Consider the following 56212-nt stretch of genomic DNA (forward strand, 5'->3'; position numbering starts at 1 on the left):
CCAGCCCCCGGATCCGCATCAAAGTGCCCCAGCTGGTGACTGCCTTTTCCCTGGCCGCCTCCGGTGTGGGGGCTGCCTTCGTCAGTGACCGCCTGGTCACCGGACGGGAGAAGGGGCTCCGCTTCTTCAAACTCCAGTCCCCCTACGCCCAGCGCCATTATTTTCTCCTCCTCCCACACCGCTCTTATACCCCATCGGCGGTAAAGGAGTTTATCAGGCTCATGGAACCATGAGGATAAAATACTGACTTCCCCAGGCCCTTCATGGGCCTGTTTTCTATTGCCTCAGAAGGCTCAATACATTCGTGGCTAAATGTATAAATCTATTTTATTTCACTATTAAATTCATAAATTTTATTAATTTCACATGAAATGATATATTGTAGGCAGTTCCAAGTACGGATCAATAATCCGCCATCAGATAAAATCTGTAAACGTCAGTTAAAATCGAGGAAAATAAAATGGCAAAGAAACCTGTAAAAATCGTAGAAACCGTTCTCCGCGACGGCCACCAGTCCATCGCCGCCACCCGCATGCGCATCGTAGATATGCTGCCGATCCTGGAAAAAATGGACAGCGCCGGCTATTACGCCATCGAAGCCTGGGGTGGTGCCACCTTTGACGTGTGCCTCCGCTACCTGAATGAGGACCCCTGGCAGCGGCTCCGACTGCTGAAGAAAAACCTGCCCCATACCCCTATCCAGATGCTTCTCCGGGGCCAGAACCTTTTGGGATACTCCAACATGGCCGACGACGTGGTGACAGAATTCATCAAGCGGTCTGTGGATAACGGGGTCTCCATTATCCGCATTTTCGATGCCCTGAACGATACGAGGAACCTGGAAACCGCCATCCGGGCCACCAAAGAGGCCGGCGGTCATGCCCAGGGATGTATCGTCTACACCATCAGTCCTTACCATAAGGATGAAGACTTCGTCAAACTGGGTAAAGAACTGGTCCAGATGGGCGCCGATTCCATCTGCATCAAAGATATGGCCGGACTTCTCCGTCCTTACAGCGCCTACAAACTGGTGAAAGCGCTGAAGGCGGAAATCAGCGTCCCCATCGACATCCACACCCACTTCACCTCCGCTTTGGGGGATATGACCTACCTGAAGGCCATCGAAGCAGGGGCCGATATTGTGGATACCGCCATTTCCCCCTTCTCCTGCTCCACCAGCCAGCCCTGCACAGAATCTCTGGTGGCGGCCCTGGAAGGCACGGATTACGACACAGGCCTCGACATGCACCTTCTCCATGAACTGGCGGACTACTTCAAGCGGGTAAAGCGGGACCTGGTGGAAGATTTCCACCTGAATACCAATATCCCCATCGACCCCAAGGTGCTGGCCTTCCAGATTCCCGGCGGCATGCTGTCCAACCTGGTCCGGCAGATGAAGGAACTGGGCATTGCGGACAAATACGATGAACTGCTGGAAGAAATGCCAAGGGTACGAAAGGAACTGGGCTATCCGCCCCTGGTCACCCCCACCAGCCAGATTGTAGGTACCATGGCTGTCATGAATGTGGCCCTGGGCCGATACAAAATGATTCCTACGGAAGTCAGAAACCTGGTGGCCGGCAAGTACGGCCGCACCCCAGGTCCCATCGACCCCGAAGTACAGCGTCTCTGCATCGGCGATGAAAAGCCCATCACCTGCCGGCCGGCGGACCTCATTCCTCCACAGCTGGACAGGTACCGGGCAAAGCTGGCAGAAGAAGGGTACCCCCATGCCAGCATGGAAGACCTCCTGAGCTACATTTCCTTCCCGGAAGTGGCCAAGACCTTCTTCGACCGCAACCGGTGGATGGACAGGGCAGAGCAGTGAGCTTGCGGCGATTTGTGCCAGGGGATAAGGGGGATTCGGATTCGCCGCAGGCGGCTATTCAACCTTATGCCCCCGCTTCAACGGGCGAAGCCTTTGAAGCCACAACCCGGTTGGCGAGCGCAGCAGTGCCAACCTGCAACCTTTATGAACTCAAATGACCATTTACTACAACACTTCAAAAGACTGCAGAATAGTATTCTGCAGCCTTTTTTAATAGACCATTTCCCGTTCCTGCTGTTCCCTTTTCTTTCTTCTCCGCCGGACACGGTTAATGTGCCGCTCGAAGTGGCCCTGGTTGATGAATTCCGCCAGCACCAGCTGGTCGAAGACCGGTACCGTGCAGGAATAGAATCCCACCTTTTCCTCGTAGGGTTCTCCCCAGCAGGGCGGAAGCACCAGGTACCCCACCCGCACCGAGGGTGCTATGGTCTTGGAAAAGGTATTCATGTAAATCACCGGTCCCTCGGGGGCCAGGGAGAACAGGGTATCCTCCGGCTTGGACAGGAGGGTAAATTCTGAATCGAAATCGTCTTCGATAATCATCCCATCCCGCTCTTTCGCCCAGCGGATATACTCTGCCCGTTTCGAAGCACTGGCGGTGATGCCGGAGGGGTAACTGTTGAAAGGGGTCACATGGAGCACCGAGGCCTGGCTCCTTTCCAGTTCCTCCGTCAAAATGCCATCTTCCCCCATGGAAAGGAGCTCCACCGCTACCCCGTTGGCTTCATAGACCTTCCGTATTTTTTCGTAGGATGGATTTTCCAGGGCGTATATGCGGTCTCGGCCAAGGACCTGCACATTGAGACCATAGAGGTATTCCGCCCCGGAACCGATGAGAATCTGGGAAGGGGAGACCGCCATGTTCCGGCTCCGCGCGAGGTAGGAAGCGATAGCCTCCCTGAGTTCCAGGCACCCTTTACGGGGAGAGGGATCAAGGATTTTATCACCGTACATGGAGAGTACATACCTCATAGTTTTCGCAAACTGGGAAAAGGGAAACAGATCCCGTTCCCCCTCTTCCCGCTGCTCTACGGGGACGGTACCGATGGTTCCCCTTCCCTTGGGGGAATGGGTTCTCCCAACGGGATAGGCATCGGTTTCCTTGTAAATCACGAAATAGCCGCTCCGCTGTCGGCTCTCTACATAGCCTTCCTCCGACAGGAGGTCATAGGCATGTTCCACGGTAATCACGCTGACCCCCGATTCTTCCGCCAGCTGCCGCTTCGATGGCAGTTTCTGGCCAAACCGGTAAATGTGGCCCGTTATTTTTTCCCGAAGGGAAAGGTACAATTTCATATAAGCGGTCATGGCAAGAGCTCCTGGTGTGCGTGATAAAAAAAATGAAATTTGAGATTTGAGGTCCAGCGGCTGCGCCGGAAAAAGAAAGAGTTGAGAGTTGAATTGAGAGTTGAGATTCAGGGCCGAAGGCCCTCAGCCGCTTTACTGCCAAATATAATATATAATCTGCGGTGCTCTATATTTTCGATGCACTGCACCTTCAGGACTCACTATTTCTGCAAACCCATTTTTCAATTCTCGTGACCATCAGCTATTTCATCTGGTCATATTTTTTATTCCACTTCTGGTAGTTTTAATAAGTTCAGATTCATATTATAATGCAATTAAACTGCAGTGTAAAGGAGAACTCCCATGATTCATGAATCCACAGCCGAAACCATGCCGGCTGTCCATACAAAACACAATACCCGGTGGCTCACCATCTGCGGCCTTCTTATGGCTATCAATGTGGGCCTTTCGTCCTTTGGCCTCCCCGTGCCCGGCGGCCATCTGTACCTCAACGATATCGTCATCGTCACGGCAGCCCTGATCCTGGACCCCGCCGGTGCCTTTCTCGTCGGCGGCGTAGGAGCTTTTCTGGGGGACTTCTTTTTCTACCCCCTCCCTATGTTTGTATCCCTCGTTACCCATGGCCTGCAGGCCATGGCCATTTCCTATATCGTCCATAACTGCTTCAGGGAAAACCGGAAAATCGCGACTCTCATAGCGGTCCTTGTGGGGGCTGTCATCATGGTGGTGGGTTATTCCCTGGGCCGGGCTTACATTTACAGCACCCCCGCCTATGCCTGGATCAAGCTGCCCTATGAAATACTGCAGGCCCTCTTCGGTGTTATCTGCGGTCCTTTCCTCGTCTGGAAATGGAAACTCGATGAAATGGTAAAAAAGATGATTGACGGGAAATACTGAAAAGCCATTATCCGCTTTACAGTGAGCCGCCTCTGTCTTCGGCAGGGCCAGGGCCCTGCTTTTTCTATACCCTTTTTTCATAAAATATGTGTATTTTTACAGGTAAGGAGTCTATCATGGCAGAAAACAATGCAAAAGAACAGTATGAACTGAACAAACAGCTGGCCCAGATGCTGAAGGGCGGCGTCATTATGGATGTCACCACACCGGAACAGGCAAAGATAGCGGAAGATGCCGGTGCTGCTGCTGTCATGGCACTGGAACGGATTCCCGCGGATATCCGAAAGGCTGGCGGCGTTTCCCGTATGAGCGACCCCAAGATGATCAAAGGCATCCAGGAAGCTGTATCCATCCCTGTCATGGCGAAGTGCCGTATCGGCCATTTCGTGGAAGCCCAGATTCTCCAGGCCATCGATATCGATTACATCGATGAAAGCGAAGTCCTCTCTCCTGCGGATGATGTGTACCATATCGACAAGCACCAGTTCAAGGTGCCCTTCGTCTGCGGCGCCCGGGACCTGGGCGAAGCGCTCCGCCGGATTGCGGAAGGGGCTGCCATGATCCGGACCAAGGGGGAACCGGGGACCGGCGATATCGTACAGGCCGTCCGGCACATGCGGAAAATCAATACCCAGATTGCAGAACTCGCTTCCAAACGGCCTGACGAAGTCTTTGAAGCGGCTAAAAAGCTGGAAGTGCCCTATGACCTGGCCCTCTATGTCCATGACCACAAGAAACTGCCGGTGGTCAATTTCGCTGCCGGCGGCGTGGCCACCCCTGCAGATGCAGCCCTTATGATGCAGCTCGGTGCGGAAGGGGTCTTCGTAGGAAGCGGTATCTTCAAGTCCGGAAATCCGGCCAAGCGAGCAGCGGCCATCGTCAAAGCGGTGACCAACTACAACAACCCGGACATGCTGGCAGAACTGTCCTATGACCTGGGCGAAGCCATGGTGGGCATCAATGAAGATGAAATTGCCCTGCTCATGGCTGAAAGAGGCAAATAAAGAGCCCCTGATACCTGCCGGCCCATGTACATCCCTGCCAAAGGGAAAAGATATCACCGATCTCACATTGTCAATCAACTAACTTTCCACGGAGGTAACTGCGATGGCAGTCATTGGTATTCTTGCCCTCCAGGGGGCATTTATTGAACATGAAAAAATGATTCGCTCCCTGGGGGCGGATACGGTAGAAATCCGGAACCAGAGGGACCTCACCCATTTCGATGGCCTCATCCTTCCCGGCGGAGAAAGTACGACCCAGAGAAAGCTTCTGAAAGAAGAAGGCCTGTTTGACCCTTTGAAGGAGGCTATAGAAGGAGGACTGCCTGTACTGGCTACCTGCGCCGGCATGATCCTGCTGGCCCGGCACCTGGACAATGATGACAATCCCTGCTTCGGTACACTGCCGGTCACAGTCCGTCGGAACGCCTATGGCCGGCAGCTGGGCAGCTTCATCACCACCGCCCACATCAAAGGCATAGGCCCATTCCGGATGAACTTCATCCGGGCCCCCTACATTACGGAAGCGGATCCGGAAGTAGAAATCCTTGCCACTGTGGACAACCACATCGTGGCAGTGCGATACAAAAACCAGACTGCCCTGGCTTTCCATCCGGAACTGGGAAGCGACACCCGCATCCACGAAGCGTTCCTGCAACAGGCGGAGAGTTTTGGGAAATAAGAAAGTCGGCAATGTCCTGTGAGCCCGGTACCTGCATGGACTGCTCGAGGAAAACGGCCCAAATCCGGCAGCTTTATTCCCAACCATCCCCTGGCGTCTTTCCTCATCTTTGTAAAACTCGAGCAACCCCAAAGCCCCCTATTCGGGGGCTTTTTCATTGTAAAAGTGGTGCACAGATTGACAGATTATATTTGTTATTTTTACTAATATATACAGTTGGATATTGTTCAAGCAAAGACCTATACTACGTACAGAACGAAGGAGCAAGGAGCTCCGGAGAGAAATCACCGATTCGCTGATTTCCTCCCCTGTATCCGAACCTTTGGAAAATTGAAAACATAAGTAGTATAGAAAGAAGGATTTATTATGGCAAAGAAACTGAATAAAGAAATTATGGATGCGGTAAAACGGATGGGCAGAGAAAACGGCCTCTGGGGCTACATGGCAGATAAGAAACTCTACCGGGCCGACGAAGTGGCCCACCTTTTGGGACTGCCATTCAACTTCAGGAAATGGTAATCTGACCGCCATTTCCGGGCAATATAGAAGAGGCTGTATGGCCTCTTTTATATTGCCCGGAGCCCTTCTCTTTCCCCCTTTTTCCATTCGGTGTATACTTATGGAAATACCGATAATTCCGCAGGTTCAAAAATGACTGCATTCTGTATATGAGGACCCTGATTATGACACTTTTCCACATTATCTGGTACGATATCCTGCCCCTCTTTGCTTTCATGGGGTGCGGATGGTTCCTGGACAGCCGCTTTAAAATTGACCTTCCCACTTACAGCCGGCTGAATGTATACGTCATACTGCCCTGCTTCATTTTCTATTCCCTGTACCGGGCAGAGCTTTCTCCGGATGGGCTTCTCCTCATCCCCGCAGCGGCTGTCCTCATGGTGCTGCTCTATATCGTATCTGCCATCGCCGCTCCCCATCTCACATGGAACCGGCGGCAGGTTTCGGACTTTGAAGCGGTATCCACATTCTCCAACTTCGGAAATATAGGCATTGCTATTGTAATGATGGTTTATTCCCATGTTCCCTTCCTGGTAGACGGGAAAGCGGTATACCTGAAGGAAGCCATGGGTTCCATGGCGCTCCTCATGATTCTCATGAACCTGGCAGTCAATACCTTCGGCGGTGCCATGATTCGAAGCGAGAAATCATCGCTCACCGATGTCCTGTCGTACCTTATGAAAATGCCATCCCTCTATGCGGCACTGCTGGCAGTCCTCGTCCGGTTGTCGGGCTTCACCATTGAAGGTACATTTATCCAGTCCGTGCTGGGCCATATTGACGGTGCCTTTCTGGTGCTGATCATGGTCACCGTAGGCGTGGAACTCCACCGCACCCATTTCACGAAACCGGACCGCTACACCATAGGCTCCGCTTTCATTAAACTGATTGTAAGCCCCTTCGTGGCATGGGCTATTCTCCTCTTCCTGCCGGGGCTTTCCACCATTTCCCGCCAGGTTTTCTTCCTGGCATCCGCTATTCCTTCTTCCATGTCCCTCATCATTTATGGGGCGGAATTCAAAAAGAAATCGGATCACCTGAACCAGGCCATTATCTTTAACTTTTTCGTCTCCATCATCACGGTGACCGCCGCCATTTATATGATGCCGGCCTTATTTCCGATGTAAGGAGGAACCGCTATGCAATTAGATGCTTTTCTCCAGATTATTACGGATAACATCGTCCCCCTTCTGGTCTTTGTGGCCATCGGGTACCTGTTGGACGTGAAATTTAAAATGGACGTATCCTCCCTGACGAAGCTCACGTTCTATGTGGTGCTGCCCTGCTTCATTTTCTACAGCATTTACGTGGCAAAGCTGGATATGACCATGCTGAATGTATTCATCCTCGCCTTCATCCAGATGTTTGCCGTAGGCGCCATCGCCACGTTATACGGAAAACTCCGGGGAATGGACGCCGGAAAGACGTCGGCCCTGAAGAACGGGACCATGTTCTCCAATAACGGAAATATCGGTATTGCCCTCATTGCCCTCGTCTTTTCCAACGCCCCCTATGTCATCAATGGCCAGTTCCCGTACCTGGCAGAAGCCAGCGCCTGCGCCACCATCATGCTGGTGCAGATGAATATGAGCCTCAACACCCTGGGTCTCTACCAGGCAGGGGTAGGGAAACTCACCACCAGAGACGCCATTTCTGTTATTTTCCACATGCCCGTCATTTATACCCTGGTCGCCGTATTTACCATTAAATTTACGGGTATCATCGATATGACCACCCTCTTCGTATGGCCCGTCTTCCAGAGCTGCGCCCAGGCCCTGGTGGCCATCGTTATGATTACCCTGGGCATGCAGATTCACCGGTCCCATTTCTCCTTCGCTGATCCCGATGCCTGGGCCGGGTGCACCATCCGCCTTGTGGTGGGACCCATCTGTGGCTTCATCCTGATCCAGCTGGCCCATATGGCGGGTTTTGCCTTTGACCCCGTCATCAACCAGACCATTCTCATCATGTCCAGCGTCCCGGCTCCCGTGAATTCCGTACTGTACGCCGTGGAATTTCATAACCATGAAGATTTCGCTACGGAACTGGTGATGATGAGTACCTTCCTCTCCTGCATCACCATGACAGGCACCATTTATGCCGCCCGGGTGCTGTTCCCCATCTAAGGAAGCGCTGATTAATTCGCAGAGTCAGATTTCATAAGGATTTTTATGCACTGCTTCGTCATAGTTCGGCCAAGGATAAAAGGAAGGCGCTTTGATGTGCAGAAAAGGCGCCAACTTGCCTTGGCTCAGCAGTCCTATGCAGGACTGCTGCCTTAAATAGCTCGCTATTTGAGTCGAACTATTCCTCGCATTGCATAAAAATCCAAGAATGAAATCCGACAACGATTTAATCAGTGCTTCCCTAATCGGCTAACCTGCACAAAGAAGGAGCCCGAAGAAATGAAATCCATTTCTCCGGGCTCCTTTTCTACTCTCTTTCACGGTTTGAATTTATATCCTACGCCCCAGATGGTGAGGATATGCTTTGGATTCGACGGATCCTCTTCCACCGCCTCCCGAAGGCGATTGATATGGACCGGTACAGTGGCCGTATTGCCCAAAGAATCCATGCCCCAGATCCTGGTGTACAGGGTCTCCCGGCTGTAGACCACGTCTGCGTGGACCATGAGGAACTCCAGCAGTTGGAATTCCTTATTGGGCAGTACCTTTTCTTCCCCCCGTACCCAGATACGGTGGGTATCGGACTCCAGGGTAATGCCGCTGATGGTAATCCGTTTCCGGTCCTCCGGTTTTCCCTTGAGCCGTTCATACTGGGCCAGCTGGGACTTCACCTTCGCCACCAGCACCCCCGGGGAGAACGGCTTTTCTATGTAATCATCGGCCCCAAATCCCAGACCCCGGATCTTGTCAATGTCCGTCCTTTTGGCTGTCACCATCATAATGGGAATATCCACCTTGTCCCGAAGTTTCCTGACAATCTGGAATCCATCCATCCCCGGCAGCATGACGTCCAGAAGAATAAGGTCATAATCCCCTGTCAGCGCTTCCGTGAGGCCGGCCGTGCCGTTTTCTTCCACCGTCACCTGGTAGCCGCTCACTTCCAGATAATCCCTTTCAATGGATGCAATATCATCATCATCTTCCACTATCAGTATCCGTTTTGCCATTTTTAACCTCCAAAGGTAACGTCAGGATGACTTCGAGCCCATGGGGCATCCTGTTTTTGAATTCTACTTTTCCCTTCATCAGTTCCGCAGCCCTTGCCACGATGGAAAGGCCAAGACCACTTCCGTTCTCCGTCCGGCTTCTGGCCTTGTCGATGCGGTAAAAGGCTTCCTTCAGCCGTCCAAGGGATTCTTTGGGTACTCCCGGGCCATCGTCCTTCACGGAAAGAATAGCCTCTGTCCCTCCTTTTCTTACATCCACCTCTATATGAACCACATCATCAGTCTTGTACTTGATGCTGTTGGATATGAGATTTTCCACAATCCGTTCAATGAGGAGGGGACTCCCCGCCACAGAAACATTTTCTTCGGCATGGAAGGTAAACTCCGCACCGTTCTTCTCCCAGTTCACCCGGTTTTCCTCCAGGAACTCCGACGTAAGGCTTCCCAGGTCCACCGTCTCCAGGGGCAGTGCCTTTTCCCCGATGTCCATCTTGGTCAGGAGGAGCAGCTGCTCCACCATCCGTTCCAGGACGTCCGCCTTCTTATGGATGACCTGGAGATACCGTTCCTGCATAGCCGGCGTAGATGCCACATGGTCTTCCAGACCCTCCACGTAGGCTTTGATGGACGTTAAGGGGGTCCGGATATCATGGGAAATGGAAGCAATCAGTTCCTTCCGCTTTTCTTCTTCCTCCTCCCGCTCCTCCAATGACCGCTTCAGCCGCCAGGCCATCATATTGAAGGCCTCTATGGCCGGGCTGAATTCATCACGGCGATGATGCACCAGATGGACAGAAAGATTACCCTTCCGGATTTCCCCGGCCCCCTGTTCCAGCTCCTTCAGGGGAGAAAGGATACGGCCTATGATAAACCGGGAAAGAAGGTAGCTGGTGAGCAGGATAAAGGCTCCCAGGGCCAGGAGGATGAAACGGCTCATGGCGCGGAAGGCCTTTTCGATGGCTGCATCACTTCTGGCCTGGGGATGGTGGGCTATGGTGTACAGATGGTATGTTTCATTCCTAATGATTTCCTTATCCAGGTAATAGTACCGGTCCCCATCGGTCATACTGTAGCTGCTGTTTCCCTGCCGGTCATCCAGTTCCCTACGGATACCGGTTTCATCGAGGGCCCTGGCTTCGGATATGTACTTTTCGTTTCCATAGCTGTAGATGAGATTTCCATCCTTTTCCAGGGCCACGTAGGTCTGGAGGGGGTCCATGATTTCCATGACCCAGGCATAATGGGATACATCTTCCCTGTGCCGGATACCATGGAAAACAGCGGTTTTTATGGTATTGGAAACCACATTGAACTGAAAGCTGCTTTCTGCCATGACATGGTTCCCACTGGCCGCATACATCATGAGGCCGGCAAAACAGGAAGCCACCACAAAAAGGGTCATGAACAGAGGAAGTATGCATACCGCTATATGGGATAAAATCAGGCTTTTTCGTATATTCACCGATGAATCACCTACTTTCAACATCCCGCTGGCTGCAGCTGTGCAGAAGGAATCAGCGGGAGTCCTGATCCTGTAATTTTCTTTATCATAAGAAATCCCCATCATTCCTGCAAGCTCCATTTTCCCAGTTTAGGATTTCTTTATACTTTACTATAAAATCATTTACTTCGCTCCTGTAGGCTATGGATAGAGAATTTGATTTCATACTTATTGGAGGAAAAAATGATTAAAACCCTTCGTTCCCATCCCTATTGGACGTTGTTCCTTTTCACCATGATTATTTATCTCATGGGTAACCAGTTCCTTGCCGTTACGGACACGGCAGAATCCAACTACGCCCTCACCGCCAAAGAAATGGTCCTGTCCGGCGATTGGATTTCTCCGCAGATCTATGGCCGCTACTGGTACGACAAGCCCATATTCTACTACTGGGAACTGGCATTATCCTTTGCCCTCTTTGGATTCAACGAAATGGCTGCCCGCCTGCCCGCAGCCATCCTGGGTTCCGCCTCTGTCCTCTTCACCTACTGGTTTGCCCGCCGAACCTACGGCGAAAAGGTGGGTTGGCTTTCTGCCATCATCCTTGGTACCTCTGTGGAATGCTGGGTACTCTCCAAAGCCGTTATTACCGACTCCACCCTCTTCCTCTTTATGAGCGGCGCCGTTGCTTTCTTCTACCTGGGGTACACGGAAAACCGGAAGTACTACTACCTCTGTTACGTCTTTGCGGCCCTGGCCACCCTCACCAAGGGTCCTATCGGCATTCTCCTGCCGGGGCTGGGATGCTTCCTTTTCCTGATTTATAAAAAAGATTTCCGGGAAATGGCCCATGTCCATCTGATTTCAGGACTTTGCCTCTTCGCAGTCATTGCAGGCGCCTGGTACGGCACCATGTGCTACCTCCACGGCAGTGATTTCCTGCTGAACTTCATCGGCGTCCATAACTTCCTCCGGGCCACGGTGTCCGAGCATCCATCCCACAATAAATGGTATTTCTATATCATTATTTACTTCGCCGGTTTTGCCCCCTGGAGTTTCTTCATTCCCTACTCCCTGTACCGCCGGTGGAAAGAAAAGAAACTGGATCTTCGAAACGCCAGGGATGCCACCCAGCTTCTCCTGATTTATGCTTTCGTTGTCTTTATTTTCTTCGAATTCGTAGCTACCAAGTATACCACCTATACCTTCCCCGCCCTGTTCTCCCTGTCCATCCTCACCGGAGTCCTTTATAAAGACATATCCTTCCGCATCGAAAAGACGGGCCTTGCCCTCGGGGTCCTCTATTCTGTACTGGCCCTCACCGTGGCCCCGTCCATTATGCTGAACCATTCCGGCAAAGAAGTGGGAGAAGCCCTGGCCCACATGGATACGGAAGGCAAAACCATCGCCTTCTTGGATACCTACCGGACCTCCGCCGTCTTCTACAGCGGAAAGACGATTTATCGGGCTGTAGAGGGCGATAAAATCGAATCCATGGAACCCGGTACCCTTTCCTGGAATGCAAAGAACGTGATGCCCTTCATTGCGGAAGAAAAACTGGTCAATGATCCGAACGCCATCCTGATCACCAAGGATAATGATCGTTCCCCCTTCCTCATTGCCTATAATGAAGACCTGGATTCCTACCGCATCAATGTATCCGGTGAATACAGCCTCTGGCTGCGGTAAAGCAAAATACTCCAAGGTCCAAATCGGGACCCTGGAGTATTTCTATCTCTTTTTATCATTCATACGCCTGAATCGGCATTTAGTTCATAATAAAATCCTGTCAAGCATTTTTGAAAATGTCCCGAGAATTGTCATTTAATAGCCCCGCAATAGTGGGGCTATTTTGAGTGGTTAGGCCAGTATGTTACTAAAATATGTTACGCGATGCAAGTTCTTCTGGATCTTGTCTGGAATGATGCGGTCTTGTAAGGACGTAATGACGGAAAGATGCCTGCTTCCATGGGTGACTCATCGGTGGAATCCAGTGTTTCTGAGGCTTTGGTTTGGTATAGTCAGCATCAAGCTCAGGAGATTTCTTCTGGCGCAAAGGGATGGCTTCCAGCGCGTAGATACTGGTATCGTTAACACTGCAGTAGAGTTCGCCGTTGAAAGCCCGTATGACTAGTACTTTGGTTCCGCTGGCATAATGCACCTGATGGCCTTCTGAATCAAGCATACGATAGTACTGACGCTGGAAACGGATGCAGTGGCCTCTGTCTACCGTACGGCCTGTAAGTACAGCCAGTATCAGGTTGATCCTCTCATCTGACGGTTGCGTCACAAAAGCTGATTTGGTACTATTGGGGGGAAGTGCAAACTTTGCATTGAATTCTTTTAGGTAGGACTTGAGGAATTCATTGGCGTCTGCAATAGTCGTGATGCCTGCCTGTCTCAGCTCAATCGGCAGGCGCGACTGCAGCGTCTCATTGAGCCGCTCAACCCGGCCTTTGGCCTGTGGTACGCTGCTTGACTCAAGGTGTATCCCCAGTTGCCTGCAAGCGTAACCGAACTGCGTATAGGTATCCTCGTCGATGGACGGGGATCCTTTTTGTTTGTAAATGAACACAGTGCGTTTATCCGTGAAGATTTCCACAGGGATTCCGTAATCTTTGAGAGTCTGCCAGAGGACATGGTAATAGCCGTTCAGGGTCTCCTGGGTGTCAAAATAGCCGCCAGTCACGATGCCAGTAGCATCATCAATGAAGAGGTGGAGATGCCAGATCTTCCCGGGAACCCATTCATATGGAGTGGCATCACCCTGCAGCTGTTCCCCAAAGTAAGCATGCCGTGGACGCCGGCTGTGGGCATCTTCAGCAGCCACAAGATTGACTTGTATTTCCATCTGCTTTTTCTTGGATTTCGTGTTGCTTTTCATTGCTTCCAATTTCCTCCTGATCCGTTTTCTTTTGGCCCGTGTAGCCTTAGGAGAGAGAATAAAGGCTGCCTCAAGAATGGAGGCTACAGAGGAAACGGAGACATGGATATTCTCATGTCTGTCCAGAAGTTCGGTAAAGTGGGTAAAATTGGCGCCATAGTACTCATTCTGGTAAAGGGCCACAATTTTTTCTCTGAGTGAGGCTGGAAGTGTTGTTACGGGCTGTCTACCCCTGTTCCCGTGGACAAATGCTGCTTTACCTTCCTGACGATAGCGCAGGATTAACCGGTTTACGGTGCGGACAGTGCACCCCAGCCGGACTGCTGCTGCGAGCTTGTTGCCATCTGGATGATTAACAAGAGATTTGATTGTTTCATATTTGAACTGCTCGTCCATCGTTAATTCAACCTTTCTGATAAAAATTCCTCCCATCACTTGCGTTAAGATTGTGATGAGATTATACCATGACTGGGACATTTTCATTTGTGGTTACTTGAGACAATATCACTTGTGGTTCATAATCGGCATTTAGTTCATAATAAAATCCCTTTACTTTTTCGAAAGAAAGCGATATACTATATAAATCAATCCTATGGCGGTGTAGCCAAGCGCTAAGGCGTGGGCCCTGCAAGGCCCTTATCCCCGTGTTCAACTCCGGGCACCGCCTCCAAAAACATAACGGTTTATCCCTTTTCGGAATAAACCGTTTTTTTGAACCTTTTATTTTTTACGGAGAAGCGGAAGATAGCGGAAATAGCACAGGCCCCCGCTCACAAGGGCAAGGATACCGCCTGCAAAGCCGATGCACGGAAGCCATCCGGCAGCGGTGATGGAACTTCCGAGGAATGTCCCTCCCCCAATGCCCACATTGAAGATACCGGAATAGATGGACATGGCCACCGGCGCCGCACTGACAGAAAGGTGGCGGATGATTTCAGACTGCATAGCCACGCCGTAGAGTGTACTCACCACACCCATAGTCAGGCAGAGCAGGAGGAGCAGGGGCCAGAAAGCAGTGGCTGGGAGAAACAGAAGAAGCGGTACAATGAGCCCTGCTGCTCCGATGAGGATGATGGCATGGGGATAGGTATTGAACATTTTAGAAAATACAAAGCTTCCCAGAAATCCCGATGCCCCCACCAGCATAAGGGAGGCAGTAATACCTTCCGCCGTGAATCCGGCCACCGTATGAAGAAATGGCTCAATATAACTGTAGGTGGTGAAATAGGAGGTGGCGAAGAAAAGGGTCATCCCAAATATGGTAGAAATGGCGGGATTTTTAAAGAGCCCCGGCAGGTCTCCCAAAGAAAAGGACTCGTCGTTTTCCATAGGGGGAAATACAAAGAACAGGTACACCAGGGCCAGAATGGTGACACCGGCAATGGAGAGGAACGTCATGCGCCAACCCAGGGAGAGGCCGATCACCCGGCCCAGGGGAAGGCCGAATACCATGGCCACCGCCGTCCCTGTGGCCACCATGGACAGGGCAAAGGGAGCCTTTCCCTTATCCACCAGCCGGGCGGCCAGGGGAGCCGCCACGGACCAGAATATGGCATGGGCACTGGCCACGACGATACGGCCAGCCATGAGAATACCAAAAGTAGGTGCCATGCCGGAAATGACCTGTCCAATGGAAAATACCAAAAGCGTGAGAAGGAGCAGCGGCTTTGGAGCCAGCTTTCCTCCCAGCAGCATGAGGGGCAGCGACAGGATCGCCACCATCCATGCATAAACAGTAATCATGATACCCGTTTCTGCCTCGGTCTGGGAAAATGACTGGGAAATGTCCATCAGCAGGGCAATGGGCATGAATTCAGACGTATTGAATACAAAGGCAGACACCGTAATTCCCAGAAGGGGAAGCATCTGCCTCAAGGGGACAGGAAATTTCATAAAATCCTCCATAATTATAGAATCAGGTCCCTTTGGGGCCTTTAATAATGACATAAAACATCAAAAGCAGTACGCCTCAGGCTGCGTACTGCTTCCATGCATAAAGAAATAGCTTTTCTCAATCTTTAGGCACCGGGCCATACTTGTTCTTCTTATTCTCTCCCGGGAAGAAAGCAAGAACCACTACGGCTATCATGAAGATTACCGCCGCCACCCGGGTCGCCATGAGCTGGCTCCCAAGGAAGGTATCTCCGACCTGGTTAATGGCAAAGAGGATAAAGAAGAACAGCCAGTAATACAGATGGGAAATGCCGATATCCGAAAGTCGGCGGATGCCAAGGCTGATGAGGGAAATAAAGCAGAGGGTACCAAGTACCAGGAAGAAGAAGATATAAAAATTCAGGTCCCCCACGAAAAGCTCCGGCTTCAGGCAGGTAATAGCAAAGAGAATGGATGCGGGAATGCCAACGCCCAGCATTTTGGGAATATAGGATTTCCGGCTCATCCGGCCCACGGGATAAAAGTAAACTTTAAAAATCTTATGGCCCAGGCCTTTGGATTTCTCCTCTTCTTCTTTTTCAATGGCCTCGTTGTCAGAGAGCGCTTTCGCTTCTTCGCTATCCATGAGGGCAATGGTAATGACGGACTCCGATTTTTCCGGTTTCGTTACAAAGATAGAGGTCACCGTATCCGCAAAGATGGTCATGCCTGCAGCATCCTGGCCCTGTCCTTCCGTCTTTTCCAGGGTCTTTATGAAGTTTTCCCGTTCCTTCGCAGGAAGCTCCATATAAATGGCCGCTGTTTTCTTATGACGGATGCACACGCCGATCATGGACACGTCCATACCATAGAAGGAAAACTTGTCCTCTCCCTCGGAAAGAGAGTAGAAAGAAATCCCCCGGTCCTCATCCTTCTTCTCTTCCGTAGCCGTATAGAACTTGGAAATACTCCGGATGGTATCTCCCAGCCGAATCTTTCCGGCTCTTCTCGGCTTCCGATGCTTTCCACCGCCCGCTGCTTTATCTGCATTTTCCGTAATATCGGGAATATTAAAATCCATATCCATAGGTCCTGCTCCTTTATTTCTGTATATGACGTTACTACGATACAACCTATTGTACCATGACTGGATAGCAGGTGAAAGACAGATAACGAAGAACAGGAGGAATCCATACATCCCGCGATATTTCAGTTTACCCCGCTGTTGGGTTTGGCGGTTAGTATGCTTGCGTTTAGAGTCACTCACACGGGGCTGCTAGTGTCTAATTTCATAAATAATAGATTGTATTGCCGGACACAGCAAATAATGGTATACTTATTCCAGATAAATGCAAATTGCAGGGGGGATAACGTTATGCCAAAAGTTGCTAAGCAAATACGCTGCTCCGAAAGCGAACGCATAGAACTGCATAAAATCGTAAACTCTCAAAAAACAGAGCATCGCATTGTAAGACGTGCAAAAATGGTTCTTCTATGTCTTGATGGAATGCAAATCAAGGATATCGCGGCTAAGTTGGGGGAACGCCCCAATACCGTTAGCCTTTGGCGGAATCGTTTCGCTGAACAGGGCATCCCTGGACTACAGGATAAGAAAAGGCGGGGCCGTACTGCTCAATATGGACCGGAATTCCGCGAAATGGTGTTAAATAAGCTGAAGGAAGCGCCTCCAGACGGGCTAGCACACTGGGATGGTCCTACACTGGCAAGAGTTCTGAATGTCTCAAAGGCTGCCATTTGGCGACTTATGAGAAAGGAAGGAATACAGCTGGCAAGGCAGCGTTCCTGGTGTGTCAGTACTGATCCGGAGTTTACTAAAAAGTCTGCTGATATCGTGGGACTTTACTTGAACCCGCCAGAGAATGCTGTCGTAATCAGCGTTGATGAGAAACCATCGATACAGGCCTTAAGTAGAGCCCAAGGATATGTACTTACTCATAACAAGAAAATTGTGCGCGGGTTGAAAAGCACATATCGGAGGAATGGAACAATAAATTTATTCGGTGCACTGGAGGTAGCTACCGGACAAATTTATGGAAAGACAACAAAGAGAAAAACCAGAGAGGACTTTGAAGAATTTTTAGATGACTTATTGAAAAGTGAGCCGGGTGGAGACAAAGTGCAATATCATATTATTGTCGATAATTACTGCACGCACAAGCGCTTAAACGACTGGCTGGAAAAGCATCCTAATGTCCATTTTCATTACACACCAACGTCAGCAAGCTGGCTGAATGAAGTGGAAATATGGTTTAACATTATGTCGCGAAAAGTGCTCCGAGGGGCAAGTTTTGACTCTGTTTCGGATCTTGTGTCAGCGATTAAAAAGTTTATTGCTGCCTACAATGAGCATGCAGAACCGTTCCGCTGGAAAAAACGTGAGGTCAAGGGTTCGCAACTTAGGGATACAATCGGAAACTTACGAAATTAGACACTAGCTTCTAGCGGCTAGCTGTTAGGAAGGCTGATCCGCCTGCGGCGCTTTCTTTCCGTTATTTCCGTCAGTCATTCGTGCCGTAGGCTGGCCAGCTTTCCTAGAAGCCAGGAGCTAGTAGCTAGAAGCTCTGTGCGAATGACGCTACCCATCAGCGCACGATACAACAAGCTCAATAAATCGCAATTTGATCAACCCCAGTCATTTGCTATCCCCATGCTTCCGATGGTGGGTATCCCGGGCCATGCCTTTGGGCTGGAATACCATAAGCATGATGGAACCGGCTACAATCAGGGACCCGCCGGTCCATGACCAGAACGTCATGCGCTCGTCCCAGAAAAGCCAGCCGTAGAGGATATGGAACAGGATTTCACTGTACATAAGAAAGGAAACAATCACCGAATTCACATGCTGGAAAGCCCAGGTCATGAACATCTGGGCAGAGAGGGCGCAGAGACCAAGACCAGCCGCCCAGAGCCATTCTACCCCTGCCGGCATGGTAAAGGTCTCATTCTTCATCATGAAAAGGCCCACCACTATGCTGTAAATCTGAAAATAAAAAACAATTTCCGTATTAGACCGGAAGCCCTTTTCCGCCAGGTGGCTGATAACGATATAGGCCGCTGCGGAAAAGAATCCGCCTGCCATGCCATAGACAGCATACAGGTTAAAGGAGCTGTAATTCCAGATTTGCACAACCAGCGCTGTTCCTGCTGCAATGACCGCCAACCCTGGGATAGCCTGGGGCGGAAGCTTTTCGGAAAGAAATAAAGGAGCCATGAGACACATAAAAAAAGCAGCCAGCTGGGACAGGATCTGCGCATCTCCCAGGGTGAGCCCCTCTATAGAAAGGAAATAAAAAAAGAGGGCTATACTGCCAAAAAGACCTCGGAGTGAAAGGAATCCTTTAAATTTTCCCGTATAGAAGGGTTCCCCGCTCTCCAGTGAAAGGAGCGGAATGAAAAGAAGTCCAAAAAGGCCCCGGAAGAAAGTCGTCTCCCCGGAAGCCATGGGCTCCAGCATTCTGGCACAGGCTGACATGAATGTAAAACTCAGGGATGCCAGAAGAGTGGCAATAATGCCAAGTACAATACTGCTCCGCTTCCTTTTTTGTGACTTCAAGGCCATTTTAAGGCGGGCAAACGGATTATAGGCTATAGGGGTTCGATACAAATCATTTCCTCCTTTTATACTTATTTATTACTCATTTATTTTATATGTTTCTTGTATAAAATCCAATAAGCAAAGAAGGGAATGTATCTGATACCGTATATATTCCATAATCTATGCAGAAAATAAAAAACGTGAGCCCATCAGGGACTCACGTTCTATTTATCACCGGAGATCAGTCAACCAGGGAGATAATAACTTCAGGAGCATTATCGCCGAGACGGCCGTCCAGTTTCACAATGCGGGTATAACCGCCGTTGCGATCGGTGTATTTCTTTGCAATTTCATCAAACAGTTTCTTTGTTACAGCCTTGTCCATGATGAAACCTTCAGCCTGGCGGCGGGCATGGAGATCGCCTCTCTTAGCGAGAGAGATCATCTTGTCAGCTACATGGCGGAGTTCCTTGGCCTTGGATTCAGTTGTTTTAATCTGGCCATGCTGGAAAAGGGCGGTTACGAGACTGCGCAGCAGGGCTTTGCGGGCACCGCTGACTCTTCTCAATCTACTACGAGCCATTTCTTTCCTCCTATTACTATATCAATCCTTGTTGGAATCTTTCAGATGAAGTCCGTAATCCCGGAAGTTAGCCAGTTTTTCTCTGATTTCATCTACCGATTTTTTACCAAGGTTGCGTACACGGGTCAATTCATCTTCTGTCTTGTCTGTCAGTTCGCCGATTGTGTTGATTTCAGCTCTCTTCAGGCAGTTAAATGCACGGACCGACAGGTCCAGTTCTTCAATGGGGAGTTCACGGATGGCGTCTTCATTGATTTTTTCTTCCTGGGCAGCCGGTGCTGCTTCTTCTGCTTCTCCTTCCGCCGGCTCGCTGCCAGGCTGGCTGACACCGATCTTGCGGAAATTTTCAAAGCAGCTGATGAGGATATTGGCAGCTGTAGCCACTGCATCATCTGCATTGACAGAGCCGTCGGTATCCACTTCGAGGGTCAGCTTGTCGTAGTCCATTTCATTGCCTACGCGGGTATCGCTGACATTATAGTTGCATTTAACAACAGGAGAATAAATGGAGTCGATCGGGATAACGCCGATAACGTCGTCTTCCCGTTTGTTCTTTGTGAAAGGTACATAGCCATGCCCACGGTTAATGGTCATTTCCATGCCCAGGTGGGCATCGGAATCCAGTGTGCAGATGGCCAGATCTTTGTTGAGAACATCAATTTCTGCCGGTAACGTCATGTCACCGGCGCGGAAAATACCCTCTTTAGTGATATCGATTCTTACGGTGATGGGGAAGGTTGCTTCGTCATGAGCGATAAAGCGGATCTTCTTCAGGTTCAGAATCATATCTGTTACATCTTCTCTGACGCCGTTAATAGTGGAAAATTCATGAAGCACGCCGTCGATTTTGATAGACGTAATAGCCACACCGTCTAAAGATGAAAGCAACACGCGTCGTAAGCTGTTTCCCAGGGTGATGCCATAGCCTCTTTCCAGCGGTTCGCATTCGAACTTGCCGTGACGCTTGTCATCGCTCAGTTCCACAGTCTTTATTGTGAAGCTTGTATTTTCGATCATCCGAAAGTCCTCCTTCTGCGCCTTGCGGCGCCAAAATGAAACAGAAAGGATATACCTAGATTATACTCTTCTGCGTTTCGGAGGACGGCAGCCGTTATGCGGAATCGGAGTGACGTCCTTAATGCTGCTGACTTCGATGCCTGCTGCCTGCAGTGCACGGATAGCTGCTTCACGGCCTGCGCCCGGTCCTTTTACAAAGACATCAGCGGAACGCATGCCCTGGTCAATAGCAACCTTGGCAGCCTGTTCTGCTGCCATCTGTGCTGCGAATGGTGTGCTCTTGCGGGAGCCTTTGAATCCGAGTCCGCCGGCAGATGCCCAGGCAATGGTGTTGCCGTTGGAGTCAGTAATCGTTACAATCGTGTTGTTGAAAGTAGAACGAATATGAGCTGCACCGGATTCTACATGTTTTCTTTCTTTTCTTTTTGCTTTAGTTTTTACCGTAGCCATTGTATCCCTCCTTCAACATTACTTCTTTGTTGCAGTCTTCTTACCTGCAATTGTCTTCTTCGGTCCCTTGCGTGTACGGGCATTGGTCTTTGTTCTCTGGCCCCGTACCGGCAGGCCTTCACGATGACGTCTGCCTCTATAGGATCCAATTTCAACGAGCCGTTTAATGTTGAGGGATTCTTCTCTACGGAGATCACCTTCGACTTTGTAGTCAGCGAGGGCGTTGCGGATTTTTGCAACGTCATCTTCAGTCAGATCTCTAACTCGGATATCAGGATTGATTCCTGCTTTGCTTAAGATTTCTTTGGAAAGAGTGGGGCCAATTCCATAAATATAAGTTAAGCCGATCTCAACGCGCTTATCTCTTGGTAAGTCTACACCAGCTATACGTGCCATCTACTCTTTAACCTCCTTTAAATTAACCTTGTCTCTGCTTATGTTTCGGATTTTCACAAATGACCATTACACGGCCTTTGCGTTTGATGATCTTGCATTTGTCGCACATCTTTTTAACGGACGGTCTGACTTTCATCTTGGTTCCTCCTTACTTACTTGTAACGATAGGTAATCCTGCCGTGCTCCAGATCGTAGGGCGTCAATTCGATGGTTACCTTATCTCCGGGCAGTATACGGATGAAGTTCATCCTCATTTTGCCGGAAATAGTAGCCAGCACAATATGGCCGCCGTTTTCCAGTTTGACACGGAACATGGCGTTTGGAAGTTTTTCTACTACTTTACCTTCCAGTTCAATAACGTCTGCCTTGCTCATGAGAGCCTCCTTTGGCTATATATACTGTCCGCCGGTAACTGAAAAATCAGTCCCTGAGCGTCAGAATCCTGGGACCATCTTTTGTAATGGCAATGGTGTGTTCTACGTGGGCCGATGGTTTGCCATCTGCCGTCACTACACCCCAGCCGTCACGAAGACTGATAATATCTGCGCTGCCCATGGTAATCATAGGTTCAATGCAGATACACATGCCCTCTTCCAGGCGCGGTCCATGACCAGGCGTTCCGTAATTCGGGATTTCCGGATCTTCGTGCATATCCGTACCGATACCGTGGCCTACATATTCCCGAAGGACTCCATATCCGTAAGGTTTCACGTAGCTTTCCACCGCATGACCGATGTCACCTACTGTGTTGCCTACTACGGCCTGCTTGATGCCCGCAAAAAGAGCACCTTCCGTGGCCTTGATGAGCTGGAGATTCTTCTTGTTTGTATGTCCCACCGGCACGGTGATACAGGAATCACCCATGTAACCATTTAATTCTACCACAAGATCGATAGAAATGATATCACCTTTTTTTAAAATCTTTCTTGCAGAAGGAATTCCATGGACTACGGTATCATTGACCGAAGCGCAGATGGAACCGGGGTACCCTTCATACCCCTTTTCCGCCGGGATACCGCCGTGATCTCTAATGAATTTTTCAGCCAGATGGTCAAGCTCAAGAGTGCTCATGCCCGGCTTTACTGCTTTTTCAAGCATAGAGAGAGTATCCGCAGTCAGACGGCTGGCTGCGGCAATCTTCTCTATCTCTTCCGGTGTGTGGATGATGATCATTTGGAAGCCTTCTTCAGGGCAGCCTTGATATCTTCATACACCTTGTCCATGGACTGGTCTCCGTCGATTTCATAGTACCGGCCGCTTACTTTGTAGTAATCGATAAGGGGCTTTGTGGATTTTTCATACACATCAAGCCGCTGGGAGATGGTCTTTTCATTATCATCAGCCCGCTGGTACAATTCACCGCCGCAGTTATCACAGATGCCTGGCTGCTTCGGCGGACGGAATTCCTTATGGAAGGAAGCGCCGCATTTTTTGCAGACCAGTCTGCCGCTTACTCTCTTGATAATGTCGTCACGGTTTGCTTTGATACCGATAACAGCAGTAAGCTGGATTCCCAGTTCATGAAGAATGGCATCCAGGGCAGAAGCCTGGGCAGTGGTGCGGGGGAATCCATCGAGGATCCAGCCCTTTTTGCAGTCGTCCTGCGCCAGTCTTTCTTTCACAATGCCCACGGTTACACTATCCGGAACAAGGGCTCCCTTGTCCATATAGCTTTTAGCTTCCTTGCCGAGAGCAGTTCCTGATTTTACAGCCGCACGGAACATGTCGCCTGTAGCAATCTGGGGGATGCCGTAATCACGAATGAGTTTTTCTGCCTGCGTACCTTTGCCGGCACCGGGAGGTCCCATTAATAAGATATACATATCCCTACTCCTTATTTAACAAAAGCCTTATTTAATAAAGCCCTGATAGTTTCTTGTAACCATATACGACTGGGCCTGTCTCATGGTATCCAGTGCGACACCGACAATAATGAGGAGGGATGTACCACCGAAGTACACACCCTGAATGCCGGTAATGTTTCCGATGAAGTTCGGAAGGATTGCAATGAAGGCCAGGAAAATGGCACCGGTCAGTGTAATTCTGGACAACACCTTATCCACATACATCATGGTAGGCTGTCCCGGGCGGATGCCGGGGATAAAACCGCCATATTTCTTCATATTATCTGCCAGATCCTTGATATTGACGGAAATCGCCGTATAGAAGTAGGTGAAGATAAAAATGAGGAAACCGTAGCAGATGGTATTGGGCCATGTGCCCCATCCGAAGAAGTTGCCCACCGCCTGTACCCAGCTGACATGAATGAACTGGGCCAGTGTAATCGGCAGCATGAGAATAGAGGAAGCGAAGATGATGGGGATAACGCCTGCCTGGTTCACTTTGAGTGGCAGGTAGGTGGAATGGCCGCCATACATCCTGCGTCCGATCACACGCTTGGCATACTGGATAGGAATTCTTCTCTGTCCTTCATTCACTTCGATAACCATGAGAATCATGGCCAGTGCAATCACCAGGAACAGGAGAAGCTGGAACGGAGAAATCGTACCGACTTTCAGATAATCCACTACGGTGGAAATAGCCTGCGGGAAGCGGGCCACGATGCCGCAGAAAATGATCAGGGAAATACCGTTGCCGATACCGTGTTCCGTAATCTTATCGCCGATCCACATGAGAAGGCAGGTGCCTGCTGTGAGGACAACGATAACGAAAATAAAATACAGCCAGCTGTTATCAACAAGGGCATTGTTGATACGCAGGGCATAGGTCATACCGAATGCCTGCACAGCTGCCAGGAAAATGGTGAAGTATCTTGTGACCTTCTGGATTTTCTTGTATCCTTCGGCACCGTCTTTCCTCCATTCTTCCAGGGTAGGAATGACGGCAGTGAGGAGCTGCATAATAATGGATGAGTTGATGTATGGGGTAATGCTCATGGCAAATATGGAGAATTTGCTGAGAGCACCGCCGGCGAAGAGATCGAGGAAACCGAAGAGGTTACCCGATGTGAACAGGCTTTCAATGACCGATGAATCAACCCCCGGCACGGGGATATGTACCCCGAGACGGAAGATGACAAACATCAGGAAAGTGAAAAGAATGCGATCTTTGAGTTCTTTATTTGCAAAAAAGTTTGCTAAAGCAGATCCCATATCAGATCACCTCTACTTTTCCACCTGCTGCTTCGATTTTCTGCTGGGCGGTTTTGGAGAATCCCTGAGCTCTTACGGTCAGAGCCTTGGACAGTTCACCGTCACCCAGTACACGTACACCATCGAGAACGTTTTTCAGGATACCTGCTTCAACGAGGGCAGCCGGATCAACAACGGCATCAGCGTCGAAACGGTTCAGTTGTTCAACATTGATAACGGCATATTTCTTAGCCAGTACATTTTTGAATCCGCGCTTCGGGAGACGACGGTACAGAGGCATCTGGCCGCCTTCAAATCCCGGACGGGGACCACCGGAATGACCGGTTCTTGCATGCTGGCCCTTAGCACCGCGGGTGGCCTGTTTGCCCATGCCGCTGCCGAGGCCTCTGCCTACACGACGACGTGCTCTTGTGGAGCCTTCAGCCGGTTTCAGTTCATGAAGTTTCATCAGTGCACCTCCTTCGTATTATTCTGCTTCTTTGCATTCAACCAGATGACGGACAGAGTGAATCATGCCCTTGATCTGTGGGGTAAGTTCTTTTTCTACAGAGGAATTGGTCTTGTGGAGGCCAAGTGCCTTAACAGTAGCGATATGCTCAGGTCTGGAGCCAATCACGCTTTTTTTCAGTGTAATAATAACTTTCATGAGGGGCCCCCTTAGTTATAAATTTCGTCCAGGCTCTTTCCGCGGAGTGCTGCAACAGTTTCTGCATTTTCAAGCTTGGAGAGACCGTCCATGGTAGCTCTAACCATGTTGATGGGGTTAGAAGAACCGAGGGACTTGGTCAGAATGTTACGAATGCCTGCGAGAGCGAGTACCGCACGGACCGGGCCGCCGGCTTTGATACCGGTACCTTCAGCAGCCGGTTTCATGATAACCTTGCCTGCACCATAGATGCCGAGCATAGGATGGGGAATGGTACCGTTCTTCAGGGCAACGGTAATCATATTTTTCTTAGCGTCTTCAACGCCCTTGCGAATGGCTTCCGGAACTTCGGCTGCCTTGCCCAGGCCAGCGCCTACCTTGCCTTTGCCATCACCGACTACTACAACTGCAGCGAAGGAAAAACGGCGGCCGCCTTTTACGACTTTAGCAACGCGGTTGATGAAAACGACGTTTTCCTGTAAGTCGGATTCTTTTTTCTCAAATCTTGGCATGTGCTATCTCCTTTACCTTAAAATTTCAGGCCGGCTTCGCGGGCACCTTCAGCCAGAGCAGCCACTCTGCCATGATAGATATAACCACCGCGGTCGAACACTACAGTTTCAATTCCCTTTTCAAGAGCCCGTTTTGCAACGAGAGCACCTACAGCCTTAGCGGCTTCAGCGTTTCCGCCATAGGGGAACTGAGCCTTGATTTCTTTATCTAAGGTATTAGCCGATACCAGGGTTACGCCAGCTTCATCATCAATGACCTGTGCGTAAATGTTAGCCAGGGATCTGAACACATTGAGACGCGGGCAGGCAGCAGTACCGGAGATTTTCTTACGAAGACGCAGATGACGGCGGATGACCGCATTTCTGCTTGCATTTTTACGCATATTTTTCTACCTCCTGTCTTACTTTTTTGCGCCGGTCTTACCAGCCTTACGGCGTACGTATTCACCGGAATAACGGATACCCTTGCCTTTGTAAGGTTCCGGTTCTCTCCAGGCACGGATTTCAGCTGCTACCTGGCCAACCTTTTCCTTATCAGCGCCGGATACGAGGATCACAACGGAAGACGGAGTGGTGATTGTAATACCTTCCGGCGGTGTGATGATAACCGGATGGGAGAAACCGAGGGACAGCTTCAGGTTCTTGCCCTGCATCTGTGCATTGTAGCCAACGCCCTGGATTTCCAGTTTCTTTTCAAAGCCCTGGGTTACACCAACAACCATGTTGTGAATCAGGGTACGGGTCAGTCCGTGCAGGGAACGGTTTTTGATTTCATCATTAGGACGGGAAACCAGGATTTCATTGTTTTCCATCTTAATATCCATTTCTTCACTCAGTGCACGGGACAGTGTTCCCTTCGGGCCCTTAACTGTTACTGTATGGCCGTCAATCTTGACTTCCACACCAGCCGGGACCGCAATAGGTTTCTTGCCAATTCTTGACATTCTATACCTCCAACGGATTACCAGACAAACGCAAGAACTTCACCGCCAAGGCCTTCTCTGCGAGCTGCCTTGTCAGTCATGATGCCCTTGGATGTGGAAATAACTGCAATACCGAGACCGCCGAGAACCTTCGGGAGTTCTTCCTTATTGGCATAGACGCGGAGACCCGGTTTGGAAATTCTCTTCAGACCTTTGATGACCTTTTCACGGTTAGCACCGTATTTCAGGGAAACGCGCAGTTCCTTGTGGCCTTCGACTTCGATCTGTTCTACGTTTTTGATAAAGCCTTCGTCTTTTAAAATCTTGAGCACAGCTGCCTTAATTTTAGAAGCAGGCATATCTACATGATCATGATATGCATCGTTCGCATTACGAATACGGGTAAGCATATCCGCAATTGGATCGGTTGTTACCATTATTTAATCCTCCTCCCGAATTACCAGCTGGCTTTCTTAATTCCAGGAATTTCGCCGTTGTAAGCCAGGTCACGGAACTGGTTACGGCAGATTCCAAATTTACGCATATAGCCGTGGGGACGGCCGGTCAGTTTGCAACGATTATGCAGACGTGTCGGAGAAGCGTTGCGGGGCAGCTTGGAAAGGGCTTCCCAGTCCTTTGCTTCCTTCAGGGCCTGACGTTTGGCTGCATATTTCTGAACGGTGAGTTCTCTCTTCTTTTCCCGTTCCAACATAGACTTCTTTGCCATATTGTCCTCCGTCTTATTTCTTGAACGGCATGCCGAACTGTCTCAGAAGTTCACGAGCTTCTTCATCAGTCTTAGCCGTTGTTACTACAATGATATCCATGCCCCGGATGCGGTCGATTTTTTCATAATCAACTTCCGGGAAAATCAGCTGTTCTTTTACGCCGAATGCATAGTTGCCGCGGCCGTCGAAGCTCTGGTCGCTGATACCACGGAAATCGCGGACCCGGGGAAGAGCGATGTTAATCAGACGATCGAGGAATTCATACATTCTGTCACCACGAAGGGTAACTTTGCATCCCAGGGGCATTCCTTCACGGATATGCCATGCAGCCAGGGATTTATGGGCTTTGCAGATCATCGGCTGCTGGCCGGTGATGGCAGCAAGGTCAGATGCAGCTGCATCCACTGCTTTAGAGTTTTCAGTAGCTTCGCCTACACCGATGTTGATGACAATCTTTTCCAGCTTCGGGATTTCCATGTCATTCTTGTAGCCGAATTTTTCGCGCATGCTGTTTTTAATCTGCGCTTTGTACAAATCGTTTAATCTGGACACTTGTTATCCTCCTTCCCGCTCAGGCCTTATCAATAATAGCGCCGCTCTTAACAGCTGCTCTTACATAAGAACCGTCTTTCTGCTGGACTTTCTTAATGCGGGTCGGTTTCTTGGATTCCGGATCCAGGATCATGACCTTGGACGCATAAATCGGAGCTTCCTTCTCAATGATGCCGCCCTTCGGGTTAGCCTGGCTCGGTTTCATGTGTTTCTTGACCATGTTTACGCCTTCAACGACTACACGGCCTTCTTTCGGCATAGCAGCTTTGATTTTGCCCTGCTTGCCTTTATCTTTACCGGAAATAACGACAACTGTGTCTCCGGTCTTTACATGCAGTTTCTGACTCATCATTTGCCTCCCTATTAGAGCACTTCCGGAGCCAGGGAAATAATCTTCATGAAATCTCTTTCACGGAGTTCTCTTGCTACCGGTCCAAAAATACGTGTTCCTACCGGGCTCTTGTCGTCTTTAATAATAACAACTGCGTTTTCATCAAAGCGGATGTGGGATCCGTCGCTGCGGCTTACACCGTTTACAGAACGAACAACAACTGCTTTGACTACCTGGCCCTTCTTAACAACGCCGCCGGGGGTTGCATCTTTGACCGTGCAAACCACAATATCACCGATATTGCCGCTCTTACGGAAGGAACCACCCAGGACTTTAATTACCAGGACGTTCTTAGCACCGGTATTATCCACAACGTTGAGTCTGCTTTCCTGCTGAATCATCGTGCCTATCCTCCTATAATTATCTTTCTATATCAGTTCTGGCGGGCAACGATTTTCTCGACTCTCCAACGCTTGTCGCGAGACAGCGGGCGGGTTTCGACGATGCGTACCGTATCACCGACACGGCATTCGTTGTTTTCGTCATGCGCTTTGAACTTGGTTGTGGTATTAATAGATTTTTTGTACAGCTTGTGGGGAACTTTACGTTCTACAGCAACAACAACGGTTTTATCCATTTTATTGCTGACAACAATTCCCTGGCGCACCTTGCGCAACTTTCTTTCTTCTGCCACGTTGAGATCCTCCTTTGGATTAACCGTCATGCCTTCTTGGCAGCCTTCAATTCTTCTTCACGCTGAACAGTTTTGATTCTCGCGATGGTCTTCTTTACTTCACGAATACGCATCGGATTTTCGAGCTGTCCTGTAGCGAGCTGAAAACGGAGGTTAAACAGTTCTTCCTTTAAGCCGGCAACCTTTTCATCTAATTCGGCAGTGCTCAGGTTACGAATTTCATTGACCTTCATTTTATTCACCTGCCACTTCTTGTCCTTTAACTACAAACTTTGTCTTGATCGGCAGTTTATGACCTGCAAGGCGCATTGCTTCCTTAGCAGCTTCGATGGGGATGCCGCCCATTTCGAACATAACACGGCCCGGTCTTACGACGGCTGCCCAGTATTCAACTGCGCCTTTACCGGAGCCCTGACGGGTACCAATCGGTTTTGCGGAAACCGGCTTATCCGGGAAAATCTTGATCCAGACCTTGCCGCCACGTTTTGTATAACGAGTCATGGCAATACGGGCTGCTTCGATCTGACGGCTGGTAATCCAGGAAGGTTCCAGGGCAACCAGGCCATATTCACCGTAAGTTACGGTATTTCCACGATGTTCCTTGCCTTTCATACGGCCGCGGAACTGTTTACGGAACTTTGTACGCTTTGGAATTAACATCAGGAATCACTCCTTTCAGAGGTTCTCGGTCTGCGTTCTCTGCGATCACCGCGGCGGCCGCCTCTTCTGTTGCCGTCATGACGGTTGTTACGGTCCTTGTTGGTGCGGGTGTTTTCATTTTCATCCACAACCTGGCCCGGTGCGAGTTCGCCTTTATAAATCCAGACTTTTACGCCGATAGCACCATAGGTGGTGTGAGCTGCGGTTACACCGTAGTCGATGTTGGCGCGGAGAGTCTGAAGGGGAATGGAACCTTCACGGTAGCTTTCGCTGCGGGCAATTTCTGCACCGCCGAGACGACCGGAAACGGTTACCTTAATACCTTTAGCGCCGCTGCGCATGGTTCTTCCTACAGCCTGTTTAACAGCACGGCGGAAGCCGATACGTCTTTCCAGCTGGGAAGCAATGTTTTCAGCAACGAGAATGGCGCTCATGTCGATGGATTTGATTTCAAGGATATCAATATCCACATCTTTATCTGTTACAGAAGCGAGTGCCTTCTTGATGTCTTCAATGCCTGTGCCGCCACGGCCGATGACCATGCCCGGTTTAGCAGTATAAATGGCAAGCTTTACTCTGTTGCCTACCCGTTTAATGCCAATCTTGGAAATGCCTGCGGCAAACAGGTGCTTCTTCAAAAACTGGCGGATTTTGGCATCTTCCACAAGCAGTGCAGCATAATCTTTTTCTGCAAACCATTTGGAATCCCAGTCATCGATCACGCCTACACGCATTCCATGCGGATTAACTTTCTGACCCAAAACGTTTCCCTCCTTCGATTACTCTTTTTCAGAAACTTTTACCGTCAGTGTGCTGGTACGTTTCATAATCCCGAAAGCCTGTCCACGGGAACGTGGATGTACACGCTTCATAATCGGGCCTGCATCTACATAAATTGTGGAGATGTAGAGATTATCAATGTTCATGTTGTTGTTGTTTTCTGCATTTGCCATAGCGCTTCTCAGCGTCTTTTCGACAACGATGGAAGCTGCCTTATGGGTGTTGCGCAGAATGGAAATAGCTTCTCCCGCTTTTTTACCGCGGACAAGGTTTGCTACAATGCGTACCTTGCGGGGAGAAATGCGGACATTTCTAGAAATAGCCTGAACTTCCATTTTATTCCTCCCTGTTATTTACCAGCGGCAGCAGCAGCGGCTTTATCGCTCTTGTTGTGGCCCTTGAATGTGCGGGTCGGAGCGAATTCGCCAAGCTTATGGCCAACCATATCTTCAGTGATGTAAACCGGTACATGCTTTCTTCCGTCGTGAATCGCAATGGTGTGACCTACGAAGCTCGGAAGGATAGTAGAAGCACGGGACCAGGTTTTTACAATTTTCTTATCGTTAGCTGCGTTCAGGGCATCAATCTTCTTTACCAGAGAGTATGCAACGAACGGGCCTTTTTTTACGGATCTGGACACTTTTACTCCTCCTTATCTTACTTGCGTCTCTTAACGATCAGCTTAGTAGACGCTTTTCTGTTGTCGCGGGTCTTCACGCCGTAAGCAGGCTTGCCCCACGGGGTAACAGGACGCTTACGTCCGACAGGAGCTTTACCTTCGCCGCCGCCATGCGGATGGTCATTCGGGTTCATTACAACGCCGCGGGTGGTCGGACGAACGCCGAGCCAACGGTTTCTGCCGGCCTTGCCGAGGGTAATGTTTTCATGGTCATCGTTGCCTACAGCACCAATGGTTGCGCGGCAGCGGATGTGTACTCTTCTGAGTTCGCCGGAAGGCAGGCGGAGGAGTGCATAGTCCCCTTCTTTAGCCATGAGCTGTGCGCTGGCACCGGCGGAACGGACCATCTGGCCGCCTTTGCCGATCTTCAGTTCCACATTGTGTACAACAGTACCAAGAGGAATGTTCATGAGAGGCAGGCAGTTGCCTACTTTAATATCGGATTCCGGACCGCTGGTAATCACATCGCCAACCTTCAGGCCTTTCGGAGCCAGGATGTAGCGTTTTTCACCATCTGCATACTGCAGAAGAGCGATACGGCAGGTACGGTTCGGATCGTATTCAATGGTAGCGACCTTAGCCGGGATGTTATCCTTGTTTCTCTTGAAATCGATGATTCTGTACTGACGTTTATGACCGCCGCCCTGGTGGCGAACTGTCATTTTGCCGGAGCCATTACGACCGCCATGGTTATGGACAGGAGCCAGAAGGGATTTTTCCGGTCTGTCGGTGGTAACTTCCTCGAAAGTGGAAACGGTCATCTGACGGCGTCCGGGAGTGTACGGTTTAAATGATTTATAAGCCATTTATGATTACTCCTCCTTTACGCTTCGAAGAGCTCAATTGTTTCGCCCGGTTTGAGTGTAACAATTGCTTTCTTCCAATCACTGCGACGACCCTGGGTACGGCCCAGACGTTTCATCTTGCCTTCATAACGCATGGTGTTCACAGCCTGAACTTTTACTTTGAAGACCTGTTCAACAGCCTGACGGATTTCTACTTTGGTAGCAGAAAGGGGTACGCGGAATGTGTACTTTCTTTCTTCCATGAGGGCTGTGGTTTTTTCTGTAATAATCGGTTTAATGAGGATGTCACGTGCTTCCATTATGCCAGTACCTCCTCAATCTTCTTTACAGCGTCCTGGGTCAGGAAAAGTTTATCGTAATTTACAATATCATAGATGTTGATTCCGCTGGGAGCATAGGCTTTTACGCCGGGAATGTTTCTTGCGGAAAGAACGGTGTTGCCGCATGCTTCGCCGCCATCAACGATGAGGGCTTTGCCTTCTGCTTTGAAAGCTGCCAGCATTTTGACAACTTCCTTTGTCTTCGGTGCGTCGAAATGGATGCCGTCAAGAACGACGATTTCGTTGGCACGGAGTTTTTCAGACAGTGCGGACTTTACAGCCAGCTGGCGAGCCTTTCTTGGCATAGCCTTTGCATGGCTTCTCGGGGTCGGTCCGAATACGGTGCCGCCGCCAACCCACAGTGGGGAGCGGATGGATCCGACTCTGGCACGGCCTGTGCCTTTCTGTTTCCAGGGCTTCTTGCCGCCGCCGCGGACGAGGCCTCTTGTCTTTGTGGCATGGGTGCCAAGACGTTCGTTAGCCATCTGGCGCACCACTGCCTGGTGAATGACAGCTTCGTTATAGTCTACGCCAAAGACACTGTCATTCAGCTCTATTTCACCGGTTTCCTGGCCGGCTACATTATACAGCTTTACTTTCGGCATTGAGATGTTCCTCCCTTAATCAGAACAATTTTCTGTTGTTCCGGACAATATTATTTTACAGGTTTAACGGTTTCCTGTACCATGACGAGGCTTCCCTTAGCACCGGGGATCCCGCCTTTGACAAGCATCAGATTACGGGCAGTATCAACTCTTACTACCTGAAGATGCTGGACAGTGACTCTTTCTCCGCCCAGCTGACCAGGCATCTTCTTGCCTTTGAATACTTTTCCGCCGCCGCCGGACATACGAGCACCGAGGGATGCTGTCTGACGATGGTTTTTGGAGCCGTGGCTTTCAGGGCCGCGCTGGTGATTGTGACGTTTAATCGTGCCGGCAAAGCCTTTGCCCCGGCTGGTGCCAATTACGTCTACAATTTCGCCTTCTGCGAAGATATCAGCAGCCAGAGTTTGGCCTACTGTGTAAGACGGCTTTTCAGCGAGTCTGTATTCACGCAGATATTTAACCGGATCAATACCAGCTTTTTCGAACTGGCCTTTTACAGGTTTTGTCAAATGTTTTTCTTTGACAGCGCCATAACCGAGCTGAACAGCATTGTATCCATCGCTTTCAACGGTTTTAACAGCTGCTACAACGTTTGGCAGAACTTCAATAACACTTACCGGAACCAGGTCGCCATTTTCAGCGAATACCTGGGACATTCCTAATTTTGTTCCCAAAATAGCCTTAGACATCTTTGCACCTCCTTACAGTTTAATATCAATGCTGACGCCGGCTGGGAGTTCCAGTCTCATCAGTGCATCCGCGGTCTTCTTGGACGGATCAAGGATGTCAATAAGTCTCTTGTGAATACGCATTTCGAACTGTTCGCGGCTGTCCTTGTTGACATGTGGCGAACGGAGAATGGTGTACACATTCCGTTCCGTGGGAAGCGGAATCGGACCGGAGACACGGGAGCCTGTTCTCTTGGCAGTCTCCGCGATCTTCGCTGCGCTCTGATCAACAGCTTTGTGATCATAGCCTTTCAGCCGAATTCTGATTTTTTCCTGTTTCGACATTACATAAACCTCCTACGTTCATTTCCTGAATGAACTGCTCCGTGGAAATTCCCCTGCATGGCAGGCCACCTTCCACTTCATAGTTTGTACTGATCCCGCCTTCCGCTTCGCCCTCGCACGAAGACCCGAAAACGTTCAGCCTTTAAATCATACTATTTTCAAGGTGGGAATGCAAGTCCATTAGAAAAAATTAATTTTATTATCGATAAAGCTCCTGTGCTCGGTAAATACTATGCGTGTAGCGTTTAGGCTATCCTTATTTCTACGTAAACACGCCTCCTCGCGTGTACCTATTTTCGTTAAACTTTCATTAAATCTTTGAAATTCAACACCTTCCTGTGGCTTTACCCCTCCTCCGTCATCTCGAGCGGTGTCAAGCGCCACAGTGACAGTAAATATAAGAATAGTATGTAAGCAAGAGTCGAGAGATCTCCCTGGTAAATGACTGTGACGGTATTGCAACTCCCATTTTCTATAAAAAGCCCTGTATTCCCGTTCCCGAGAAAGATGTCTCGACTCATCGTAGCTTTAGCGATTCTCAGCTGTTGAGTCATTACGCATGATGCCACCGCTCGACATGACGGGGAACGAGTAGAGTCATCATTCTGGAAAACGTACTCATTTTTGTGTCTCTGCGCACCCTCGTCATCTCGAGCGGTGGTAAACGCCGTAGTGGCAGTACACATAAGAATAGTATGTGAGAAAGAGCCCCGAGATCTCCCGGATAAATGACTGTGACGGTATTACAACTCCCATTTTTCTATAAAAAGCCCTGTATTCCCGTTCCCGAGAAAGATGTGGGGGCTCATCAAAACTTTAGCGATTCTCAGCTATTGAGTCATTATGCATGATACCACCGCTCGACATGACGGGGAGCAGGAAAAGGCAGCTGCAGGAATAGAGTGGCTGGCACGATGATACTAGCCCTCCCCCGTTTTCCCTCTAGAAACCGTACTCACCCCTTTGGCTCTACCCCGTCATCTCGAGCGGAGTTAAGCACCGTAGTGGCAGTACACATAAGAATAGTATGTGAGAAAGAGCCCCGAGATCTCCCGGATAAATGACTGTGACGATATTACAACTCCCATTTTTCTATAAAAAGCCCTGTATTCCCGTTTGCAAGAAAGATGTCTCGACTCATCAAAACTTTAGCGATTCTCGGCTGTTGAGTCATTATGCATGATACCACCGCTCGACATGACGGGGAACGGGCAGAGTCATTATTCCGGGAAACATACTCATTCCTGTGTCTCTACACGCCCTCGTCATCTCGAGCGATGGTAAATGCCGTAATGTCATTAAACACAAGAATAGTATGTGAGAAAGAGTCGAGAGATCTCCCGGATAAATGACTGTGACGGTATTGCAACTCCCATTTTCTATAAAAAGCCCTGTATTCCCGTTCCCGAGAAAGATGTCTCGACTCATCGAAGCTTTAGCGATTCTCGGCTGTTGAGTCATTATGCATGATACCACCGCTCGACATGACGGGATAGGGTGTGTGCATTTTGAGGCTTCATTGCCGGATAGTCTGAAAGGACAGCGCAGCAAAGCTGCGGGACCTCAACTCTCAACTCTCTATCCTCAACTCTTTCCTGTCTCAGACACCCCTGCTTCTATATATATGTATATATACTCCATACTCCCCATTATCCGTCAGACCCCATATGATATAATAGACAAGAATAGAAAGGGAGGTTTTACCTATTATGCAAGTAACCTATGACGATTCCTTATTCGATGCCATTCCCGGCCTCTGCGTAGGTATCCTGGCCATCCGGGCTGTGGATAACCGGGGGGTGAACCTGGAAGCCGAAGCTTTCCGCCGCCGCTGCTGCACGGAAGCAAACCTGCTTCTCAAGATGAACCCCGCCATGGCGGATGGAGAAATCGACAGATACAAGAAAGCCCTCGCCCATATGGGCATGGAAGGGTTCCAGACTGCCCTGGAAAGGGTTTTCAAAGAATACAAGAAGGACCTGGGCATTGTGGAAGAGGAAGAAGCCAGGGCAGGAGATGATTTTGAAATCCTGTCCCAGCCGAAAGCCGCCAACCTGGATGAACTGGCGGGATCCGACGTGCTCCCCCGGGTGAACCCCATTATGGATATGGTGCGGGGAGGCATGCTGAAATTCCATGTAGATATCCACGCCTTCGATATGGGCGACCGGACACAGCCTCTCCTCCTGGAAAAGAAAGATGGCGAATGGCAGGCCACCCTCGGCGGGAAGACCGCCGTCCACCACTGGTACTGTGAAGATGGGGAAGCCGGAAAGGTGACAGAGGACTCCGAAAATATCCTGATTCTCATCACCGGCTTCGGGCCGAACAGGAAGAAAGTGGCGGCTGCCAGGAACGAACTGGCCCGGCGCATGAAGTCCGCCTTTGACCGGTCCGTAGAAGTGGGTTGGCTCGAAGGGCCGGATCATTCCTTTACCGCGTCCATCTGAAGAGGTCCCCATGAAATACGCAGCACTCGATTTTGAGACCGCCTATTGGGGCCCAGCCAATGCCTGCTCCCTGGGCATCGTGGTAAGCGATGGGACAAAAGTCATCGATGAATGGTACCATCTCATCCAGCCCCTGTCCCTGAACTTTGATGCCGGCTGCATGCGGGTGAATGGCATCCATCCGGAAGACGTGGCAGGGGAAGACCGGTTTCCCGCCTTCTGGAAGGACATTGCGGACCGGCTGGAAGGGAATATCGTCTTTGCCCACAACGCCCGGTTCGACATGGGGGTGCTGGCCTCCGCCATCGATACCTACCACCTGCCGGACATCCATTTCCGCTACGGCGATACGGTGATCCTTTCCCGTAAGCTCTGGAAGGACACCGTGAACCACAAGCTGAATACGGTGGCCGGGGCCCTGGGTTTTGACTTCCACCACCACCAGGCCCTGGACGATGCCCGGGCCTGCGAATACATTGTCCGAAAAGCCCTGGAGCAGACAGAGCTTCCTTCCGTGGAAGCCCTCATGAAAGCCACGGGGCAGAAATTGAAGCCCTTCGCCATTGACAGGGGAAAGAAAAAACTGAAGGTATGAAAAACCGTGAAGCAGCTGCTTCACGGCTTTTTTGATGGCAATGGAGGCTTTATTGGTGTGGACCCATTCTCTCCTGGCCTTGAGCTTTGAGCCTTCAGCCTTGAGCCGGACAGCCTGCGGCAATAGATTTTGAGAATTGAGATTAGAGTATTGAGGTTCCGCGGCTTCGCCGCATCCATCCTGCACCTTTGGTGCGCCCCTTCTCTAAGGGGCTGCCTGTTTTCGGTAATATCAAAATTGCGGCGCCATATAATTTTTGTACCGCCGCCTTTACTCCCTTCTCCCTTCTCACTACTGCCCAGTACTTTTGCGCGGGAATTGGCCGGTATTTATCCAAAGAAAAAAGAAGCCCCCATAGGGGGGCTTCTTTTCTGTTCATGGAACTTGATTCTGATTTCTTAGAAATTAGAATTTGTAGTTCAGGGAAACGGTCCAAGCATCGTCCGGATCGTCGCCGCCGTCAGCGTCAGCGCCGAATGCGTATTCAGCATGGAGGGCAACGTTCTTCATGAGAGCTACATCGCCGATAACGTTCCAGAACTTCAGATTATTTGCAAAGTTGCCGTTGCCATCCTTTACAAAGAATGCATCGAGCAGATTGGTCTGGAGGCCGGTGCCGCCGAAGTAGGTTGCATTGCCGATATCATTGTACCATACGCCCAGTCCGAAGGTGCCAGGTTTCTTCCAGTTGAATGTGCTGTACTGGAGGCCTGCGTTCCAAGCATCATCTTTGTCCAGGTCCGTGGTGGTGTTCTTTACATATTCACCCTGGACATTCCAGTTCTGGTGTCCGCCGAACGGAATAGCGAGGTCAACGCCCAGCAGTTCATCGTCGCCGCGGAAGGAACGATGATCCTTTAATGTTGTACCAGTGGTGTTAATGTTATATTTCTTGCCTTCCTGGAACTTAATGTAGTCTACGCCCAGTTTAGCAACGTTAAAGTCATAGCCAGCTCTTGCATAGAATGCATCTGCATCGTCGCCTTCTGCACCTTTATCCAGATCGCCATTAGCCTTTACTGTACGGTTATCAGTGCCATAAGCGGTATCAAACTGGCCAAAGCCGGCTGCTACGTTGAGCTTGCCATTATTATGAGCCAGTTCAGCGCCGTCGAAGTCATGGGAATCACCGAACCGCCAGTTTGCTTCGTTGCCGAAGTTGTTTGCATAACGGCCGAGGGTGAGGGCTACATCCTTGCCGAAGTAATGTTTAGCGTTCAGGACATCCATGTATACGCCGGAATCTTTGGTGCTGTCTTTGTAGTTCATGTTGTAGGTCAGGCGGCCATTGATGGTGGTGGAGTCGTTAACCTGGCCCTTAATGTTGATTCTCATACGGCCATCCCAGCTGTCAGGCTTATCCAGGGATTTATCCTGGTAACGCATACGGGCATCGCCGGACCAGTAAATATTGCCGACTTTCTTTTCCAGGTTGCCTACGCGAACGCCCAGGTTAGCCAGTTCGTCAGCGTATTCGCCAGCCAGTTTATCAAGGGTTGCACGCTGTTCAGCGTTCAGCTGGTCTTCTTTAGCCATGAGGCGGGCGATGATCTGAGCCAGTTCGTAACGGGTCATGTTCCGTTCACCTTTGAAGGTGCCGTCCGGATAGCCTTCTACGACGCCCTGGTCGGAGAGGTCGGATACTGCCTGGTAAGCCCAGTCATCAGGGGTTACATCAGAGAAAGGATTTGCAGCGTATGCGGATACGCCAGCGGTGAGTGCTGCTACAGCAGCGATTGCGAGAATCTTTTTCATAGTTCTTCGCTCCTTTAAAGAAAATAATGGGGAAACAGAGCCCTTTTCTTTTCCGGAGTTCAGCGATAGAGCGTTGCTTGAGTGACCGTGTTTCCTCTGCGTGCTTTTTTCACTTACTGTCCTTCCACCGAAAAACGGGGGCCGCCGTTTTCGGCTGTATTTACGGTACCATTTCGCCAAAAAATGTTCAATTCCCCTGCTTTGACCTTCAGTCTACTCTTATGTACCATAGTCCAACCAATTTATAGATACCGGGAAATACCGGTTTTTATCGTATATTTACAGTTTTACTATAAAATGAATCTTCGCATCCATATAAAAATATTTAATCTGATTTTCCCGTTTCCCATACTCTCTTTTGTGGAAAAAACAGTCTTTTCTTTCCAGTTTCGCTCTATAGGATATTCTTACCCTGAGTAAGTTGTACCCTTGACACGTAGTGCGGTCCAATGTTTATAATATGTATATCTATTGAGACATGGGGAAGTCTCTTTTTTCCGTGTGCCCAATAGTTTTTTATTGCCATAATAACAAAAACAAGTACAGGGGTGAACCATATGGCTGAAAGGCTTTATACCATGAAGGACGTGGTGGAACTCACCGGGATTCCGGCCACCACTCTCCGGTTTTATGACAAAAAAGGCATGCTTGCCTTCGTAAAGCGCAGCGTAAGCGGCGTACGGATTTTTACGGACCGGGACATTTCCATACTCCGGATGATCCAGTTTTTCCGGAATATTGACATGCCCATCCGGGATATTACCCACTTCATCACTCTCTACCAGCAGGGGGCTTCCACAAGGGAAGAGCGGATCCGCCTGTTCCGGCAGTACATCGGAACCCTGGAAGAAGAGCGGAAAGAAAAAGAGGAGCAGGTCAAGGCCGCTTCCTACATAGATAAGCTGCTCAAAGGAAAGCTGGATGCCGGCATTACAGATGATAACCTGCCCCTTTCCCTTACGAAGAAGGATATTCCCCCAGAACTGCAGGATTTCTTTTCCCACAGGGATCAGTAAATCCCCTTCCGGAGGCCCCCGGGAGCCGTTTTTACAAGAAATGGCAAAAATCCATATAAAAGGACCATGAGAACTGACATCTCATGGTCCTTTTATATGGATTTACTATTTCAATACGTAGTTGTAGTCTTCCTTCAGGATATGGATGGCTCCCGGGTCCCCTTTCATGGCGGCCTTGATGAGCCAGTTCATGGCAGCTTTTTCATCCTTTGGGACCCCTTCCCCATTGGCCAGGGCGTACCCATAATGGGCCATGCCGAAGGCATCCTCCGCTTCCGCCGCTTTCTTATAAAAAGCCACGGCCTCTTTGATGTCTTCTTCTACCCCCAGCCCCGCTTCGTAGCAGAGGCCCAGGGCAGACCAGGCGGCGGGAATATCATTCCGGGCAGCCCGCTTGTAGCATTCGAAGGCCTTTGTGCCATGATTCTTCCGGCCGCTGTGGCTGAAGGCCAGTCCCAGCCGCAGGAAGACTTCCCTGTCTCCCAGGGCTTCCGCTTCTTCCGCCATATGCCAGGCTTTCGCCGTATCCACGCTGCCACCGGCACCGGTGACGTATTCTGCACAGGCCACAGACAGGAATCCCCGGAGCGTCATGTCCCCGTCAGGATCCCCGGCATCCCGGCCTTTGCGGATCCACATCTCCGCGGCAGCCAGGTCTTTCTGGGTACTGGTACCCTGGGCATAGAACATGCCGGTCATGAGCATAGCCCCGCTGTCTCCCCGCTCGGCGGCCAGGAGGTAGCACTTGAATGCCTTGTCCGGGTTCACCCGGCCCATGATCCCTTCATCGTACATCTTCCCCAGAAGTGAAGCTGCCTCGGCACTCCCTTCATCGGAAGCCTGCTCCAGGGCTTTCCTTGCCTTTCGGGGATTTGTCTTATTTCCTTTCATCCCGCGAAGATACAGCTTTCCAAGCTGCAGGGCCGCATCCCGGATACCGTAGTCCACGCTGAGCTTGTAGCAGTTTTCCGCCTTCGTATCGTTTGGCTCCACACCGTCGCCGGTTTCCCACTGGCGGCCGATGATATAGATTTCATAGGCTGCTTCCCGGGCTCCCATATTGGCGGCTTTCCTGAAGTAAGTGACGGCGCCGTCCATATCTCCCATATGGAGGCAGTCCTGCCCCATGGAGTAGTAATATTCCATCATTCTGTCTGATGCCATAATGATTCTGCTCCTTGCAATACAACGATAGTAATAGAATGGGCCCCGTTATGCAGCCGCTGCCCGTACATGAAAATGAAAATGAGGAATGGTCGTGCGGCGCACAATTCATAAAGCGCCGCGGAATTATATAATTCCTTGAGCCCAGGTGGAGCCTTAGCCCTGGCCGTCAGGCCACAGCCCTGACGAAGTCACAGCCCCGGCCACAGGCCGATGCTTTTTCCACCGGTTCCGCCCCTGTGGGGCATCCATCCCCTGCCCTTTGGGCTGCCGCCGTTTGGCCTAAAAGGAAGGCACTTTTATGTGCAGGCTAAGCGCCTTTTGTATTTCAGGCCAAACTTGGAAGTCCTCTGCAGGACTTCCATCTCTAAGGGGGCACGGGTTTAATGGATAGTGTCATTCAGTATGTAAGAAAGTACCAGATCAGCGGCGAAGCCGCAAAATACATATTCCTTCCTTGAGCCCAGTCGGAGCCTTGGCCACAGTCTTGACGAAGTTATAGCCCCGGCCGCTGCCTTGCCCATACCGCCCCTGCGGGGCATCCATCCCCTGCCCTTTGGGCTGCCCCCTTCTCTAAGGGGGCACTTGCTTAATGGATGGTGTCGTTCCGTATGTAAGGAAGCGCGGGACTGCGGCGAAGCCGCGAATTATATATTTCCTTCCATCCGCCCAGGCGAAGCCTTAGCCCCGGCCGCAGGCCGCTGCCCTTCCTTAACTACCGGAATTCCTTGCAAAGATCTTCGAACAGTTCCTTAGACGGTTTTTCCACGTGATCGATGAGGCGGATATCTTTGGATGGTACAATATCGCCGAAGGGCACGCCATCCTTTTCTTCATAAATCACGCCGGTCACAAGGCTGTCGGTTTCTGCCAACAGATGGAGTGCATCGGCTTTGCTGGTGGGATCATAGGTTTCCCGGACATCGGAAATCTTTTTCAGGTGTTCGTTGTACCACTGGACCGTATTGAAATGGTTGAAGGTAACGCAGGGAGTAAAGATATTGACATAGGAAAATCCCTTGTGGTCCACTGCCTTTTCAATGATATCCACCAGGTTCCTGCCATCGATGGCATAGGCCTGGGCCACGAAGGTAGCGCCGGCAGCAATGGCCATGGACGGTGCATCCAGCGGGGTCAGGGGGTTTCCATCGGGGGTTGTCTTTGTAACAAAGCCCTTGGAGGAAGCCGGGGAGGTCTGGCCCTTGGTGAGGCCATAGACCTGGTTATCGAAGACCAGGTACGTAATATCCATATTTCTCTTCATGGCATGCATGGCGTGGCCAAGGCCGATGGCGTAGGAATCGCCGTCGCCGGAGCATACGATGAGGTGGGTGTCTTTATTGGCGCATTTGATGCCCTGGGCAAAGGGAAGAGCCCTGCCGTGGGTAGTGTGGGCACCGTAGCAGTACTGGTAACCGCCGATACGGGAAGAGCAGCCGATGCCGGAAATCAGGGTGATGTCCTCATTGGCCCAGCCCTTTTTGGCACAGACCGCAGAAATGGCATTCTGGATGCCGTAGTCCCCGCAGCCGGGGCACCAGTTCGGAACGATTGTATTTTTATAGTCTCTCGGTGAAGCCATAATCAGAAGACCTCCTTAGCTTTGTTCACAATGGTAGAAGTGGTGAAGGGCGTGCCGTCATACTGCAGGAGAGACAGCAGCTTGTCGTGGCAGTCGAAGTGGATAGCGAAGAGTTCGCGCAGCTGGGCTGTCAGGTTTTCTTCTACGATGAGAACTTTCTTTGCCCCTTCGATATAGGGACGGAGAGCTTCCGTGGGGAACGGGGAGAGGAGACGGAGCTGGAGATGGTTTACTTTCTTTCCTTCCGCTTCCAGTTCTTCCACCGCTTCTTCCAGGGCACCATTGGTCGAGGTGATGCCGACAAGGAGGAGGTCCGTATCCGTGTCTTCATGGGTTACATTGAAGGGCTTAATGGCAGAAGGAACACCGGCAAACTTCCGATGCCGTTTTTCCATTTCCATGACCCGGTCTGCCTGTCCTTCTGCCGGTTTCCCGAACACATTGTGTTCGAGGCCCGTGGACAGGAACATGCCGTTCTTCACGCCCGGAATAGTTCTTGGAGAAATGCCGTCTTCCACATCTTCGAAACGGTGGAAATAGGCTTTCTTCTTTGTGTCCAGTTCCGGCAGGTTTTCCGTTACCAGTTTGCCCCGGTTAATGCCGATGCGGTTCATATCAAAGGCCGGTACCGACTGTTTGCACATGCCGAACTGCAGGTCCGACAGCACGATGACAGGGGTCTGGAATTCTTCGGCCAGGTTGAAGGCTTCCTGGGTAATATAGTAGCAGTCTTCGATGGAAGAAGCGGCGAGGACGATCTTTTCCGCATCCCCGTGGCCGGAGGCAATGGCATAGCGGATATCGCTCTGTTCTACCTTCGTAGCCATACCGGTGGACGGGCCGGCACGCATGACATCGATGATGACCACCGGGATTTCAGCCATGGCAGCCATGGAAATGGATTCTGCCATGAGGGAAAGCCCTGGGCCGGAAGTAGCGGTGAATGCACGGACCCCGGCATAGCCGGCACCCATGGCCATCATGCAGGAAGATAATTCGTCTTCCGTCTGTACCACGGTGCCATGGATCTTATGGATGACCTTGATCATGTATTCCATGATTTCAGAAGCCGGGGTAATAGGGTAAGAAGCCATGAACCGGGAGCCCGCGGAAATAGCCCCGAGAGCTGCGGCTTCGTTGCCTAAGAGGTACAGCTGGTCCTTCTTCGGCGGTGTTGCCAGATGCCCCAGTTCTACGCCGTGCATGGAAGCAATGGCCGTATCATAGCCTTCCTTGAAAATCTGCTTATTTTTGGAGACGATTTCTTCGCCCTTCTTGCTGAAACGCTGGGCAATGAAGCCGTAGAACGGGTCTTCCGGGAAGCCCAGGACGCCGGCGCTCATGCCGAGGGCGGCGATATTCTTCATCTGCAGGCTGCCGTATTTCTTAGCCAGTTCCGTAATGGGAAGAGCCAGTACGATGCGGCCGCTGTGGGCTTCAAACTTCGGATGGAACGCATCATCGGCAATGATGACGCCGCCCTCCGGTACTTCCTTCCCATGGAGATCAATGGTCTCCTGGTCCAGAGCTACCAGGCAGTCCACATGTTCCCCGATGGTAGCTACTTCCTTCGTCGCAATGCGAAGGGCAATGGTGGTATGGCCGCCTTTGATACGAGAAGCAAAAAGGCGCTGGCTGAACAGGGAATATCCTTCCTGTGCCAGGACCCGGCCCAGGATCTCGCCGCAGGACTCTACGCCCTGCCCCTGCTGGCCGCCCATTTTCCATATAAAATCACGTTTTGTTTCCACTTCATCTGCCTCCTTGGTGATGAATAAAGGGAAATATAGTATATACGGTGAATCGCATTTTCACACACACTCACACATTTTTATTATATCACCTATGCATAGGTGTATGCGGAAAAATATAGGCCTTTTTAAATTAAAATGAGAAGGGAAAAGAAGCAGAATGGAGAGTTGCGTGAAGAGAATGGAGTTTTCGCGGCTTCGCCGCATCCATCCTGCGCCTTTGCCGCGCCCTTTTCCCAAGGGGATGCATGCTTAGGGGAATAGAAAAATAGCGGCGCATCCAAATTGTGACGCGCCGCGTAATATACAATTTTTCCTTACTCCCAGGCTCTGCCTTTGCCTCGCCGCAGGCAGAGCCTTATCCGCCGGACAAGGTCCCGGTCCAAGGCCGCTGCCCTTCTCTTACTCTCTCACCAGCATTCGCTGCAGCACATCTTTCATGGTCTTTACCGGAATGATTTCTAATCCCTGCATGGTTTCATCCAGGTCCTGCCTGTTTTCTTCGGGGAGAAGGATTCCCTTCAGTCCCGCCTGACGGGCACCGAATGCCTTTTCTGCAACGCCGCCTACCGGCTTTACTTCCCCTGACAGGGACACTTCCCCGGTGACTGCATAGTCCTGGCGGAGGGGTATCTTCTCCACCGCCGACAGGATGGCCGCCGTAATGGCGCAGCCCGCCGAGGGGCCGTCAATATTGCCGCCGCCGATGACATTGATATGGAGGTCATAGTCCGAGATGTCCTTATCCGTCAGTTCACGCACCACTGCGGCCGCCGTGGCCACGGAGTCTTTGGCCATGGACCCGGCTGTATCGTTAAACCGGATAGTACCCTTGCCTTCTGCCCTGGCGGGGAACGCTGCCGCTTCGATTTCGATGGTGCTTCCCCAGTAGCCCGCCACACCGAGGCCATAGATATGGCCGATTTTCGGGATGTCCGTCTTTGCCTTTGTCACCCAGGGAGAGAGCCGGCTGGCCCGGGCAGTCCGTTCCATGAGTTCCTTCGTAATGACCACATCGTCGGAGGAGCCGGACTCATAAACCGCCAGGCCATAGGCATCGGCCAGGAGACTTACGGCCTTTCGGCCTTCCATGGTGTAGGTACTGATGAGCTCTGCCACTCCTTTTTCCAGTGTCACATCCAGCTTCTCCGCTGCATTGTTCACAATCTCCACCACATGCTTCGGCTGCAGGGGATCAAAGAATACCTCGGCGCACCGGGACCGGATGGCCGGATTGATTTCCGAAGGCTGCCTCGTAGTGGCGCCGATGAGGATGAAATCCGCCGGAGCCCCGTCTTTGAACAGTTTCCGAATATACGAAGGCACCGCAGGATTGTCCTCGTCGTAATAGGCGGACTCGAAATACACCCGCTTGTCTTCCAGTACCTTCAGGAGCTTATTCAGCAGCATGGGATCCAGTTCCCCGATTTCATCGATGAAAAGGATGCCCCCATGGGCTTCCGTCACCAGTCCCGGCTTCGGTTCCGGAATGCCGTCGTCCGCCAGCTCCTTGCTGGCCCCCTGGTAAATGGGGTCATGGACAGAGCCGATGAGGGGATTCGTCATGTCCCGCTCATCCCAGCGGAGCGTGGTACCGTCGCATTCCACAAAAGGTGCCTTTTCTCCGAACGCCGTATAGGGAAGCTTCTTCGCCTCGTCCAGCACCAGCCGGGCGGCCGTAGTTTTCCCCACGCCCGGCGGTCCGTAGAGGATCAGGTGTTGGGGATAGGGAGAAGCAATGCGGGAAGCCATGGCCCGCACCGCCCGGTCCTGTCCCACGATTTCTGAAAGGTTCTGTGGCCGCACCTTATTCATAATGGTGCCGGTGAGCTTCACCCGGTCCAGGGCCTCCAGCTTTTCCATCTTGTGCCGGCTCTGGGGAGTCTCCGTATCTGTGGACTCTTCGTCAATGATTTCCTTCCGGATTTCATTCACGTATTCCTGGTGCCGTTCTTCCAGACGGTCCGTAATCTTCTCTTCCAGCTGCCGTTCCACAGCCTGCCGAGCCAGCATATCCGCCAGCTTGTCCTCCAGCTTTCCCAGAATCCCCGGAATTTCCTCATCCAGCGGTATTCTCGTGTAGTCCCGGCTTTCCAGGATGAGCCGCTCCATGCCCACCAGACGGACCTTCGGGTCCTCGTCGTGTATATATTTCAGCGCATTATACCGGCTGGCCTGGACTATGATCTGTTCTGACCCCACAATACCGGCATAAATACTGTAAATGGCATTGACCTGCCGTTTCAGTTCATCTTCGGAAATGCTGCTGCCGTCCACATGATTTATCAGTCGTCCTATCAGGTCTTTCACGTCTTCCATCAGCAAGCCTCCTTACTTATATGTATATAAATATTTCCGCCCCTGGGCTTATTCTTTCTTGAATGTCCAGTACCGGGGCACAAAGATATCCTCAAACAGGTTGATGGCATAATTATCGGTGAGCCCGGAAATGTAATCCACCGCCGCCAAGGGGATATTTCCTCCCGCCAGGCGCACCTGCTTTTCCGGGAGCCTGGTCTCATGGTAGGAACCATCAGGCCGCTTCTCCGTATAGTAGGTATAGAGCATTTTCACCACGTTGCTCCCCCGTTTCCTGTCGGGAATGAGGGCCCGAGACATATAGACTTCCTCAAACATAAACTTGCGGAATGCCAGGAGCACCTGGTCCCCTTCTTCCGACATGTGGATGCCATCGCTGTCATCCTGCATGGAATGGGTGACCACGTCGGTTACCATGGCGGTAATCATGGAGGAATGGGTCACCCCGATTTTCGCCACCACATCCGGCGGCAGGTCATCGGGTCCTATGAGTCCCATGGTTTCTGCATCCTCATAATCATGACAGAGGTAGGCGATCCGATCAGCATACTTAATAAGGCAGCCTTCCAGTGTGTGTGCTTTCAGCTTCCCGCAGTGGTTCAATATGCCGTCCCGTACTTCCTTCGTCAAATTCAGGCCCTGGCCGTCTTTTTCCAGTTTTTCTACAATCCGGACGCTCTGCTCATTGTGCTCGAAGTGCCCGCAGATTTCCTGCAGCGCCTGCTCCCCCACATGGCCGAAGGGAGTATGCCCCAGGTCGTGGCCCAGGGCAATGGCCTCCACCAGGTCCTCATTCAGCCGGAGAGCCCTGGCCATGGTACGGCCGATCTGGGCCACCTCCAGGGTGTGGGTCATGCGGGTACGGTAGTGGTCCCCCCGGGGAGCGATGTAGACCTGGGTCTTATGCTTCAGCCGCCGGAAGGAATTGCTGTGGAGAATCCGGTCCCGGTCCCGCTGGAAATCGGTGCGGAGAGGGTCCTTCTTCTCTTCCCGATCCCGCTTTGCATGGACCGCAAGGGCTGCCCGATGGCAGAGTATCTTCTTCTCAATGTCTTCACTCCGTTCCCGAACCAGCATAAGGCATCCTCCTTTGCAGGAACTTCCTGTAGAACCCTGTGGAATTCTTTAAACGTTTTCTGACTTTATTATAACATCAGAGGATACGGGGGATAGGGAAAAAGAATTGAGATTTGTGTAAAGAAAATTGAGGCCCCGCGGCTTTTCCGGGAAAAGAAAGAGTTGAGATTTGAGAGTTGACAGTTGAGGGCCCCCAGCTCCGCTGCCTTATCCATCAATCCATCCTGCGCCTTTGGCGCGGCCCTTCTCCAGGGGCCTGCATGCTGATGGTTGATCTCACCTTTTGAGAATACCGGTCAGCACGTGCCCCCTTGGAGATGAACATCCTGCAGAGGACCTCCATCTCTAAAGGGTTCCATGTTTATGGGAATAGGATAATTGCGGCGCCATATGATTTGTGCGCCGCACCACCATTTCTCATTCCTGATTCCTCATTCCTAATTCCCCCTGTCTCTCGGCGAATAAGTATACACTTATTAATGAAAATTTCTAATCTTTTACACCCCTTGACAGGTCCTGTAAACAGGTGTACACTTGTGCACAGATGAAGGAATCCTCCTTCACATAACTGAATGTACCGACAAAGGCGTCTGATAGACCATTCTATCAGACGCCTTTTCTCATGGCGGGGAAGCCTTCTTGGGGGAGAGGGCTTCCCCGCCGCTTTCAGTTATTAATGACTTTAAGACATAAAGGTCCCCGTTCAATTTGCACAAAGTGCATGGAAAGGAATTCAAAAATGCGTAAGGAACATGATTTTCTGGGAGAAAAATTAGTACCTGATGATGTATATTATGGAGTTCAGACCATGAGGGCTAAGGAAAATTTCCAGATTACCGGTGCCCATCTGGATCCGGATTTCATTAAGGCCATGGCAACTGTCAAAAAGGCATCCTGCCTTACCAATATGAAAACCGGCCGCATGGATGAAACCATCGGCAAAGCCATCGTAGAAGCAGCGGATGATGTGATCAGCGGAAAGATGAATGACCAGTTCCCGCTGGACCCCATCCAGGGCGGCGCCGGCACTTCCATCAACATGAACATGAACGAAGTCCTCTGCAACCGGGCCCTGGAAATCCTTGGATATCCGAGGGGCCGGTACGATATCATTTCGCCCAATAACCACAGCAACATGGCCCAGTCCACAAACGATGTATTCCCCACATCCATTAAGGTCTGCCTCATGTACAAAGCCAGTGCCCTCAATGAAGCCCTCATCGACCTGGCAGAAAGTTTTGAAGCCAAGGGCAAAGAATTCAAGGACGTCATCAAAATGGGCCGTACCCACCTGCAGGATGCGGTGCCCATTACCCTGGGCGAAGAAATGGATGCCTACGGTTCCATGGTGCGCCGTTCCATCGGCCGCATTACCCGGTCCCTCCGGAGTCTGGAGGACCTGAATATGGGCGGCACCGCCGTAGGTACCGGCCTCAATGCGGAGCCTGAATACATCCGCCTCTTCCCCTATACCCTCTCCGACCTCACGGGTTACCATTTCGAAACAGCGCCGAACCTGGTGGACACCACGAACTGCACCGACTGCTACGCCGAAGTCTCTTCGGCCCTGAAGGTGACGGCCCTGGCCCTCATCAAGATGGCTAACGATATCCGCCTCATGGCTTCCGGCCCCCGCTGCGGCCTCAATGAAATCAAACTGCCCGCCCGTCAGCCGGGGTCTTCCATCATGCCGGGCAAGGTAAACCCGGTGATTGCGGAAGTACTGGACCAGACCTGCTACCAGGTCATCGGCAACGACGCCGCCATCAGCCTGGCCTGTGAAAACGGGCAGCTGGAACTGAACGTCATGGAACCGGTCATTGCCTTCAACATTTTCAATTCCTTCCGTTTCCTTACGAACGCCGTGAATACATTCAATGAAAAACTGCTGAAGGGCATGGAAGCGAACAAGGAACAGTGCCAGTACTGGGTGGACCACAGCGTAGGCGTCATCACGGCCCTCCTGCCCCACATCGGCTACGAAAAGTGCGCTGCCACAGCGAAAGAGGCCTACACCACCGGCCAGCCGGTCCGGGAAATCATCCTGAAGAAGAAGCTTGTCACCGCTTCCGCTATGGAACGGATCCTCTCTCCCTATGAAATGACCCATCCCGGCATCGCCGGAGGCAAGGACCTGCTGGCGAAGTAATGACAAAGGAATAGACGTCGGATAGGTGAGTGGGACTAAAGGTGGCAGATCCACCTCATGCCCCCGGTGCAAAGCACCCACCACCCTTATGTCCCATCCAACGTATTGGGCACATCAGCAATACATCAAAGCAGTGTCATAGAGGCACTGCTTTTTGATTTCCCAAAATTGCACTTTTGGTCAATAATCGTTACAATGGATAAATAAAAACAGTGCTACCATTTACGATTACCAGGAGAATGCCATGAAACTCTTACATTTTGACCATATCGTCCTCACCACCAGCCATCTGGAGGAATGTATCCATTTCTACAGGGACATACTGGATATGAAGGTGGTGGAGGAAAAGGGACGGTATTCCCTTTTATTCGGCTCCTGCAAGATCAATATCCACCGGCGGCCCGGAGAATTTCAGCCCGCCGCAGCGTACCCCGTATCCGGCAGCATCGACCTCTGCCTCATCACCGATACCCCCATGGAGCAGGTGCTGGTGGAGCTGAAAGCCAAATCGGCGCCCCTGGTCACGGGCATCGTAGACCGCCACGGCGCCCGGGGCCCCATGAAGAGCCTCTACCTCCGGGACCCCGACGGGAATCTCATAGAAATCGCCCGGTACGTGAAACAGGATTCCGCCCCGTTCCCCTTCGCCGCAAATGACGAAGAATTGGCGGATGAGTAGGGGATTACTGCGTGCTAATCGTTCCAATCGTGTAAATGGGGCTAAAGGTGGTGGGTGAACATCGCGGTGCTCGTTCACCGGGTAGTAGGTGCTTCGCACCGGGGCATGAGGTGGATTCGCCGCCTTAGGCGGCTTTTCAACCTTATGCCCCCGCTTTGAGAAGGCGTTAGCCTTCCAAAGCCACAACCCGGTTGGCAAGCGCAGCGATGCCAACCCACCACCCTTAGCCCCATTTACCCGCTTGGGCTCCTCGCCAACCCATTCATTATATTCAGAAAGGCAAATCACTTTGAATCCCTATCAGTCCAATCTTTTCTTTACAGCGGAATATGTACTTTCCGCCATTATTATCGCATTTCTTACCTGGAAAAAGACGCCCCTCGATGTGAGAAGGACCATATCCCGGAAAGCCCTCCTGAAGCGGCTTCCCATCGTCATTATTACCGTCATCCTTTCCATCGGCCTCATGACCGGCGTGTACCTGCTCCACCTGGACCTCACGAAGAACCTCATCCTCATCGGTGCCCTGCAGCTCATTATGACCCTGGTATCCAACGTCATTCTCGGCGCCTCCTGGATCCAGCGGTACCGGGTATACCCCAGGGGGAAAGAACTGGCAGCGGTGGTGATCCTCATGTACATCATCGCCGACCTCTTCATGCCGTCGGGCATCAAGTACGCCATCCTCCTCGTGGGCACCGTACTGGCCTTCATCTTCCCCAACCGCTGGGAAGACTGGGAATAGGCTCGACCTTCCCGGGACCATGGCCTGTGGGCATGAAGCCCCCAGAATGAGAACGGCATTCCGGAAATATGACATTATCCACTTTTTTGCCGTGTCTGCGTTGTAACACCGTCTTCGTCATTTACCTGGAAGATTTCCCGACTCCTTCTCACATTCTATTCTTACAGGTACAGTCTCTCCGACGCTTACCTCCGCTCGAAATGACGCTAAGGGGAATATAGTCACCGGGAGTGATAACGGTATTTCTGAAAAATGATCCCTCCCACACCCCGTCATTTCGAGCGGTGGTAGTATGATGAGTGACTATGCTGATAAAAATCGCTACAGCTTCGACGAGTCGAGAAATCTTTCTTGTGTTCGGGGATACAGTCTTTTTCCCCCCCCATGATATTAGAGTTGTAACACCGTCTTAGTCATTTACCTGGGAGATTTCTCGACTCCTTCTCACATTCTATTCTTACAGGTACAGTCTCTCCGACGCTTACCTCCGCTCGAAATGACGTTAAGGGGAATATAGTCACCGAGAGTGATAACGGTATTTCTGAAAAATGATCCCTCCCACACCCCCGTCATTTCGAGCGGTGTGAGTATGCCGCATGACACTGCAGTCCAAAATCGCTACAGCTTCGACGAGTCGAGAAATCTTTCTTGTGTTCGGGGATACAGTCTTTTTTCCCCCCCCATGATATTAGAGTTGTAACACCGTCTTAGTCATTTACCTGGGAGATTTCTCGACTCCTTCTCACATTCTATTCTTACAGGTACAGTCTCTCCGACGCTTACCTCCGCTCGAAATGACGTTAAGGGGAATATAGTCACCGGGAGTGATAACGGTATTTCTGAAAAATGATCTCTCCCACACCCCGTCATTTCGAGCGGTGGTAGTATGCTGAGTGACTATGCTGATAAAAGCCGCTACAGCTTCGACGAGCCGAGAAATCTTTCTTGTGTTCGGGGATACAGTCTTTTTTCCCCCCCCATGATATTAGAGTTGTAACACCGTCTTAGTCATTTACCTGGGAGATTTCTCGACTCCTTCTCACATTCTATTCTTACAGGTACAGTCTCTCCGACGCTTACCTCCGCTCGAAATGACGTTAAGGGGAATATAGTCACCGGGAGTGATAACGGTATTTCTGAAAAATGATCTCTCCCACACCCCGTCATTTCGAGCGGTGGTAGTATGCTGAGTGACTATGCTGATAAAAGCCGCTACAGCTTCGACGAGCCGAGAAATCTTTCTTGTGTTCGGGAATACAGGGCTTTTTGCAGGCCTCCACAGCTTCGAAGCCGCGAGGTCTCAAATCTCAATTCTATAAAGAAAAAGTCTGTGAAGATCCATTCTTCACAGACTTTTTCTTTATAGAATCAGTTCAGGTCGTAATTATAGTGGTCATCCAGTGTACCGCTCACGTGGAAGAGGGTTTCCGCATCCTTCGCATCGATGAGGAGGGAACGGTTCTTCAGGACCGCCGGTGCTTCTCCGTTTGCTGTGCGGAGGCGGTTCCAGTTCGGCGACCATTCGGCCTTGATTCCCAGGGCTTTGGCCACTGCCATCACCGGCAGGTAGACGTGACCGTCTTTGCCGAAGGCCCGGGCGTCCAGTTTCTGTCCCTTCACGTAAAGGTCATACACTTTAACTACATATCTCGGGTTGCCGTCGGAGGCGTCGATGGCCTGCTGCACATCGTCATCGGATACGTAGGCGGACACGCCGAAGGGGGCCAGTTTCTGTTTCACCGTGGCCACATCCAGGGGTTCCCTGCCGTAGCCATCGGGATAGATGTAGTACACCACCGTGTGGTCCGCTTCTTCCTGCACCACCACCCGTTCATAGATGATGTCCACAGGAATGCCCATGACGATATGGTTGTAGAGGTCTTCCACGTCCGCTTCGTTCATGCGGACGCAGCCATGGGAGGCGTAGGTACCGATGGCGGATGGCCGGTTTGTGCCGTGGATGCCGTAGTTGCCGCCGATACCGATCCACCGGTAGCCGATGGGGCAGTCAGGCCCGGAAGGAATGGTGACGGAGGGATTGTCCGGGTCCACCCAGGTGGGGTCCTTTTCCATGTCAATCACCGTCCGCCGTCCCGTAGGGGTAGGAGAGTCCGGCTTTCCCGGGGCAATGGGGTACATGCGGATCCCCACATCTCCCTGGTACAGGGTAAGGAGCCGGCTGGCCAGGTTGATTTCGATGCGCTTGTCCTCGAACCGAGGCTTGGCCGGTGCCGTTTCTTCCGGTTTCTTCGCTTCCTCTTTGGCAGCGGCCGCTTCTTTGGCAGGAGCCGCCTTGGCAGGGACTGCCTTCTTGACTTCTGTTTTTCCTGCTGTCTTCTCTGCAGCCGGCTTCAAGGTCTTTTCTTCCTTCGCCGCCGTCTTGTCTTCCGTCTTTACTTCCTGTTTTTCCACAGTCCTTTTATCTTTTCTGTGGTTCTTCTTCGGTACCACCGTTTCGATGACTTTTCCTTTAATGACTGTGACTTCTCCCTCCCGGGCCGGTTCCTGGACTGAAGAAATATCGGAAGCTCCGATGGTACAGGTTCCCAGGGCCCCACAGATCGCTGCGGCCAGTATGATTTTTTTAAGCAATGGATTTCCCCTCTCCCAAATAATAGAAATATGTATAAAGGTAAGGAAACAGGGATTCCTGTTTCTCTTCAAAAGGCCTCTTCGTGCCTTCTCTTCCGTTCCTCCGCCAGTCTCTGGCTTCCCAGGAGGTCCGGCATGGATTCGCTCTTCCACACCCAGTCCGGTGCCAGGGCCGCCGCCTTTTCCTTGGCCGCCAGGAGGTCGTAGTATACCTGCCACTTGGCGTCCACCAGGCTCCGCCCACTCTGCCGGAGGAGGTAGGCGGGATGGAACGTGGGCATCACCGGAATGCCATGGTAATCGATCCAGTGGCCCCGGCTGCGGATGATGCCCGCTTCCCGGCCCAGGAAGAACCGGAGAGCCACCTTTCCAAGGCCCACGATGACCTTCGGCTTCACCAGGCGGATTTCATGCTCCAGCCACAGGGCGCCGCAGAAGCGGCCTTCCTCCATGGTGGGAGTCCGGTTGCCCCGGGGACGGCATTTTACGATATTCGTCACATACACGTGGTCCCTGGTGATACCGACGGAGTACAGAGCTTTATCCAGAAGCTGGCCGGAAGGGCCGATCAGGGGAGCGCCATAGTCATCCTCCACGCCTCCGGGGCCTTCACCCACCACCATGAGCGGCGCATCTGCGGGGCCCGAGGAAAGGACAGGGCCCAGTCCTCCTTCTTTCCGAAGATGGCAGGCACTGCAGGTACGGATGGCCTTCGCCAGTTCTTCGTGGGAATGGTATTCCACCTTTTCCCCCGTTTCCTCCCGGAGTTCCCGCTGCCGGCGGGCGGCATATTCCTCGGGATCCTCCCGTCCAAATAAATCCAATGGTATCACCTTGCGATTCTGGTCTGTTACTTATGATAGTTTGACACACTGCTGAATTAATGCTGGTCCACATGCATCTATTGTATTCCCAACCCACTGGATGGGGCTAAGGGTTGTGGGTCGGGCGCCGCTACGCTGGCCCGACCGGTGCGCAGCGAACTGGAGCGCAAGGAGCCGTTAGGCGACTGAGCATCCAGTGAGTCGCTTTCCCCGTGGGGTTGTGGCTTCGGTAAGGCTGCCGCCTTACCAAAGCGGGGGGTAAGGTGCAATAGCCGCCAATGGCGGCTGGTCAACCTTATGCCCCCGGTGCGAAGCACCCACCACCTCGGAAGCAAGCGCAGCGGCGCTTCCGCCACAACCCTTAGTCCCATTCGCAGGAATGGGACATTCAAATTTTCCCACCTGCTTCTCACTGCATATCCGGCGGGGGTTCCTGGTTTGTAATCTCGTAGAACAGGGTGAACTGGCCGGCGAAGTGGAGCTTCACCGTGTCCACCGGGCCATTACGGTTCTTTGCCAGGATGACTTCGGTTTCATTCTTCCGGGGGTCATCGTCTTCGATTTCCCGGTTATAATAGGCCTCCCGGTATAGGAAGCTCACCATGTCCGCATCCTGTTCCAGGGACCCCGATTCACGGAGGTCCGAGAGGAAGGGCCGGTGGTCCTGCCGGGATTCCACGCTTCGGGACAGCTGGGACAGGGCAATGACCGGCACGTTCAGCTCCCTGGCCAGGCTCTTCAGGGACCGGGAAATTTCGGAGATTTCCTGCTGCCGGTTATCCCCGTTCCGGGATACGTTCTTGGCCTGCATGAGCTGGAGGTAATCGATCATGATGATATCGAGGCCATGTTCCGCCTTCAGCCGGCGGCACTTGGACCGGATTTCCGATACAGAAATGCCCGGCGTATCATCGATATAGAGGGGCGCATCCATGAGGACGCTGGCGGCGTTGGCCAGCTGGTCCCATTCCTTCTGGGTGGAAATGCGTCCCGTCCGGAGCCGGGAGCTGTCCACGAGGGCCGTGGAGCAGAGAAGGCGCTGTACCAGCTGCTCCCTTGACATTTCCAGGGAAAAGAAGGCTACGCTCCGATGGGCGGAAGAAATGCTCATGTTCTTGGCGATATTCAGGACGAAGGCGGTTTTACCCATGGATGGGCGGGCAGCGACGATGATGAAATCGCCCTTCTGGAAACCGCTCGTCAGGGCGTCCAGGGAAGGAAATCCGCTGGCGAGTCCCGTAATGGATTCCTTGTTTTTAAACTTCCGGCTGATTTCCTGCAGCTCATTCTGCACAGCCTCCCCGATGGGGGTAAAATCGGACCGTCTCTCGTCCCTCGTCACTTCGAGGATAGACTTTTCCGCATCGTCCGTAATATCCGCCACATCCTGCCTTTCGGAATAGGCTTCGTCAGCAATGGTGCCGGCAGCATCGATGAGGCGGCGGAGCTTTGCCTTTCCCGCCACGATTTCTGCATGCCGGTCCACGGATTTCGTGGTCACCACGTTGGCCGCCAGTTCATTGACGTAGAGCACGCCGCCCACGTCATCCAGGCGACCCATACGCTTCAGCTCTTCCGTCAC

Annotated in this window: 62 protein-coding genes and 1 tRNA gene (2 of these 63 cut by a window edge); 17 read left to right on the forward strand and 46 right to left on the reverse strand. The window is 51.3% G+C overall.

From position 1 onward, the window contains the following. A protein-coding gene (locus ACFWUL_RS09380) for a LysR family transcriptional regulator (protein WP_416177100.1) crosses the window boundary here: on the forward strand, positions 1-233 show its end. It extends 697 nt beyond the left edge of the window; the window shows 233 of its 930 coding nt (coding positions 698-930); the start codon falls outside the window, past its left edge; it ends in the stop codon at positions 231-233. A gap of 227 nt (positions 234-460) precedes the next feature. Then, positions 461-1828: a pyruvate carboxylase subunit B gene (locus ACFWUL_RS09385; protein ID WP_416177101.1), complete on the forward strand. Its 1368-nt coding sequence runs from the start codon at positions 461-463 to the stop codon at positions 1826-1828. A 210-nt stretch (positions 1829-2038) separates the two neighbouring features. On the opposite strand, the gene ACFWUL_RS09390 is transcribed toward ACFWUL_RS09385, so the two are convergent. Next, a complete protein-coding gene (locus ACFWUL_RS09390) occupies positions 2039-3136 on the reverse strand; it encodes a PLP-dependent aminotransferase family protein (RefSeq protein ID WP_416177102.1) in 1098 nt (365 codons plus the stop codon). A 342-nt stretch (positions 3137-3478) separates the two neighbouring features. Between ACFWUL_RS09390 and ACFWUL_RS09395 the strand changes: the two genes are divergently transcribed. The 6 genes from ACFWUL_RS09395 (at position 3479) to ACFWUL_RS09420 (ending at position 8361) form a co-directional block, all read left to right on the forward strand. Beyond that, positions 3479-4033: an ECF transporter S component gene (locus ACFWUL_RS09395; RefSeq protein WP_297022435.1), complete on the forward strand. Its 555-nt coding sequence runs from the start codon at positions 3479-3481 to the stop codon at positions 4031-4033. A gap of 116 nt (positions 4034-4149) precedes the next feature. Then, positions 4150-5037, forward strand: a complete 888-nt coding sequence (gene pdxS / locus ACFWUL_RS09400; protein ID WP_297022438.1) for a pyridoxal 5'-phosphate synthase lyase subunit PdxS — start codon at positions 4150-4152, stop codon at positions 5035-5037. A 103-nt stretch (positions 5038-5140) separates the two neighbouring features. After that, the gene (gene pdxT / locus ACFWUL_RS09405; RefSeq protein WP_416177103.1) at positions 5141-5716 is read left to right on the forward strand and encodes a pyridoxal 5'-phosphate synthase glutaminase subunit PdxT; all 576 of its coding nucleotides are present in this window, start codon (positions 5141-5143) and stop codon (positions 5714-5716) included. 366 nt (positions 5717-6082) lie between these two features. After that, positions 6083-6235 carry a hypothetical protein gene (locus tag ACFWUL_RS09410; protein WP_416177104.1) on the forward strand — a complete coding sequence of 51 codons (153 nt, stop codon included), beginning with the start codon at positions 6083-6085 and terminating at the stop codon, positions 6233-6235. 164 nt (positions 6236-6399) lie between these two features. Next, complete coding sequence (locus ACFWUL_RS09415) at positions 6400-7362, forward strand: AEC family transporter (protein ID WP_416177105.1); 963 nt, start codon at positions 6400-6402, stop codon at positions 7360-7362. A 12-nt stretch (positions 7363-7374) separates the two neighbouring features. Next, the gene (locus tag ACFWUL_RS09420) at positions 7375-8361 is read left to right on the forward strand and encodes an AEC family transporter (protein ID WP_416177106.1); all 987 of its coding nucleotides are present in this window, start codon (positions 7375-7377) and stop codon (positions 8359-8361) included. Positions 8362-8678: 317 nt separating this feature from the next. Here ACFWUL_RS09420 and ACFWUL_RS09425 read toward each other — a convergent pair whose 3' ends face one another. Then, complete coding sequence (locus ACFWUL_RS09425; RefSeq protein WP_416177107.1) at positions 8679-9368, reverse strand: response regulator transcription factor; 690 nt, start codon at positions 9366-9368, stop codon at positions 8679-8681. Then, complete coding sequence (locus ACFWUL_RS09430) at positions 9337-10935, reverse strand: sensor histidine kinase (RefSeq protein WP_416177108.1); 1599 nt, start codon at positions 10933-10935, stop codon at positions 9337-9339. Before ACFWUL_RS09430 ends, ACFWUL_RS09425 begins: the two co-directional genes overlap by 32 nt. Positions 10936-11052: 117 nt before the next feature. Between ACFWUL_RS09430 and ACFWUL_RS09435 the strand changes: the two genes are divergently transcribed. After that, positions 11053-12498 carry an ArnT family glycosyltransferase gene (locus ACFWUL_RS09435; RefSeq protein WP_416177109.1) on the forward strand — a complete coding sequence of 482 codons (1446 nt, stop codon included), beginning with the start codon at positions 11053-11055 and terminating at the stop codon, positions 12496-12498. Between the two features lie 187 nt (positions 12499-12685). Here ACFWUL_RS09435 and ACFWUL_RS09440 read toward each other — a convergent pair whose 3' ends face one another. Further along, on the reverse strand, positions 12686-14176 hold the full coding sequence (locus tag ACFWUL_RS09440; protein ID WP_416176766.1) for an ISNCY family transposase: 1491 nt from the start codon (positions 14174-14176) through the stop codon (positions 12686-12688). A 111-nt stretch (positions 14177-14287) separates the two neighbouring features. On the opposite strand from ACFWUL_RS09440, the gene ACFWUL_RS09445 reads away from it, so the two are divergent. Further along, a tRNA-Cys gene (locus ACFWUL_RS09445) sits at positions 14288-14363 on the forward strand. Positions 14364-14413: 50 nt separating this feature from the next. Here ACFWUL_RS09445 and ACFWUL_RS09450 read toward each other — a convergent pair. Then, the gene (locus ACFWUL_RS09450; RefSeq protein WP_416177110.1) at positions 14414-15586 is read right to left on the reverse strand and encodes an MFS transporter; all 1173 of its coding nucleotides are present in this window, start codon (positions 15584-15586) and stop codon (positions 14414-14416) included. Positions 15587-15704: 118 nt separating this feature from the next. Next, positions 15705-16652, reverse strand: a complete 948-nt coding sequence (locus ACFWUL_RS09455; RefSeq protein WP_416177111.1) for a DUF805 domain-containing protein — start codon at positions 16650-16652, stop codon at positions 15705-15707. Between the two features lie 288 nt (positions 16653-16940). Between ACFWUL_RS09455 and ACFWUL_RS09460 the strand changes: the two genes are divergently transcribed. Beyond that, positions 16941-18014, forward strand: a complete 1074-nt coding sequence (locus ACFWUL_RS09460) for an IS630 family transposase (protein WP_416176725.1) — start codon at positions 16941-16943, stop codon at positions 18012-18014. A gap of 204 nt (positions 18015-18218) precedes the next feature. Here ACFWUL_RS09460 and ACFWUL_RS09465 read toward each other — a convergent pair whose 3' ends face one another. The 31 genes from ACFWUL_RS09465 to rpsJ form a co-directional block, all read right to left on the reverse strand. Then, on the reverse strand, positions 18219-19190 hold the full coding sequence (locus ACFWUL_RS09465; RefSeq protein WP_416177112.1) for a DMT family transporter: 972 nt from the start codon (positions 19188-19190) through the stop codon (positions 18219-18221). 172 nt (positions 19191-19362) lie between these two features. Then, positions 19363-19704 carry a 50S ribosomal protein L17 gene (gene rplQ / locus ACFWUL_RS09470; protein WP_297041554.1) on the reverse strand — a complete coding sequence of 114 codons (342 nt, stop codon included), beginning with the start codon at positions 19702-19704 and terminating at the stop codon, positions 19363-19365. 21 nt (positions 19705-19725) lie between these two features. After that, positions 19726-20721, reverse strand: coding sequence for a DNA-directed RNA polymerase subunit alpha (locus tag ACFWUL_RS09475; protein WP_297041553.1), 996 nt, complete (start codon positions 20719-20721; stop codon positions 19726-19728). Positions 20722-20781: 60 nt separating this feature from the next. After that, entirely contained in the window at positions 20782-21171 is a 390-nt protein-coding gene (rpsK, locus tag ACFWUL_RS09480; protein ID WP_296096927.1) for a 30S ribosomal protein S11, read from the reverse strand. An 18-nt stretch (positions 21172-21189) separates the two neighbouring features. After that, entirely contained in the window at positions 21190-21567 is a 378-nt protein-coding gene (gene rpsM, locus ACFWUL_RS09485) for a 30S ribosomal protein S13 (protein WP_008859826.1), read from the reverse strand. A gap of 22 nt (positions 21568-21589) precedes the next feature. Continuing rightward, positions 21590-21703, reverse strand: coding sequence for a 50S ribosomal protein L36 (rpmJ, locus tag ACFWUL_RS09490; RefSeq protein WP_008859825.1), 114 nt, complete (start codon positions 21701-21703; stop codon positions 21590-21592). A 16-nt stretch (positions 21704-21719) separates the two neighbouring features. Beyond that, a complete protein-coding gene (infA, locus tag ACFWUL_RS09495) occupies positions 21720-21941 on the reverse strand; it encodes a translation initiation factor IF-1 (protein ID WP_296096919.1) in 222 nt (73 codons plus the stop codon). A 46-nt stretch (positions 21942-21987) separates the two neighbouring features. Next, a complete protein-coding gene (map, locus tag ACFWUL_RS09500; protein WP_416177113.1) occupies positions 21988-22740 on the reverse strand; it encodes a type I methionyl aminopeptidase in 753 nt (250 codons plus the stop codon). Next, positions 22737-23390 (reverse strand): adenylate kinase, encoded by a 654-nt coding sequence (locus ACFWUL_RS09505; RefSeq protein ID WP_416177114.1) that lies wholly within the window; start codon positions 23388-23390, stop codon positions 22737-22739. The genes map and ACFWUL_RS09505 overlap by 4 nt, the downstream gene beginning before the upstream one ends. A 27-nt stretch (positions 23391-23417) precedes the next feature. Next, positions 23418-24680, reverse strand: coding sequence for a preprotein translocase subunit SecY (gene secY, locus ACFWUL_RS09510; protein ID WP_296096911.1), 1263 nt, complete (start codon positions 24678-24680; stop codon positions 23418-23420). Position 24681: 1 nt separating this feature from the next. Beyond that, positions 24682-25128 carry a 50S ribosomal protein L15 gene (gene rplO / locus ACFWUL_RS09515; RefSeq protein WP_297041547.1) on the reverse strand — a complete coding sequence of 149 codons (447 nt, stop codon included), beginning with the start codon at positions 25126-25128 and terminating at the stop codon, positions 24682-24684. Between the two features lie 18 nt (positions 25129-25146). Next, on the reverse strand, positions 25147-25326 hold the full coding sequence (gene rpmD / locus ACFWUL_RS09520; RefSeq protein ID WP_296096906.1) for a 50S ribosomal protein L30: 180 nt from the start codon (positions 25324-25326) through the stop codon (positions 25147-25149). Between the two features lie 11 nt (positions 25327-25337). Next, positions 25338-25838, reverse strand: coding sequence for a 30S ribosomal protein S5 (rpsE, locus tag ACFWUL_RS09525; RefSeq protein ID WP_296096898.1), 501 nt, complete (start codon positions 25836-25838; stop codon positions 25338-25340). A gap of 17 nt (positions 25839-25855) precedes the next feature. Then, positions 25856-26221, reverse strand: a complete 366-nt coding sequence (gene rplR, locus ACFWUL_RS09530) for a 50S ribosomal protein L18 (RefSeq protein ID WP_330223525.1) — start codon at positions 26219-26221, stop codon at positions 25856-25858. 18 nt (positions 26222-26239) lie between these two features. Then, complete coding sequence (gene rplF / locus ACFWUL_RS09535; protein ID WP_416177115.1) at positions 26240-26782, reverse strand: 50S ribosomal protein L6; 543 nt, start codon at positions 26780-26782, stop codon at positions 26240-26242. Between the two features lie 17 nt (positions 26783-26799). Next, a complete protein-coding gene (gene rpsH, locus ACFWUL_RS09540; RefSeq protein ID WP_296096888.1) occupies positions 26800-27198 on the reverse strand; it encodes a 30S ribosomal protein S8 in 399 nt (132 codons plus the stop codon). A 20-nt stretch (positions 27199-27218) separates the two neighbouring features. Continuing rightward, on the reverse strand, positions 27219-27488 hold the full coding sequence (rpsN, locus tag ACFWUL_RS09545; protein WP_297041538.1) for a 30S ribosomal protein S14: 270 nt from the start codon (positions 27486-27488) through the stop codon (positions 27219-27221). 13 nt (positions 27489-27501) lie between these two features. Continuing rightward, positions 27502-28041 carry a 50S ribosomal protein L5 gene (gene rplE / locus ACFWUL_RS09550; RefSeq protein ID WP_008859813.1) on the reverse strand — a complete coding sequence of 180 codons (540 nt, stop codon included), beginning with the start codon at positions 28039-28041 and terminating at the stop codon, positions 27502-27504. A gap of 19 nt (positions 28042-28060) precedes the next feature. Continuing rightward, complete coding sequence (gene rplX, locus ACFWUL_RS09555) at positions 28061-28378, reverse strand: 50S ribosomal protein L24 (protein ID WP_416178126.1); 318 nt, start codon at positions 28376-28378, stop codon at positions 28061-28063. 26 nt (positions 28379-28404) lie between these two features. Next, on the reverse strand, positions 28405-28773 hold the full coding sequence (gene rplN / locus ACFWUL_RS09560; RefSeq protein ID WP_416177116.1) for a 50S ribosomal protein L14: 369 nt from the start codon (positions 28771-28773) through the stop codon (positions 28405-28407). A gap of 32 nt (positions 28774-28805) precedes the next feature. Further along, positions 28806-29066, reverse strand: a complete 261-nt coding sequence (gene rpsQ, locus ACFWUL_RS09565; RefSeq protein WP_297041535.1) for a 30S ribosomal protein S17 — start codon at positions 29064-29066, stop codon at positions 28806-28808. Positions 29067-29092: 26 nt separating this feature from the next. After that, positions 29093-29299 (reverse strand): 50S ribosomal protein L29, encoded by a 207-nt coding sequence (gene rpmC / locus ACFWUL_RS09570; RefSeq protein WP_291057848.1) that lies wholly within the window; start codon positions 29297-29299, stop codon positions 29093-29095. A gap of 1 nt (position 29300) precedes the next feature. After that, the gene (rplP, locus tag ACFWUL_RS09575) at positions 29301-29726 is read right to left on the reverse strand and encodes a 50S ribosomal protein L16 (RefSeq protein ID WP_296096870.1); all 426 of its coding nucleotides are present in this window, start codon (positions 29724-29726) and stop codon (positions 29301-29303) included. Next, positions 29726-30487 carry a 30S ribosomal protein S3 gene (rpsC, locus tag ACFWUL_RS09580; RefSeq protein ID WP_297041532.1) on the reverse strand — a complete coding sequence of 254 codons (762 nt, stop codon included), beginning with the start codon at positions 30485-30487 and terminating at the stop codon, positions 29726-29728. Before rpsC ends, rplP begins: the two co-directional genes overlap by 1 nt. Positions 30488-30505: 18 nt before the next feature. Next, positions 30506-30841: a 50S ribosomal protein L22 gene (gene rplV, locus ACFWUL_RS09585; protein ID WP_008859806.1), complete on the reverse strand. Its 336-nt coding sequence runs from the start codon at positions 30839-30841 to the stop codon at positions 30506-30508. A 14-nt stretch (positions 30842-30855) separates the two neighbouring features. After that, positions 30856-31146 carry a 30S ribosomal protein S19 gene (gene rpsS, locus ACFWUL_RS09590; RefSeq protein ID WP_297041530.1) on the reverse strand — a complete coding sequence of 97 codons (291 nt, stop codon included), beginning with the start codon at positions 31144-31146 and terminating at the stop codon, positions 30856-30858. A 17-nt stretch (positions 31147-31163) separates the two neighbouring features. Next, positions 31164-31991, reverse strand: coding sequence for a 50S ribosomal protein L2 (gene rplB / locus ACFWUL_RS09595; RefSeq protein WP_297041528.1), 828 nt, complete (start codon positions 31989-31991; stop codon positions 31164-31166). A 17-nt stretch (positions 31992-32008) separates the two neighbouring features. Beyond that, the gene (rplW, locus tag ACFWUL_RS09600) at positions 32009-32290 is read right to left on the reverse strand and encodes a 50S ribosomal protein L23 (RefSeq protein ID WP_296096858.1); all 282 of its coding nucleotides are present in this window, start codon (positions 32288-32290) and stop codon (positions 32009-32011) included. Continuing rightward, positions 32290-32916 carry a 50S ribosomal protein L4 gene (gene rplD, locus ACFWUL_RS09605; RefSeq protein ID WP_296096856.1) on the reverse strand — a complete coding sequence of 209 codons (627 nt, stop codon included), beginning with the start codon at positions 32914-32916 and terminating at the stop codon, positions 32290-32292. Before rplD ends, rplW begins: the two co-directional genes overlap by 1 nt. A gap of 50 nt (positions 32917-32966) precedes the next feature. After that, positions 32967-33608 (reverse strand): 50S ribosomal protein L3, encoded by a 642-nt coding sequence (gene rplC, locus ACFWUL_RS09610; RefSeq protein ID WP_296096853.1) that lies wholly within the window; start codon positions 33606-33608, stop codon positions 32967-32969. Between the two features lie 12 nt (positions 33609-33620). After that, a complete protein-coding gene (gene rpsJ / locus ACFWUL_RS09615) occupies positions 33621-33932 on the reverse strand; it encodes a 30S ribosomal protein S10 (RefSeq protein WP_008859800.1) in 312 nt (103 codons plus the stop codon). Between the two features lie 1709 nt (positions 33933-35641). Between rpsJ and ACFWUL_RS09620 the strand changes: the two genes are divergently transcribed. Together ACFWUL_RS09620 and ACFWUL_RS09625 are read left to right on the forward strand one after the other, a co-directional pair. Next, positions 35642-36382 (forward strand): hypothetical protein, encoded by a 741-nt coding sequence (locus ACFWUL_RS09620; RefSeq protein WP_416177117.1) that lies wholly within the window; start codon positions 35642-35644, stop codon positions 36380-36382. 10 nt (positions 36383-36392) lie between these two features. Continuing rightward, a complete protein-coding gene (locus ACFWUL_RS09625) occupies positions 36393-36977 on the forward strand; it encodes an exonuclease domain-containing protein (protein WP_416177118.1) in 585 nt (194 codons plus the stop codon). 405 nt (positions 36978-37382) lie between these two features. Here ACFWUL_RS09625 and ACFWUL_RS09630 read toward each other — a convergent pair whose 3' ends face one another. After that, positions 37383-38732, reverse strand: coding sequence for an S-layer homology domain-containing protein (locus ACFWUL_RS09630; RefSeq protein ID WP_416177119.1), 1350 nt, complete (start codon positions 38730-38732; stop codon positions 37383-37385). A 557-nt stretch (positions 38733-39289) separates the two neighbouring features. On the opposite strand from ACFWUL_RS09630, the gene ACFWUL_RS09635 reads away from it, so the two are divergent. Then, positions 39290-39748: a MerR family transcriptional regulator gene (locus ACFWUL_RS09635; protein WP_416177120.1), complete on the forward strand. Its 459-nt coding sequence runs from the start codon at positions 39290-39292 to the stop codon at positions 39746-39748. A 105-nt stretch (positions 39749-39853) separates the two neighbouring features. Here ACFWUL_RS09635 and ACFWUL_RS09640 read toward each other — a convergent pair whose 3' ends face one another. From ACFWUL_RS09640 to ACFWUL_RS09660, 5 genes are all read right to left on the reverse strand, one after another. Then, positions 39854-40912, reverse strand: a complete 1059-nt coding sequence (locus ACFWUL_RS09640) for a tetratricopeptide repeat protein (RefSeq protein ID WP_297023718.1) — start codon at positions 40910-40912, stop codon at positions 39854-39856. 715 nt (positions 40913-41627) lie between these two features. Further along, the gene (locus ACFWUL_RS09645; RefSeq protein ID WP_297023716.1) at positions 41628-42494 is read right to left on the reverse strand and encodes a 2-oxoacid:ferredoxin oxidoreductase subunit beta; all 867 of its coding nucleotides are present in this window, start codon (positions 42492-42494) and stop codon (positions 41628-41630) included. Positions 42495-42496: 2 nt separating this feature from the next. After that, entirely contained in the window at positions 42497-44245 is a 1749-nt protein-coding gene (locus ACFWUL_RS09650) for a 2-oxoacid:acceptor oxidoreductase subunit alpha (RefSeq protein ID WP_416177121.1), read from the reverse strand. Between the two features lie 402 nt (positions 44246-44647). Further along, positions 44648-46564, reverse strand: a complete 1917-nt coding sequence (gene lonC, locus ACFWUL_RS09655; protein ID WP_416177122.1) for a Lon family ATP-dependent protease — start codon at positions 46562-46564, stop codon at positions 44648-44650. A 48-nt stretch (positions 46565-46612) separates the two neighbouring features. Then, positions 46613-47641: a deoxyguanosinetriphosphate triphosphohydrolase gene (locus ACFWUL_RS09660; protein WP_416177124.1), complete on the reverse strand. Its 1029-nt coding sequence runs from the start codon at positions 47639-47641 to the stop codon at positions 46613-46615. A 739-nt stretch (positions 47642-48380) separates the two neighbouring features. Between ACFWUL_RS09660 and ACFWUL_RS09665 the strand changes: the two genes are divergently transcribed. The 3 genes from ACFWUL_RS09665 to ACFWUL_RS09675 all read left to right on the forward strand — a co-directional run bounded on the left by ACFWUL_RS09665 (position 48381) and on the right by ACFWUL_RS09675 (position 51214). Then, positions 48381-49790, forward strand: a complete 1410-nt coding sequence (locus ACFWUL_RS09665) for an aspartate ammonia-lyase (RefSeq protein ID WP_416177126.1) — start codon at positions 48381-48383, stop codon at positions 49788-49790. Between the two features lie 244 nt (positions 49791-50034). Then, positions 50035-50469 (forward strand): VOC family protein, encoded by a 435-nt coding sequence (locus ACFWUL_RS09670; RefSeq protein ID WP_416177127.1) that lies wholly within the window; start codon positions 50035-50037, stop codon positions 50467-50469. A 289-nt stretch (positions 50470-50758) separates the two neighbouring features. Beyond that, the gene (locus ACFWUL_RS09675) at positions 50759-51214 is read left to right on the forward strand and encodes a hypothetical protein (protein ID WP_297019069.1); all 456 of its coding nucleotides are present in this window, start codon (positions 50759-50761) and stop codon (positions 51212-51214) included. Between the two features lie 1368 nt (positions 51215-52582). Here the strand turns inward: ACFWUL_RS09675 and ACFWUL_RS09680 are convergent. From ACFWUL_RS09680 to dnaB, 3 genes are all read right to left on the reverse strand, one after another. Further along, positions 52583-53806 (reverse strand): L,D-transpeptidase, encoded by a 1224-nt coding sequence (locus ACFWUL_RS09680; protein ID WP_416177128.1) that lies wholly within the window; start codon positions 53804-53806, stop codon positions 52583-52585. A 68-nt stretch (positions 53807-53874) separates the two neighbouring features. Continuing rightward, positions 53875-54630 (reverse strand): uracil-DNA glycosylase, encoded by a 756-nt coding sequence (locus tag ACFWUL_RS09685; RefSeq protein ID WP_297023760.1) that lies wholly within the window; start codon positions 54628-54630, stop codon positions 53875-53877. Between the two features lie 409 nt (positions 54631-55039). Then, positions 55040-56212, reverse strand: partial view of a replicative DNA helicase gene (gene dnaB, locus ACFWUL_RS09690; RefSeq protein ID WP_297023759.1) — the 3' portion only. The gene runs 270 nt beyond the window's last position; the window shows 1173 of its 1443 coding nt (coding positions 271-1443); its start codon lies beyond the right edge, outside the window; its stop codon occupies positions 55040-55042.

Source organism: Dialister sp., from assembly GCF_047832375.1.
Classification (GTDB): domain Bacteria; phylum Bacillota; class Negativicutes; order Veillonellales; family Dialisteraceae; genus Dialister.

What these genes read in the sequence shown, in the direction of transcription:
- ACFWUL_RS09385 (WP_416177101.1), top strand. Translation starts at nt 461, where the DNA reads ATGGCAAAGAAACCTGTAAAAATCGTAGAAACCGTTCTCCGCGACGGC.
- ACFWUL_RS09390 (WP_416177102.1), bottom strand. Translation starts at nt 3,136, where the DNA reads ATGACCGCTTATATGAAATTGTACCTTTCCCTTCGGGAAAAAATAACG.
- ACFWUL_RS09395 (WP_297022435.1), top strand. Translation starts at nt 3,479, where the DNA reads ATGATTCATGAATCCACAGCCGAAACCATGCCGGCTGTCCATACAAAA.
- pdxS (WP_297022438.1), top strand. Translation starts at nt 4,150, where the DNA reads ATGGCAGAAAACAATGCAAAAGAACAGTATGAACTGAACAAACAGCTG.
- pdxT (WP_416177103.1), top strand. Translation starts at nt 5,141, where the DNA reads ATGGCAGTCATTGGTATTCTTGCCCTCCAGGGGGCATTTATTGAACAT.
- ACFWUL_RS09410 (WP_416177104.1), top strand. Translation starts at nt 6,083, where the DNA reads ATGGCAAAGAAACTGAATAAAGAAATTATGGATGCGGTAAAACGGATG.
- ACFWUL_RS09415 (WP_416177105.1), top strand. Translation starts at nt 6,400, where the DNA reads ATGACACTTTTCCACATTATCTGGTACGATATCCTGCCCCTCTTTGCT.
- ACFWUL_RS09420 (WP_416177106.1), top strand. Translation starts at nt 7,375, where the DNA reads ATGCAATTAGATGCTTTTCTCCAGATTATTACGGATAACATCGTCCCC.
- ACFWUL_RS09425 (WP_416177107.1), bottom strand. Translation starts at nt 9,368, where the DNA reads ATGGCAAAACGGATACTGATAGTGGAAGATGATGATGATATTGCATCC.
- ACFWUL_RS09430 (WP_416177108.1), bottom strand. Translation starts at nt 10,935, where the DNA reads ATGATGGGGATTTCTTATGATAAAGAAAATTACAGGATCAGGACTCCC.
- ACFWUL_RS09435 (WP_416177109.1), top strand. Translation starts at nt 11,053, where the DNA reads ATGATTAAAACCCTTCGTTCCCATCCCTATTGGACGTTGTTCCTTTTC.
- ACFWUL_RS09440 (WP_416176766.1), bottom strand. Translation starts at nt 14,176, where the DNA reads ATGAAAATGTCCCAGTCATGGTATAATCTCATCACAATCTTAACGCAA.
- ACFWUL_RS09450 (WP_416177110.1), bottom strand. Translation starts at nt 15,586, where the DNA reads ATGAAATTTCCTGTCCCCTTGAGGCAGATGCTTCCCCTTCTGGGAATT.
- ACFWUL_RS09455 (WP_416177111.1), bottom strand. Translation starts at nt 16,652, where the DNA reads ATGGATATGGATTTTAATATTCCCGATATTACGGAAAATGCAGATAAA.
- ACFWUL_RS09460 (WP_416176725.1), top strand. Translation starts at nt 16,941, where the DNA reads ATGCCAAAAGTTGCTAAGCAAATACGCTGCTCCGAAAGCGAACGCATA.
- rplQ (WP_297041554.1), bottom strand. Translation starts at nt 19,704, where the DNA reads ATGGCTCGTAGTAGATTGAGAAGAGTCAGCGGTGCCCGCAAAGCCCTG.
- ACFWUL_RS09475 (WP_297041553.1), bottom strand. Translation starts at nt 20,721, where the DNA reads ATGATCGAAAATACAAGCTTCACAATAAAGACTGTGGAACTGAGCGAT.
- rpsK (WP_296096927.1), bottom strand. Translation starts at nt 21,171, where the DNA reads ATGGCTACGGTAAAAACTAAAGCAAAAAGAAAAGAAAGAAAACATGTA.
- rpsM (WP_008859826.1), bottom strand. Translation starts at nt 21,567, where the DNA reads ATGGCACGTATAGCTGGTGTAGACTTACCAAGAGATAAGCGCGTTGAG.
- rpmJ (WP_008859825.1), bottom strand. Translation starts at nt 21,703, where the DNA reads ATGAAAGTCAGACCGTCCGTTAAAAAGATGTGCGACAAATGCAAGATC.
- infA (WP_296096919.1), bottom strand. Translation starts at nt 21,941, where the DNA reads ATGAGCAAGGCAGACGTTATTGAACTGGAAGGTAAAGTAGTAGAAAAA.
- map (WP_416177113.1), bottom strand. Translation starts at nt 22,740, where the DNA reads ATGATCATCATCCACACACCGGAAGAGATAGAGAAGATTGCCGCAGCC.
- ACFWUL_RS09505 (WP_416177114.1), bottom strand. Translation starts at nt 23,390, where the DNA reads ATGTATATCTTATTAATGGGACCTCCCGGTGCCGGCAAAGGTACGCAG.
- secY (WP_296096911.1), bottom strand. Translation starts at nt 24,680, where the DNA reads ATGGGATCTGCTTTAGCAAACTTTTTTGCAAATAAAGAACTCAAAGAT.
- rplO (WP_297041547.1), bottom strand. Translation starts at nt 25,128, where the DNA reads ATGAAACTTCATGAACTGAAACCGGCTGAAGGCTCCACAAGAGCACGT.
- rpmD (WP_296096906.1), bottom strand. Translation starts at nt 25,326, where the DNA reads ATGAAAGTTATTATTACACTGAAAAAAAGCGTGATTGGCTCCAGACCT.
- rpsE (WP_296096898.1), bottom strand. Translation starts at nt 25,838, where the DNA reads ATGCCAAGATTTGAGAAAAAAGAATCCGACTTACAGGAAAACGTCGTT.
- rplR (WP_330223525.1), bottom strand. Translation starts at nt 26,221, where the DNA reads ATGCGTAAAAATGCAAGCAGAAATGCGGTCATCCGCCGTCATCTGCGT.
- rplF (WP_416177115.1), bottom strand. Translation starts at nt 26,782, where the DNA reads ATGTCAAGAATTGGCAAGAAACCTATTGCGGTCCCGGCTGGTGTGGAA.
- rpsH (WP_296096888.1), bottom strand. Translation starts at nt 27,198, where the DNA reads ATGGTAACAACCGATCCAATTGCGGATATGCTTACCCGTATTCGTAAT.
- rpsN (WP_297041538.1), bottom strand. Translation starts at nt 27,488, where the DNA reads ATGGCAAAGAAGTCTATGTTGGAACGGGAAAAGAAGAGAGAACTCACC.
- rplN (WP_416177116.1), bottom strand. Translation starts at nt 28,773, where the DNA reads ATGATTCAGCAGGAAAGCAGACTCAACGTTGTGGATAATACCGGTGCT.
- rpmC (WP_291057848.1), bottom strand. Translation starts at nt 29,299, where the DNA reads ATGAAGGTCAATGAAATTCGTAACCTGAGCACTGCCGAATTAGATGAA.
- rplP (WP_296096870.1), bottom strand. Translation starts at nt 29,726, where the DNA reads ATGTTAATTCCAAAGCGTACAAAGTTCCGTAAACAGTTCCGCGGCCGT.
- rplV (WP_008859806.1), bottom strand. Translation starts at nt 30,841, where the DNA reads ATGGAAGTTCAGGCTATTTCTAGAAATGTCCGCATTTCTCCCCGCAAG.
- rplB (WP_297041528.1), bottom strand. Translation starts at nt 31,991, where the DNA reads ATGGCTTATAAATCATTTAAACCGTACACTCCCGGACGCCGTCAGATG.
- rplW (WP_296096858.1), bottom strand. Translation starts at nt 32,290, where the DNA reads ATGGAAGCACGTGACATCCTCATTAAACCGATTATTACAGAAAAAACC.
- rplD (WP_296096856.1), bottom strand. Translation starts at nt 32,916, where the DNA reads ATGCCGAAAGTAAAGCTGTATAATGTAGCCGGCCAGGAAACCGGTGAA.
- rplC (WP_296096853.1), bottom strand. Translation starts at nt 33,608, where the DNA reads ATGTCTAAGGCTATTTTGGGAACAAAATTAGGAATGTCCCAGGTATTC.
- rpsJ (WP_008859800.1), bottom strand. Translation starts at nt 33,932, where the DNA reads ATGTCGAAACAGGAAAAAATCAGAATTCGGCTGAAAGGCTATGATCAC.
- ACFWUL_RS09620 (WP_416177117.1), top strand. Translation starts at nt 35,642, where the DNA reads ATGCAAGTAACCTATGACGATTCCTTATTCGATGCCATTCCCGGCCTC.
- ACFWUL_RS09625 (WP_416177118.1), top strand. Translation starts at nt 36,393, where the DNA reads ATGAAATACGCAGCACTCGATTTTGAGACCGCCTATTGGGGCCCAGCC.
- ACFWUL_RS09630 (WP_416177119.1), bottom strand. Translation starts at nt 38,732, where the DNA reads ATGAAAAAGATTCTCGCAATCGCTGCTGTAGCAGCACTCACCGCTGGC.
- ACFWUL_RS09635 (WP_416177120.1), top strand. Translation starts at nt 39,290, where the DNA reads ATGGCTGAAAGGCTTTATACCATGAAGGACGTGGTGGAACTCACCGGG.
- ACFWUL_RS09640 (WP_297023718.1), bottom strand. Translation starts at nt 40,912, where the DNA reads ATGGCATCAGACAGAATGATGGAATATTACTACTCCATGGGGCAGGAC.
- ACFWUL_RS09645 (WP_297023716.1), bottom strand. Translation starts at nt 42,494, where the DNA reads ATGGCTTCACCGAGAGACTATAAAAATACAATCGTTCCGAACTGGTGC.
- lonC (WP_416177122.1), bottom strand. Translation starts at nt 46,564, where the DNA reads ATGGAAGACGTGAAAGACCTGATAGGACGACTGATAAATCATGTGGAC.
- ACFWUL_RS09660 (WP_416177124.1), bottom strand. Translation starts at nt 47,641, where the DNA reads ATGCTGGTTCGGGAACGGAGTGAAGACATTGAGAAGAAGATACTCTGC.
- ACFWUL_RS09665 (WP_416177126.1), top strand. Translation starts at nt 48,381, where the DNA reads ATGCGTAAGGAACATGATTTTCTGGGAGAAAAATTAGTACCTGATGAT.
- ACFWUL_RS09670 (WP_416177127.1), top strand. Translation starts at nt 50,035, where the DNA reads ATGAAACTCTTACATTTTGACCATATCGTCCTCACCACCAGCCATCTG.